61 protein-coding genes, 3 tRNA genes, 3 rRNA genes and 1 riboswitch (2 of these 68 running past the window's edge) are annotated in these 57,671 nt (G+C 38.6%); of the genes, 5 read left to right on the top strand and 62 right to left on the bottom strand.

Annotated features, from left to right (window positions below; translation table 11 throughout):
* Positions 1 to 350: the 3' portion of an ABC-F family ATP-binding cassette domain-containing protein gene (locus JEM45_RS09890; protein WP_198687405.1), read on the top strand. It extends 1,564 nt beyond the left edge of the window; only the last 350 of its 1,914 coding nucleotides appear in the window; its start codon lies beyond the left edge, outside the window; its stop codon occupies positions 348 to 350.
* Between the two features lie 459 nt (positions 351 to 809).
* On the opposite strand, the gene JEM45_RS09885 is transcribed toward JEM45_RS09890, so the two are convergent.
* From JEM45_RS09885 to JEM45_RS09830, 12 genes are all read right to left on the bottom strand, one after another.
* Positions 810 to 1,244, bottom strand: a complete 435-nt coding sequence (locus tag JEM45_RS09885) for a VOC family protein (protein WP_198687989.1) — start codon at positions 1,242 to 1,244, stop codon at positions 810 to 812.
* A 45-nt stretch (positions 1,245 to 1,289) separates the two neighbouring features.
* Positions 1,290 to 2,741, bottom strand: coding sequence for a ribosomal protection-like ABC-F family protein (gene abc-f / locus JEM45_RS09880; protein ID WP_198687404.1), 1,452 nt, complete (start codon positions 2,739 to 2,741; stop codon positions 1,290 to 1,292).
* Between the two features lie 249 nt (positions 2,742 to 2,990).
* Positions 2,991 to 4,019, bottom strand: a complete 1,029-nt coding sequence (tsaD, locus tag JEM45_RS09875; protein ID WP_198687403.1) for a tRNA (adenosine(37)-N6)-threonylcarbamoyltransferase complex transferase subunit TsaD — start codon at positions 4,017 to 4,019, stop codon at positions 2,991 to 2,993.
* Entirely contained in the window at positions 4,012 to 4,437 is a 426-nt protein-coding gene (gene rimI, locus JEM45_RS09870; RefSeq protein ID WP_051220556.1) for a ribosomal protein S18-alanine N-acetyltransferase, read from the bottom strand. The genes tsaD and rimI overlap by 8 nt, the downstream gene beginning before the upstream one ends.
* Positions 4,438 to 4,442: 5 nt before the next feature.
* The gene (gene tsaB, locus JEM45_RS09865) at positions 4,443 to 5,075 is read right to left on the bottom strand and encodes a tRNA (adenosine(37)-N6)-threonylcarbamoyltransferase complex dimerization subunit type 1 TsaB (protein WP_198687402.1); all 633 of its coding nucleotides are present in this window, start codon (positions 5,073 to 5,075) and stop codon (positions 4,443 to 4,445) included.
* Positions 5,056 to 5,517 carry a tRNA (adenosine(37)-N6)-threonylcarbamoyltransferase complex ATPase subunit type 1 TsaE gene (gene tsaE, locus JEM45_RS09860; RefSeq protein WP_035857062.1) on the bottom strand — a complete coding sequence of 154 codons (462 nt, stop codon included), beginning with the start codon at positions 5,515 to 5,517 and terminating at the stop codon, positions 5,056 to 5,058. Before tsaE ends, tsaB begins: the two co-directional genes overlap by 20 nt.
* A gap of 101 nt (positions 5,518 to 5,618) precedes the next feature.
* Positions 5,619 to 5,733, bottom strand: a 5S ribosomal RNA gene (gene rrf / locus JEM45_RS09855).
* Positions 5,734 to 5,806: 73 nt separating this feature from the next.
* Positions 5,807 to 8,693: ribosomal RNA gene (locus JEM45_RS09850) — 23S ribosomal RNA — on the bottom strand.
* Between the two features lie 194 nt (positions 8,694 to 8,887).
* Positions 8,888 to 10,437 (bottom strand): 16S ribosomal RNA (locus JEM45_RS09845).
* The 16S, 23S and 5S rRNA genes sit together here with 3 tRNA genes alongside, the layout of an rRNA operon.
* 171 nt (positions 10,438 to 10,608) lie before the next feature.
* Positions 10,609 to 10,682 (bottom strand) — tRNA-Gly (locus JEM45_RS09840).
* A 39-nt stretch (positions 10,683 to 10,721) separates the two neighbouring features.
* Positions 10,722 to 10,810 (bottom strand) — tRNA-Leu (locus tag JEM45_RS09835).
* A 199-nt stretch (positions 10,811 to 11,009) separates the two neighbouring features.
* Positions 11,010 to 11,084 (bottom strand) — tRNA-Glu (locus JEM45_RS09830).
* A 304-nt stretch (positions 11,085 to 11,388) separates the two neighbouring features.
* Here JEM45_RS09830 and JEM45_RS09825 point away from each other — a divergent pair.
* Positions 11,389 to 12,888, top strand: coding sequence for a catalase (locus tag JEM45_RS09825; RefSeq protein ID WP_166626919.1), 1,500 nt, complete (start codon positions 11,389 to 11,391; stop codon positions 12,886 to 12,888).
* A 53-nt stretch (positions 12,889 to 12,941) separates the two neighbouring features.
* On the opposite strand, the gene JEM45_RS09820 is transcribed toward JEM45_RS09825, so the two are convergent.
* The 15 genes from JEM45_RS09820 to murF all read right to left on the bottom strand — a co-directional run bounded on the left by JEM45_RS09820 (position 12,942) and on the right by murF (position 26,165).
* Positions 12,942 to 15,083, bottom strand: coding sequence for a Tex family protein (locus tag JEM45_RS09820; protein WP_166626920.1), 2,142 nt, complete (start codon positions 15,081 to 15,083; stop codon positions 12,942 to 12,944).
* A 55-nt stretch (positions 15,084 to 15,138) separates the two neighbouring features.
* A complete protein-coding gene (gene sigB, locus JEM45_RS09815; protein ID WP_026867238.1) occupies positions 15,139 to 15,918 on the bottom strand; it encodes an RNA polymerase sigma factor SigB in 780 nt (259 codons plus the stop codon).
* The gene (gene rsbW, locus JEM45_RS09810) at positions 15,896 to 16,369 is read right to left on the bottom strand and encodes an anti-sigma B factor RsbW (RefSeq protein WP_026867239.1); all 474 of its coding nucleotides are present in this window, start codon (positions 16,367 to 16,369) and stop codon (positions 15,896 to 15,898) included. The genes sigB and rsbW overlap by 23 nt, the downstream gene beginning before the upstream one ends.
* Positions 16,369 to 16,698, bottom strand: a complete 330-nt coding sequence (locus tag JEM45_RS09805) for an STAS domain-containing protein (RefSeq protein ID WP_166626921.1) — start codon at positions 16,696 to 16,698, stop codon at positions 16,369 to 16,371. Before JEM45_RS09805 ends, rsbW begins: the two co-directional genes overlap by 1 nt.
* Positions 16,699 to 16,780: 82 nt before the next feature.
* Positions 16,781 to 17,797 carry a PP2C family protein-serine/threonine phosphatase gene (locus tag JEM45_RS09800; RefSeq protein WP_051220551.1) on the bottom strand — a complete coding sequence of 339 codons (1,017 nt, stop codon included), beginning with the start codon at positions 17,795 to 17,797 and terminating at the stop codon, positions 16,781 to 16,783.
* Positions 17,798 to 17,841: 44 nt separating this feature from the next.
* Positions 17,842 to 18,225, bottom strand: coding sequence for a type II toxin-antitoxin system PemK/MazF family toxin (locus tag JEM45_RS09795; protein ID WP_198687401.1), 384 nt, complete (start codon positions 18,223 to 18,225; stop codon positions 17,842 to 17,844).
* Entirely contained in the window at positions 18,226 to 18,411 is a 186-nt protein-coding gene (locus tag JEM45_RS09790; protein WP_198687400.1) for a hypothetical protein, read from the bottom strand.
* An 86-nt stretch (positions 18,412 to 18,497) separates the two neighbouring features.
* Complete coding sequence (gene alr, locus JEM45_RS09785) at positions 18,498 to 19,649, bottom strand: alanine racemase (protein ID WP_198687399.1); 1,152 nt, start codon at positions 19,647 to 19,649, stop codon at positions 18,498 to 18,500.
* The gene (gene acpS / locus JEM45_RS09780; protein ID WP_198687398.1) at positions 19,646 to 19,999 is read right to left on the bottom strand and encodes a holo-ACP synthase; all 354 of its coding nucleotides are present in this window, start codon (positions 19,997 to 19,999) and stop codon (positions 19,646 to 19,648) included. Before acpS ends, alr begins: the two co-directional genes overlap by 4 nt.
* Positions 19,996 to 20,484, bottom strand: coding sequence for a PH domain-containing protein (locus tag JEM45_RS09775; RefSeq protein ID WP_235678862.1), 489 nt, complete (start codon positions 20,482 to 20,484; stop codon positions 19,996 to 19,998). The genes acpS and JEM45_RS09775 overlap by 4 nt, the downstream gene beginning before the upstream one ends.
* Positions 20,426 to 22,000: a PH domain-containing protein gene (locus JEM45_RS09770; protein WP_026867247.1), complete on the bottom strand. Its 1,575-nt coding sequence runs from the start codon at positions 21,998 to 22,000 to the stop codon at positions 20,426 to 20,428. The genes JEM45_RS09775 and JEM45_RS09770 overlap by 59 nt, the downstream gene beginning before the upstream one ends.
* Positions 21,993 to 22,457, bottom strand: a complete 465-nt coding sequence (locus JEM45_RS09765) for a PH domain-containing protein (protein WP_026867248.1) — start codon at positions 22,455 to 22,457, stop codon at positions 21,993 to 21,995. The genes JEM45_RS09770 and JEM45_RS09765 overlap by 8 nt, the downstream gene beginning before the upstream one ends.
* Before the next feature lie 94 nt (positions 22,458 to 22,551).
* Entirely contained in the window at positions 22,552 to 24,048 is a 1,497-nt protein-coding gene (locus tag JEM45_RS09760; protein ID WP_026867249.1) for a DEAD/DEAH box helicase, read from the bottom strand.
* A gap of 70 nt (positions 24,049 to 24,118) precedes the next feature.
* On the bottom strand, positions 24,119 to 24,805 hold the full coding sequence (locus JEM45_RS09755; RefSeq protein ID WP_198687987.1) for an alpha/beta hydrolase: 687 nt from the start codon (positions 24,803 to 24,805) through the stop codon (positions 24,119 to 24,121).
* 7 nt (positions 24,806 to 24,812) lie between these two features.
* Positions 24,813 to 26,165, bottom strand: a complete 1,353-nt coding sequence (gene murF / locus JEM45_RS09750; RefSeq protein WP_026867250.1) for a UDP-N-acetylmuramoyl-tripeptide--D-alanyl-D-alanine ligase — start codon at positions 26,163 to 26,165, stop codon at positions 24,813 to 24,815.
* 92 nt (positions 26,166 to 26,257) lie between these two features.
* On the opposite strand from murF, the gene JEM45_RS09745 reads away from it, so the two are divergent.
* Positions 26,258 to 27,442, top strand: coding sequence for an FtsW/RodA/SpoVE family cell cycle protein (locus tag JEM45_RS09745; RefSeq protein ID WP_026867251.1), 1,185 nt, complete (start codon positions 26,258 to 26,260; stop codon positions 27,440 to 27,442).
* A gap of 42 nt (positions 27,443 to 27,484) precedes the next feature.
* On the opposite strand, the gene JEM45_RS09740 is transcribed toward JEM45_RS09745, so the two are convergent.
* Positions 27,485 to 27,634: an Lmo0850 family protein gene (locus JEM45_RS09740; RefSeq protein ID WP_166626927.1), complete on the bottom strand. Its 150-nt coding sequence runs from the start codon at positions 27,632 to 27,634 to the stop codon at positions 27,485 to 27,487.
* A 132-nt stretch (positions 27,635 to 27,766) separates the two neighbouring features.
* Here JEM45_RS09740 and cls point away from each other — a divergent pair, with 132 nt between their 5' ends.
* Positions 27,767 to 29,251 (top strand): cardiolipin synthase, encoded by a 1,485-nt coding sequence (cls, locus tag JEM45_RS09735; RefSeq protein WP_198687396.1) that lies wholly within the window; start codon positions 27,767 to 27,769, stop codon positions 29,249 to 29,251.
* A 56-nt stretch (positions 29,252 to 29,307) separates the two neighbouring features.
* Here the strand turns inward: cls and yidC are convergent, their stop codons facing one another.
* The 8 genes from yidC to JEM45_RS09695 form a co-directional block, all read right to left on the bottom strand.
* Positions 29,308 to 30,171, bottom strand: a complete 864-nt coding sequence (yidC, locus tag JEM45_RS09730) for a membrane protein insertase YidC (RefSeq protein ID WP_026865985.1) — start codon at positions 30,169 to 30,171, stop codon at positions 29,308 to 29,310.
* Positions 30,172 to 30,269: 98 nt separating this feature from the next.
* Positions 30,270 to 30,884, bottom strand: coding sequence for a thiamine phosphate synthase (gene thiE / locus JEM45_RS09725; RefSeq protein ID WP_198687395.1), 615 nt, complete (start codon positions 30,882 to 30,884; stop codon positions 30,270 to 30,272).
* Positions 30,877 to 31,647, bottom strand: coding sequence for a hydroxyethylthiazole kinase (gene thiM, locus JEM45_RS09720; RefSeq protein ID WP_051220438.1), 771 nt, complete (start codon positions 31,645 to 31,647; stop codon positions 30,877 to 30,879). Before thiM ends, thiE begins: the two co-directional genes overlap by 8 nt.
* Before the next feature lie 2 nt (positions 31,648 to 31,649).
* Entirely contained in the window at positions 31,650 to 32,444 is a 795-nt protein-coding gene (gene thiD, locus JEM45_RS09715) for a bifunctional hydroxymethylpyrimidine kinase/phosphomethylpyrimidine kinase (protein WP_370545429.1), read from the bottom strand.
* Positions 32,445 to 32,510: 66 nt separating this feature from the next.
* A riboswitch (TPP riboswitch) is annotated at positions 32,511 to 32,609 on the bottom strand.
* 37 nt (positions 32,610 to 32,646) lie between these two features.
* Positions 32,647 to 34,215, bottom strand: a complete 1,569-nt coding sequence (locus tag JEM45_RS09710; protein ID WP_198687394.1) for an ABC transporter permease — start codon at positions 34,213 to 34,215, stop codon at positions 32,647 to 32,649.
* On the bottom strand, positions 34,212 to 35,087 hold the full coding sequence (locus JEM45_RS09705; RefSeq protein ID WP_198687393.1) for an ABC transporter ATP-binding protein: 876 nt from the start codon (positions 35,085 to 35,087) through the stop codon (positions 34,212 to 34,214). The genes JEM45_RS09710 and JEM45_RS09705 overlap by 4 nt, the downstream gene beginning before the upstream one ends.
* Before the next feature lie 81 nt (positions 35,088 to 35,168).
* Complete coding sequence (locus JEM45_RS09700; RefSeq protein WP_198687392.1) at positions 35,169 to 35,975, bottom strand: transglycosylase family protein; 807 nt, start codon at positions 35,973 to 35,975, stop codon at positions 35,169 to 35,171.
* Positions 35,976 to 36,259: 284 nt separating this feature from the next.
* Positions 36,260 to 36,802, bottom strand: coding sequence for a single-stranded DNA-binding protein (locus JEM45_RS09695; protein WP_051220439.1), 543 nt, complete (start codon positions 36,800 to 36,802; stop codon positions 36,260 to 36,262).
* 192 nt (positions 36,803 to 36,994) lie between these two features.
* Here JEM45_RS09695 and JEM45_RS09690 point away from each other — a divergent pair, with 192 nt between their 5' ends.
* Positions 36,995 to 37,420: a YwpF family protein gene (locus tag JEM45_RS09690; RefSeq protein WP_166626934.1), complete on the top strand. Its 426-nt coding sequence runs from the start codon at positions 36,995 to 36,997 to the stop codon at positions 37,418 to 37,420.
* 38 nt (positions 37,421 to 37,458) lie between these two features.
* On the opposite strand, the gene fabZ is transcribed toward JEM45_RS09690, so the two are convergent.
* The 26 genes from fabZ to fsa all read right to left on the bottom strand — a co-directional run.
* On the bottom strand, positions 37,459 to 37,896 hold the full coding sequence (gene fabZ, locus JEM45_RS09685) for a 3-hydroxyacyl-ACP dehydratase FabZ (RefSeq protein ID WP_026865993.1): 438 nt from the start codon (positions 37,894 to 37,896) through the stop codon (positions 37,459 to 37,461).
* An 8-nt stretch (positions 37,897 to 37,904) separates the two neighbouring features.
* On the bottom strand, positions 37,905 to 38,093 hold the full coding sequence (locus tag JEM45_RS09680; protein ID WP_026865994.1) for a DNA-directed RNA polymerase subunit beta: 189 nt from the start codon (positions 38,091 to 38,093) through the stop codon (positions 37,905 to 37,907).
* A gap of 12 nt (positions 38,094 to 38,105) precedes the next feature.
* Positions 38,106 to 39,398: a UDP-N-acetylglucosamine 1-carboxyvinyltransferase gene (murA, locus tag JEM45_RS09675; RefSeq protein WP_198687391.1), complete on the bottom strand. Its 1,293-nt coding sequence runs from the start codon at positions 39,396 to 39,398 to the stop codon at positions 38,106 to 38,108.
* A gap of 69 nt (positions 39,399 to 39,467) precedes the next feature.
* The gene (locus JEM45_RS09670; RefSeq protein ID WP_198687390.1) at positions 39,468 to 39,698 is read right to left on the bottom strand and encodes a DUF1146 family protein; all 231 of its coding nucleotides are present in this window, start codon (positions 39,696 to 39,698) and stop codon (positions 39,468 to 39,470) included.
* Between the two features lie 51 nt (positions 39,699 to 39,749).
* Entirely contained in the window at positions 39,750 to 40,154 is a 405-nt protein-coding gene (locus JEM45_RS09665; protein WP_026865997.1) for a F0F1 ATP synthase subunit epsilon, read from the bottom strand.
* 16 nt (positions 40,155 to 40,170) lie between these two features.
* Positions 40,171 to 41,586 (bottom strand): F0F1 ATP synthase subunit beta, encoded by a 1,416-nt coding sequence (gene atpD / locus JEM45_RS09660; protein WP_026865998.1) that lies wholly within the window; start codon positions 41,584 to 41,586, stop codon positions 40,171 to 40,173.
* Between the two features lie 21 nt (positions 41,587 to 41,607).
* On the bottom strand, positions 41,608 to 42,483 hold the full coding sequence (atpG, locus tag JEM45_RS09655) for an ATP synthase F1 subunit gamma (RefSeq protein WP_026865999.1): 876 nt from the start codon (positions 42,481 to 42,483) through the stop codon (positions 41,608 to 41,610).
* 26 nt (positions 42,484 to 42,509) lie between these two features.
* The gene (gene atpA, locus JEM45_RS09650) at positions 42,510 to 44,018 is read right to left on the bottom strand and encodes a F0F1 ATP synthase subunit alpha (protein WP_026866000.1); all 1,509 of its coding nucleotides are present in this window, start codon (positions 44,016 to 44,018) and stop codon (positions 42,510 to 42,512) included.
* 15 nt (positions 44,019 to 44,033) lie between these two features.
* Entirely contained in the window at positions 44,034 to 44,576 is a 543-nt protein-coding gene (locus JEM45_RS09645; protein WP_198687389.1) for a F0F1 ATP synthase subunit delta, read from the bottom strand.
* Positions 44,576 to 45,094, bottom strand: a complete 519-nt coding sequence (locus JEM45_RS09640) for a F0F1 ATP synthase subunit B (protein ID WP_026866002.1) — start codon at positions 45,092 to 45,094, stop codon at positions 44,576 to 44,578. Before JEM45_RS09640 ends, JEM45_RS09645 begins: the two co-directional genes overlap by 1 nt.
* Positions 45,095 to 45,193: 99 nt before the next feature.
* Positions 45,194 to 45,409: a F0F1 ATP synthase subunit C gene (gene atpE, locus JEM45_RS09635; protein WP_026859255.1), complete on the bottom strand. Its 216-nt coding sequence runs from the start codon at positions 45,407 to 45,409 to the stop codon at positions 45,194 to 45,196.
* Positions 45,410 to 45,455: 46 nt separating this feature from the next.
* Positions 45,456 to 46,190: a F0F1 ATP synthase subunit A gene (atpB, locus tag JEM45_RS09630; RefSeq protein WP_026866003.1), complete on the bottom strand. Its 735-nt coding sequence runs from the start codon at positions 46,188 to 46,190 to the stop codon at positions 45,456 to 45,458.
* 4 nt (positions 46,191 to 46,194) lie between these two features.
* Complete coding sequence (locus JEM45_RS09625; RefSeq protein ID WP_026866004.1) at positions 46,195 to 46,563, bottom strand: ATP synthase subunit I; 369 nt, start codon at positions 46,561 to 46,563, stop codon at positions 46,195 to 46,197.
* 118 nt (positions 46,564 to 46,681) lie between these two features.
* Positions 46,682 to 47,821, bottom strand: a complete 1,140-nt coding sequence (wecB, locus tag JEM45_RS09620; protein ID WP_166626937.1) for a non-hydrolyzing UDP-N-acetylglucosamine 2-epimerase — start codon at positions 47,819 to 47,821, stop codon at positions 46,682 to 46,684.
* A gap of 19 nt (positions 47,822 to 47,840) precedes the next feature.
* Positions 47,841 to 48,470 (bottom strand): uracil phosphoribosyltransferase, encoded by a 630-nt coding sequence (gene upp / locus JEM45_RS09615; RefSeq protein ID WP_026866006.1) that lies wholly within the window; start codon positions 48,468 to 48,470, stop codon positions 47,841 to 47,843.
* A 62-nt stretch (positions 48,471 to 48,532) separates the two neighbouring features.
* A complete protein-coding gene (glyA, locus tag JEM45_RS09610) occupies positions 48,533 to 49,768 on the bottom strand; it encodes a serine hydroxymethyltransferase (RefSeq protein WP_026866007.1) in 1,236 nt (411 codons plus the stop codon).
* A 16-nt stretch (positions 49,769 to 49,784) separates the two neighbouring features.
* Positions 49,785 to 50,333, bottom strand: coding sequence for a TIGR01440 family protein (locus JEM45_RS09605; RefSeq protein ID WP_026866008.1), 549 nt, complete (start codon positions 50,331 to 50,333; stop codon positions 49,785 to 49,787).
* Positions 50,302 to 50,730, bottom strand: coding sequence for a ribose 5-phosphate isomerase B (gene rpiB, locus JEM45_RS09600; protein ID WP_026866009.1), 429 nt, complete (start codon positions 50,728 to 50,730; stop codon positions 50,302 to 50,304). Before rpiB ends, JEM45_RS09605 begins: the two co-directional genes overlap by 32 nt.
* 111 nt (positions 50,731 to 50,841) lie before the next feature.
* Positions 50,842 to 51,141, bottom strand: coding sequence for an arsenate reductase/protein-tyrosine-phosphatase family protein (locus JEM45_RS09595; RefSeq protein WP_235678861.1), 300 nt, complete (start codon positions 51,139 to 51,141; stop codon positions 50,842 to 50,844).
* A gap of 55 nt (positions 51,142 to 51,196) precedes the next feature.
* On the bottom strand, positions 51,197 to 52,246 hold the full coding sequence (locus JEM45_RS09590) for an L-threonylcarbamoyladenylate synthase (RefSeq protein ID WP_235678860.1): 1,050 nt from the start codon (positions 52,244 to 52,246) through the stop codon (positions 51,197 to 51,199).
* Positions 52,239 to 53,093: a peptide chain release factor N(5)-glutamine methyltransferase gene (gene prmC, locus JEM45_RS09585; protein ID WP_198687387.1), complete on the bottom strand. Its 855-nt coding sequence runs from the start codon at positions 53,091 to 53,093 to the stop codon at positions 52,239 to 52,241. The genes JEM45_RS09590 and prmC overlap by 8 nt, the downstream gene beginning before the upstream one ends.
* Positions 53,080 to 54,159, bottom strand: coding sequence for a peptide chain release factor 1 (gene prfA / locus JEM45_RS09580; RefSeq protein WP_026866013.1), 1,080 nt, complete (start codon positions 54,157 to 54,159; stop codon positions 53,080 to 53,082). Before prfA ends, prmC begins: the two co-directional genes overlap by 14 nt.
* A 100-nt stretch (positions 54,160 to 54,259) precedes the next feature.
* A complete protein-coding gene (locus JEM45_RS09575) occupies positions 54,260 to 54,520 on the bottom strand; it encodes a type B 50S ribosomal protein L31 (protein ID WP_026866014.1) in 261 nt (86 codons plus the stop codon).
* Between the two features lie 115 nt (positions 54,521 to 54,635).
* Positions 54,636 to 55,928, bottom strand: a complete 1,293-nt coding sequence (gene rho / locus JEM45_RS09570) for a transcription termination factor Rho (RefSeq protein WP_370545427.1) — start codon at positions 55,926 to 55,928, stop codon at positions 54,636 to 54,638.
* Between the two features lie 160 nt (positions 55,929 to 56,088).
* On the bottom strand, positions 56,089 to 57,360 hold the full coding sequence (locus tag JEM45_RS09565) for a UDP-N-acetylglucosamine 1-carboxyvinyltransferase (RefSeq protein WP_166626939.1): 1,272 nt from the start codon (positions 57,358 to 57,360) through the stop codon (positions 56,089 to 56,091).
* A 34-nt stretch (positions 57,361 to 57,394) separates the two neighbouring features.
* Positions 57,395 to 57,671: the end of a fructose-6-phosphate aldolase gene (gene fsa, locus JEM45_RS09560; RefSeq protein ID WP_166626940.1), read on the bottom strand. Its footprint extends 365 nt past the window's final position; only the last 277 of its 642 coding nucleotides appear in the window; its start codon lies off the right edge, out of view; it ends in the stop codon at positions 57,395 to 57,397.

Genomic DNA, 57,671 nt, shown 5'->3' with positions numbered 1-57,671 from the left:
TGGTAGACGGCGACTATAGTTATTTCACACATAAGAAAAAAGAATTGGAATTTACTAATCAAGGTGTGGTCGACGCACCAAAAGCAGATACAGGTGTTGACTACCAAGCTCAAAAACAAAGAAGAAATGATCTTAAGAAAATTAAGCAAAAGAGTCAAGAACTTGAAAAGGAAATACAAGAATTAGAAAGCGAGCTCACTGCAATTGAAGACAAACTTGTCGCTCCCGAAGTTTTTAATGACTATGAAAAAGCCCAAGAATTAAATGAACGGCTCCTTGAAATCAATGCTCGTATTGAGAAGAGTATGGAAGAATGGGAAGAAGCAGAAGAAAAATTAGCTGAGCTTTAGATTTTTGAATGAACGACTACCACCTATTTTATGAAGAGTGGTAGTCGTTTTTTTCGAGTTCCGGCTATCTGGATTGCTGCCCTTCGATTTCTTTTCGAGTTCCAACTCGCTCCTACTCTCCCCATATTCATACATATTGTTAAGAGGATTTAACCGTATGTTCGATTTCAATATACACAAAATGGAAGATGAGTTTTCCACAATCATAATGCTATATTATCAACAATTCATTGATTTTATCCACAAAAAATTATGTTTTCAACATAGTTATGCACAGATTAATACACAAATACGACAGTTTTACCCACAACTTATGCACACTTTGTGGACAAAACGTATGTTCTCTATAGAACAGTCTATAGGCCGGCCAAACGTATTATGAACTGAATATGTGTTCGTAAAGTCATAAATGAAAAAGAAAAAAGCATGCTCTTTAAAAGAACATGCTTATATACATTTCTATTCTCCGTTAAACATCCACTCAACACCATATGGATCTTTGACCCCACCAAAATGTGACGACCATTCAGTCGGACCGAGTTCCATTGTTACTTCAAAACCTGCTTCGACTGCTTTGTTGTAAAAGTCTGTAATTGTCTGTACTTCCGCTTCGTTACTTGAATCGAAGGTAAAAACGTTGATGGCACCTGAGTTGTCGATTTCCTTTTGCCCCCAAGTTGAACTTACCATAAAGGGCTGGTCTAAAATCTTAAATGATGCATTCATCACAAATGTTTCAGCCTCTTCTTCAGTCATTCCCATTTGATCTAAGTTTTCTTTAAACATTGGATCAGACGCTAAAGCTGTTTCAACTTCTGTTGCCCCGAAATTTTCTTCATAAAATTTTAAAGCACCTAACGCATCCGCAAAGTTAAAGTACTGGACATTTTTAATCTTCGACTCACTCCTTAAATAATTTTACATTACTACATACCCGTTTTAGCGAACTTCTACTAAGTTTTGATTTTCAATTTTATAAACATAATCAGCGATTCTGTTAACAAAATATTTATCATGTGAGGTCAAAATAATTGTACCTTTATAGCCCTTAATGAATTTCTCCAATGCCTCAATCGTTTTAATATCGATAAAGTTCGTTGGTTCATCCATAATAATCACATTGGAAGGTTCGACAAACATGAGTGCTAAGGACACTTTTGTAGCTTCTCCTCCACTTAGCTTGTTCACTGGTTTTATTATTTCATCGATAGTAAAACCTAAATTAATTAATATCGCTCTAATTTTATCTGCAGTGAGTGTAGATTTGGCTAGTAGGAAGTCTAAGACAGAGGTATTGCCCTGTAATTTATAATCCATCTGTTTGTAAAATCCAAATTTTATTTTAGGAGATAGCTCAAACCCTTCCTCGTCATGTATTAACTCATTTAGGAAACTCGATTTCCCAGAACCATTGCTTCCAGTTATTGCTATGGTTGCTCCTAGTGGAAATTGAAAATTAACCTGATCTAGAAGTAATCGATCTCCCCTAGAAATAGATACATCTCTTCCCATAATCGGAAATTTGTTATGCATTTCTAAGTCTTTTGAAAGAGGGAATTGAATGTCTTTACTCTCCATCGGCGATGATGTTTCTTTTAACTGACTCAACCTGCTCTCCATGGCTTTAACTGCCTTAAAAGCTTGTTTTTGTACAGTATCTTTTTGTTTGGAACTTGATAGTCGATCCGGTTTAATATCATTTCCTTTAGCTTTTCCAGCCAATTTCTCTGCCTTCTGAGCTTTTTTGTCGATCGCAGCTTCGAGCCTTGCTTTTTCCTTAACCGTTTTTTCATGTTCGTGAGCTTGCTCTAGTGCTTCTTTTTCTTTTGTTTCTAAATAATCATCATAATTCCCATTGAATTCTCTTATCGTACCATCTGAGATTTCCCAAACTTTTGTTGCCAACTGATTTATAAAATATCGATCATGGCTTACAAATATTAAAGTACCGTAATAGTATCTCAATTCATCTAAAAGATAGTCTATGCTTTCACTATCCAGATGTGTTGTCGGTTCATCTAGTAATAGTCCTAATTGATATGTCGAAAGGGCTTTAACAATTCTAAATTTAGTTTGTTCTCCTCCGCTCATACCCTCATTCTCTGGAACATTTAAGCGGCTTAGCATCTCAAAGTCCATATCATTATCACTTTGATAATTAGTGTCTTCAATTTGTTTAAAATAGTTAAAGTCGTTTTCTCTTTGAACTTCCCCAGTATATTCTTCTAATTCACCTGCAAGTAGTTTTAGCAAAGTTGATTTTCCTGTACCGTTTTTACCAACAATTGCAATTCGATCATTAATATAGGCTGATAAATCATCGATATCAGAGATATCCTTATTGCCAAAACTAACTGATATATCTTTTAATCTTATTGTTAAAGTATTCATTATAATTTGCACTCCTTATGAGCTTGCAAACTATATTTAGGTCATAAAAAAAGACAGCTTTAAGCTGTCTTTACCGTACTATAAAAAGTGTTAAAAATAGGCATACTACTCCCATGTAATATAGTTTGGACAAGACTTTTGAATTATTTAATTATTGATTCAAAATTGTTGTCCAAATACGTGGGATTCCCATTTCTGTCACTCCTTAAAATTATTTATACTCATTATAACAAAATTTACACTAAATTTCTAGGTCGTAAATTCATAAGCCTCTATATCTATAAAACTTCTACCGTTTAGGGTAAGGTCTGCTCTGTGGTCTTTTGTATATAAATGATAAGCTGCAGCACCAATCATTGCAGCATTGTCCGTACAAAATTTTAGGGCAGGAATGTGTAAAGCTATACCATTCTCCTCACTCAGTTCAGAAAAACGCTGACGAATCTCACTATTTCCAGCTACCCCACCTGCAATGACTAGATTTTTTACCTTATACGCTTTTAAGCTTTTGAAGGTCTTATCTGTTAAAACATCCACGACACTTTTTTGAAAGCTTGCCGCTACATCATTTTTATTGACTTCTAAACCTTTTTGTCGATAATTATGAAGTTTGTTTATGACAGCCGACTTCAAACCTGAAAAACTAAAATCGTAAGTATCTTCCTTCATTAAACCTCTGGGGAAATCAAAGGTGTCTTCCCCAGTTTGAGCAAGTTTATCGATATGTGGTCCGCCTGGATACGGTAAATCAATCACTCTGGCGACCTTATCGAAAGCTTCCCCCACTGCATCGTCTCTAGTTTCCCCGGTGATTTCAAAAGAAAAATGATCTTTCATATAAACAAGCTCTGTATGGCCACCTGAAATTACCAATGAGACGAGTGGAAACTGTAGTGGTTGTTCGAGCTGACTTGCGTAAATATGACCAGCAATGTGATGAACTGGGATTAATGGGAGGTCATGAACGAAGGCATAAGTTTTCGCAGCATTAATACCGATTAATAAGGCACCAATTAAACCCGGACCTTCTGTTACAGCCACAGCATCTAGGTCACTTGGTTCTAGTTCTGCTTCATCCATTGCAAGCTCTATTACCTTAGTAATGGACTCAACGTGATGTCTTGAAGCAACTTCAGGCACAACGCCTCCAAATCTCTTATGACTCTCTATTTGACTGACGACAACATTAGATAGTATTTCATTACCATTTAAAATGACACTCGCAGCAGTTTCATCACAGCTTGTTTCAATTGCTAGTATCTTCACATCTTTACTCATCAATATTCACCCACATCACGTGTGCATCAAGCCCTTCTCCATAATAATTTTTACGTACGCCACCATAGTTAAAACCACTTTTTTCATACAGCGTTAAAGCGGGTGTATTGTCTACTCTAACTTCCAAGGAAATCGTATCTGCCTGACCTCTAACAAATTCCTTGATATGTTCCATTAAAAGATGGCTATAGCCCTTACCACGCATCGATTTTTTGATAGCAACTGTCGTAATTTGACACTGATCAATGACCAACCAGATACCAGTATAACCCACAATTTCATCATCTATTTCTAGGATAAAATAGTGTGCAAATTGATTCATAACTAGTTCCCTCGTATATGCCTCAATTGTCCAAGTCGTATCTTTAAATGCTTCTTCTTCTATCTTAATTACAGTATTTAAATCTTCAAGCTGCATTTTTCTTATTGCTGGTTGTCCTGCCAATTTCTTTCCGCCTCCGAGATACGTAAATAATCAGGGGTAAACGCATCAACATCTTCTTCCCTTAACATATTATTATATTGTTCTACACATGCAATTCTAGGTCCAACGTCGACAAATTCGCTTATATGAATTGATCGCTTCTCATCACCATTTAAAAAATAAGTTGATGCCTTATCATCTATGAATGTTTTATATTCTGGTTCGTTAACAATCTTAACTTCACTCTTTTTAAAGTCATATGTTGCAGTAAAGACACTTTCACGTCTGGCGTCTATAAGGGCTGTTACAGGACCCTCAATTCTTTCTGATGCTGCAAGTACAAAGAGCGAAGATACAGAGTACAGTGGTATATTTAAGCCTTTTGCTAGCATCTTAGCAACAGTAGCTGCAATTCTTATACCTGTATAAGAACCTGGTCCCCTTGCAACAATCACACGGTCTATATCTTGCTTCTTAATATCTCCAATATTTAAGAGTTTATTGATATTTTCTAATAGAGTTTCAGAATGTGTTTTTTTAAAATTCGTATTGATTTCCGCAACGAGTTTACCATCACGGTTAAGTGCTACAGATAAGGCCTGATTTGATGTATCAATCAATAAACTGATCATGAACTTCACCTGCTATTCTAATATTATTATCACCCGTCGCATTCATGACTAAGTTTCTTCTATTATCATTTCCATATGATAGCTCTAGTGATATATACTCATTCGGTAGATATTCTTCAATAAATTGTGGCCACTCAACTATGGCAATATCATTGTCATTAAAGTATTCATCAAAACCTAAATCCTCATCACTATCTTCTAAACGATAACAATCCATGTGATGAATTTTATACTTCCCATTATATGATTTAATAATGTTAAATGTGGGCGATGTCATATGTCGCTTAACACCTAGGGATTTTCCTAAAAATTGGGTAAAGGTTGTTTTTCCACTTCCTAAATCACCACTTAACAATATAACAGTTCCAGGATCTATCTCCTCAGAAAATGCTTTTGCGAAACGTTCAGTATCAGATAAAGCATTAAGTTCAAAAGTATACATCAAAGATCTCCTTAAAGGATTTATTATTCATTATAATACAAAAAAAGAGACCTCGGAAGGTCTCAATGCGGCTCATCGCATCCATATATTTATATGTATTTGCCTGGCAGCGTCCTACTCTCACGGGACGTCAGTCCAACTACCATCGGCGCTGGAGAGCTTAACTACTGTGTTCGACATGGGAACAGGTGTGGCCTCTCCGCCATCGCCGCCAGACTTTGAATGTATATACATTCAAAACCAAATAGAAGTGTCAGTAAAGAGTGAACGCACTCATTTATTTCTTACTTTGAATAAGTCTTCGATGGATTAGTATTCGTCCGCTCAATGTGTCACCACACTTACACGCCGAACCTATCAACCTCATAGTCTCTGAGGCATCTATTGGGGAAATCTCATCTTGAGGGGGGCTTCATGCTTAGATGCTTTCAGCATTTATCCCGTCCATACGTAGCTACCCAGCTATGCCGTTGGCACGACAACTGGTACACCAGTGGTATGTCCATCCCGGTCCTCTCGTACTAAGGACAGCGCCTCTCAAATTTCCTACGCCCACGACGGATAGGGACCGAACTGTCTCACGACGTTCTGAACCCAGCTCGCGTACCGCTTTAATGGGCGAACAGCCCAACCCTTGGGACCGACTACAGCCCCAGGATGCGATGAGCCGACATCGAGGTGCCAAACCTCCCCGTCGATGTGAACTCTTGGGGGAGATAAGCCTGTTATCCCCGGGGTAGCTTTTATCCGTTGAGCGATGGCCCTTCCATGCGGAACCACCGGATCACTAAGTCCGTCTTTCGACCCTGCTCGACTTGTTGGTCTCGCAGTCAAGCACCCTTGTGCCTTTACACTCTATGAATGATTTCCAACCATTCTGAGGGTACCTTTGAGCGCCTCCGTTACTCTTTAGGAGGCGACCGCCCCAGTCAAACTGTCCATCTGACACTGTCTCCCAGCCGGATTACGGCTGCGGGTTAGAACCTCAACCACACCAGGGTGGTATCCCACCAGTGCCTCCACATAAACTAACGTCCATGCTTCTTTGGCTCCCACCTATCCTGTACAGGTGGAGTCGAGATTCAATATCAAACTACAGTAAAGCTCCACGGGGTCTTTCCGTCCTGTCGCGGGTAACCTGCATCTTCACAGGTACTATGATTTCACCGAGCCTCTCGTTGAGACAGTGCCCAAATCGTTACGCCTTTCGTGCGGGTCAGAACTTACCTGACAAGGAATTTCGCTACCTTAGGACCGTTATAGTTACGGCCGCCGTTTACTGGGGCTTCAATTCGTACCTTCGCTTGCGCTAAGCACTCCTCTTAACCTTCCAGCACCGGGCAGGCGTCAGCCCCTATACGTCACCTTTCGGTTTGGCAGAGACCTGTGTTTTTGGTAAACAGTCGCTTGGGCCTATTCACTGCGGCTTATATTTCTATAAGCACCCCTTCTCCCGAAGTTACGGGGTCATTTTGCCGAGTTCCTTAACGAGAGTTCGCTCGCTCACCTTAGAATTCTCTTCCCAACTACCTGTGTCGGTTTACGGTACGGGCAGATCAATTACTCGCTAGCAGCTTTTCTTGGCAGTGTGAGTCCGTATGCTTCGCCTACTATTTTCGGCTCCCCATCACCACTCAGCCTTATGCATGCCGGATTTGCCTAACATGCAGCCTTATGGCTTGGACGCGCTCTTCCTTCCGCGCGCTCATCTTTTCCTTCTGCGTCACTACTTCACTCAAATGCAATCATCTGGTACAGGAATTTCTACCTGTTGTCCATCGCCTACGCTTTTCGCCTCGGCTTAGGTCCCGACTTACCCAGAGCGGACGAGCCTACCTCTGGAAACCTTAGTCGTTCGGTGGACGGGATTCTCACCCGTCTTTCGCTACTCACACCGGCATTCTCACTTCTAAGCGCTCCACATGTCCTCTCGGTCATGCTTCACCGCACTTAGAACGCTCTCCTACCATTAAAATAAATTTTAATCCACAGTTTCGGTAATATGTTTAGCCCCGGTACATTTTCGGCGCAGCGTCACTCGACTAGTGAGCTATTACGCACTCTTTAAATGATGGCTGCTTCTAAGCCAACATCCTAGTTGTCTGTGCAACGCCACATCCTTTTCCACTTAACATATATTTGGGGACCTTAACTGGTGGTCTGGGCTGTTTCCCTCTCGACAATGGACCTTATCACCCACTGTCTGACTCCCATACATCACATCTATGGCATTCGGAGTTTGTATGAACTCGGTAACCCGGGATGGGCCCCTCATCCAAACAGTGCTCTACCTCCACGATGCTAATATGAGGCTATACCTAAATATATTTCGGAGAGAACGAGCTATCTCCAGGTTCGATTGGAATTTCACCCCTACCCACAACTCATCCGGTCACTTTTCAACGTAAGTCGGTTCGGCCCTCCATTCAGTGTTACCTGAACTTCAGCCTGGTCATGGGTAGATCACCTGGTTTCGCGTCTACAAACATATACTCATTCGCCCGTTTCAGACTCGCTTTCGCTGCGGCTCCACATTCGCTGCTTAACCTTGCATATATTCGTAACTCGCCGGTTCATTCTACAAAAGGCACGCCATCACCCCTTAACGGGCTCTGACTACTTGTAAGCACATGGTTTCAGGTTCTATTTCACTCCCCTCCCGGGGTGCTTTTCACCTTTCCCTCACGGTACTGGTTCACTATCGGTCACCAAGGAGTATTTAGCCTTGGGAGATGGTCCTCCCAGATTCCGACGGAATTCCTCGTGTTCCGCCGTACTCAGGATACATTCTAAATTGTTTCATCTTTCAACTACGGGACTCTTACCCCCTACGGTTGGCCTTCCCAGACCATTCGTCTAAATGTCACAACCCGTTGTGAATGTCCTACAACCCCAGCTAATGCTGGTTTGGGCTCTTCCCGTTTCGCTCGCCGCTACTCAGGGAATCGATTTTTCTTTCTCTTCCTCTGGATACTAAGATGTTTCAGTTCTCCAGGTCTCCTTCGCTAACGCTATGTATTCACGTTAGGATAATACCTCGCGGTATTGGGTTTCCCCATTCGGAAATCTCCGGTTCATCGCTTACTTACAGCTCCCCGAAGCATATCGGTGTTTGTTCCGTCCTTCATCGGCTCTTGGTACCTAGGCATCCGCCATGCGCCCTTCAATACTTAATCGTATTGAAATGTGTGAGTGTATCTCTCGATACTTTGCGTTCTCGTTTCTATTTCTGCTTGAAATGAAATCTTTTTTCTCTTTACTTTACTTCTATTCGGTTTTCAATGTACATACTTTTGAATGTTTCATTTAAAAACATTCAAAACTGAATACAATATGTCTGCCGCTTAATTCCGCTCCGTTATATCCTTAGAAAGGAGGTGATCCAGCCGCACCTTCCGATACGGCTACCTTGTTACGACTTCACCCCAATTATCAATCCCACCTTTGACGGCTACCTCCATTAAGGTTAGTCCACCGGCTTCAGGTGTTATCGACTTTCGTGGTGTGACGGGCGGTGTGTACAAGACCCGGGAACGTATTCACCGTAGCATGCTGATCTACGATTACTAGCGATTCCAGCTTCATGGAGTCGAGTTGCAGACTCCAATCCGAACTGAGAACAGTTTTATGGGATTCGCTTGGCCTCGCGGCTTCGCTGCCCTTTGTAACCTGCCCATTGTAGCACGTGTGTAGCCCAAATCATAAGGGGCATGATGATTTGACGTCATCCCCACCTTCCTCCGGTTTGTCACCGGCAGTCAATCTAGAGTGCCCAACTGAATGATGGCAACTAAATTTAAGGGTTGCGCTCGTTGCGGGACTTAACCCAACATCTCACGACACGAGCTGACGACAACCATGCACCACCTGTCTCTCTGCCCAAAAGGGAAACCATATCTCTATGGCGATCAGAGGATGTCAAGATTTGGTAAGGTTCTTCGCGTTGCTTCGAATTAAACCACATGCTCCACCGCTTGTGCGGGTCCCCGTCAATTCCTTTGAGTTTCAACCTTGCGGTCGTACTCCCCAGGCGGAGTGCTTAATGCGTTAGCTGCAGCACTGAGGGGCGGAAACCCCCCAACACTTAGCACTCATCGTTTACGGCGTGGACTACCAGGGTATCTAATCCTGTTTGATCCCCACGCTTTCGCACCTCAGCGTCAGTTACAGACCAGAGAGCCGCCTTCGCCACTGGTGTTCCTCCATATCTCTGCGCATTTCACCGCTACACATGGAATTCCACTCTCCTCTTCTGCACTCAAGTAAAACAGTTTCCAATGACCCTCCCCGGTTGAGCCGGGGGCTTTCACATCAGACTTATTCTACCGCCTACGCGCGCTTTACGCCCAATAATTCCGGATAACGCTTGCCACCTACGTATTACCGCGGCTGCTGGCACGTAGTTAGCCGTGGCTTTCTGGTTAAGTACCGTCATCTCTAGGCCAGTTACTACCTAAAGTGTTCTTCCTTAACAACAGAGTTTTACGAGCCGAAACCCTTCTTCACTCACGCGGCGTTGCTCCGTCAGACTTGCGTCCATTGCGGAAGATTCCCTACTGCTGCCTCCCGTAGGAGTCTGGGCCGTGTCTCAGTCCCAGTGTGGCCGATCACCCTCTCAGGTCGGCTATGCATCGTTGCCTTGGTGAGCCACTACCTCACCAACTAGCTAATGCACCGCAGGCCCATCCTTTAGTGACAGATAAATCCGCCTTTCATTAAGATTACTTGTGTAATCCAACTTATCCGGTATTAGCTACCGTTTCCGGTAGTTATCCCAGTCTAAAGGGTAGGTTGCCCACGTGTTACTCACCCGTCCGCCGCTCGATTGTAAGGAGCAAGCTCCTTACGCTCGCGCTCGACTTGCATGTATTAGGCACGCCGCCAGCGTTCATCCTGAGCCAGGATCAAACTCTCCATGATTGGAAAGCTTTTACTAAGCTCACTCGATACTGCTGACAGTATCTACTTGCGTTTATATTGTTCGCCTCAATCTGTGCTCCTATCTTAATAGAAGACTTTTTATTCGGAATTAAACGTTGACATATTGTCATTCAGTTTTCAATGTTCTCGTTTTTAAAACAATTTAATAAATGGAGCGGGTGATCGGGATCGAACCGACGACATCAGCTTGGAAGGCTGAGGTTATGCCATTTAACTACACCCGCATAGGTATAATATTGAGTATAAGATTTAAAGCGTCTTAATGGTGCGGCTGAGAGGACTTGAACCTCCACGGGATTTAACTCCCACTAGGCCCTCAACCTAGCGCGTCTGCCGATTCCGCCACAACCGCTAAAAGTATATTTAAGATGTTTGTTCTTTTTAGCGACATCTTTCATTATAACCTTTCGAGAGTATGATGTCAAGAACTTTTTTGTGATTTTTCTGTAAGTACTTTCGCTTAGTTGCTTAAGCTCTAACAGTTTAGATTTAAAATTATACTTTCTTATAAAGTATAAGTCAATGATTAATTTATATTTTTTTAAAATTAATGGTGACCCGTACGGGACTCGAACCCGTGTTACCGCCGTGAAAGGGCGGTGTCTTAACCGCTTGACCAACGGGCCAACTTATTAAAATAACAACGTTTACTAATATACAGACATTCTTATATTAAGTCAATACATTCTTCACAATTTATTTTATGTTTTATATCTTTATTGACTCCCTTCTATATAATGTAACTTTTAAGTATCATTTTATTCTCATTTAGTTAGCTAAGCACTATGTTCATTAAGAATAAGCATTACGTTTTCCTTGTGTAAAATACTTGTAAAGATATTCATTTACTTCGGTTTAGAAGCTTGCTTTTGTTACTTATACTTGATATAGTTTATTTATAATAATTCTAATTAATGGAGGCAGTTATTGATGACTAATAAAGATAATAGACTTACTACTCTTTTCGGCAATCCCGTTGGTGATCGTGAAAATACAATGACAGCTGGACCACGTGGTCCTCTTGTAATGCAAGATCCTTACTTCTTAGATATGATGGCTCACTTTGACCGTGAAGTTATCCCTGAACGTCGTATGCACGCTAAAGGTTCAGGTGCATTTGGTACATTTAAAGTCACACATGACATTACACAGTACACGAAAGCTAAAATCTTTAGTGAAGTTGGGAAAGAAACAGAAATGTTTGCTCGCTTCTCTACAGTAGCTGGTGAACGTGGTGCTGCAGATGCTGAACGTGACATCCGTGGTTTCGCACTTAAATTCTACACCGAAGATGGTAACTGGGATTTAGTTGGTAACAACACACCTGTATTCTTCTTCCGTGACCCTAAACTTTTCCCAAGTTTAAACCACGTTGTTAAACGTGATCCTAAAACAAACATGAAAAATGCTGAAAGTAACTGGGACTTCTGGACTAACCTTCCTGAAGCATTACACCAAGTTACTATAGTAATGTCAGACCGTGGTATTCCTAAAGGTTTCAGAAACATGCATGGTTTCGGTTCACACACTTATAGCATGATTAATGAAGATAATGAACGCGTGTGGGTTAAATTCCACTTCAGAACTCAACAAGGTATTGAAAACTATACTAATGAAGAAGCAGAATCAGTTGTTGGTAAAGACCGTGAATCTTCACAAAGAGATTTATTCAATGCAATTGAAGAAGGAAACTTCCCTAAATGGAAAGTGTACATTCAAGTGATGACTGAAGAACAAGCTAAAACTCACCCAGATAACCCATTCGATTTAACTAAAGTATGGTACAAAGGTGACTACCCACTCATCCCAGTTGGTGAGTTTGAATTAAATAAAAACCCTGAAAACTACTTCGCTGAAGTAGAACAAGCAGCATTTGCACCAACAAATATTGTGCCTGGTATCGGATTCTCTCCAGATAAGATGCTACAAGGTCGTATCTTCTCATATGGAGACACCCAAAGATACCGTCTTGGTGTGAACCACCACCAAATTCCAGTGAACTCACCAAAAGGTGCATCGAATGTTTGCCCATTCTCTAGAGACGGTGCAATGCGTGTAGATGGTAACATGGGCTCTGGTGTTAACTACTATCCTAACAGTTACGGTGCGCATAACTCGGATCCTGACGCAAAACAGCCTGCATTAGATCTTGAAACTGCATCAATCTATGAGCACAATTTCCGTGATGACGATGATAACTACTTCGAACAGCCTGGTAAACTCTTCCGTTTACAGTCTGATGAAGAGAAACAACGTCTATTCAGAAATACTGCTGACGATATGGCTGAAACAACAACACGTACTAAACACCGTCATATCTATAACTGCTACCAAGCAGATCCGGATTACGGTAAAGGTGTTGCAGCTGCACTTGGTATCGACATCAATGATGTAGATCTTGAAAACCCTGATTACTTCCACAACATGTAAAAAAGTAAATATGAAAATGGCGGGAAATCTTTAAATAGATTTCCCGCCATTTTTTATACATCCTTCATTGTTAAAGCAATTCTATTTTTCTTTACATCTACATCCATTACTTTTACTTCTACAATATCTCCAGTATTTACTACGTCTAAAGGATGTTTGATATATCTATTAGCAATTTGAGAAATATGAACAAGTCCATCTTGTTTCACACCAATATCAACAAAAGCCCCAAAATCTGTTACATTTCTTACTGTCCCTGATAAAGTCATACCAGATTTTAAGTCTTCAATACTTAAAACATCAGATTTTAAGAGTGGAGTATCGTACTGATCACGTACGTCTCTAAGTGGTGCTTTCAAACTTTCGATAATATCTTCCAAGGTAGGTACACCTAAATCTAATGTTGTAGCAAGCTCTCTAACGTTGATTGATGACAGTTTTCCTCGGATTTTTTCTGTTCCTAAATCATCAATAGTTAAACCTAGAATTTTAATTAATTCATATGTTTTTTTATATTGCTCAGGGTGAATCTGAGTCATATCCAGCGGTTCTTTACCGTTGAATATTCTTAAGAACCCGACACATTGTTCATAGGTTTTATTACCTAAGCGCGCAACTTTCTTCAGCTCACTTCTCTTTTTGAAGCCACCATTTTCCTGACGATATAGGACAATATTTTTACTAATAGCCGGCGTGAGCCCTGCAACATGTTGTAAAAGCGTCACTGATGCTGTATTCAAATCGACACCTACTTGGTTAACAGCTGTTTCAACGACAAAATCTAAAGATTCCGTTAGGAATTTCTGATTAATATCATGTTGATATTGCCCAACACCAATTGATTTTGGATCAATTTTTACAAGTTCACTAAGCGGGTCATGAACACGTCTCGCAATCGACACCGCGCTACGTTCTTCTACGTTAAAGTCAGGAAACTCTACTCTCGCTATTTCTGAGGCTGAATACACACTCGCCCCTGCTTCGTTAACGATAATATAACTCAAATCTAAATTCTCTTCACTGATGAGTGAGCCGACAAATTCCTCTGACTCCCTTGATGCGGTTCCGTTACCAATAGCAATTAAAGACACATCATATTGTTTAATTAGATTAACTATCTTTTTCTTCGCTTCATCTTTTTTATTTACAGGCTTATGTGGGTAAACAACATCTTTAGCTAAAAAACTTCCTGTCTCATCAATGACTGCCAGCTTACAACCTGTTCTATAGGCAGGATCTAAACCGAGAATAATTCTTCCTTTTAGCGGTGGTTGTAATAAAAGACGTTTTAAGTTTTCTTCAAAGACGTCAACAGCGTGCTTTTCACTTTTTTCCTTTAAATCAGAACGGATCTCTCTCTCAAGTGAAGGTAGTAATAAACGCTTCAGACTATCTTCAATTGCGTCAGTTATTAGGTCAGCCGTCTTAGCACCATGTTTAATAACTTTTCCACTTAAGTACTCAATAAATTTCTCGTTGTCATGAGAAAACTTCACACTGAGTACCTTTAATGTTTCTCCCCGATTTAAGGCAAGAATACGGTGAGGTACAATATTTTTCACACGCTCCGTATAATCATAATACATCTCAAAGACACCTTCAGGATCGTCTGCATTTTTTCTCACAGTCGATACAAGACTCGAAGTTGCTTTAATACTTTTTAAAATATGCAAACGATAATAAGGATTATCAGATATCATTTCAGCAATGATATCTTTCGCGCCTTGAATTGCGTCATCTGCTGTAGTAACTTCTTCGTTAAGATAAGTTGCCCCAAGTGCTTGTATATCTTCAGTATCTCCTTTTAATATTTCTTTAGCCAGTGGTTCTAAGCCGAGACGTTTCGCTTCTGTTGCACGGGTTTTCTTCTTCTGTTTATAAGGACGATATAAGTCTTCCACACGACTTTGTTTGGTCTGTTTTAATACTTCTTCACGTAGCTCTTTTGTTAACATGCCTTGTTCGTCAATTAAACGTATGACTTCATCTTTACGCTTGTTTAAGTTTTCTAGGTATAAATATTCTGTTTCAATTTCTTTAATCGCAACTTCATCAAGTCCCCCTGTAGCTTCTTTACGGTAACGCGCAATAAAAGGGACGGTATTCTTGTCCGCCAGGAGTTCAAGTACTATTTCAATAGGTTGCTGATTGATATTCATCTTCTGGCTAATCTGTTTAATGAGTTCCTCTGTCATATACATAATCTCCTAATATAAAAAGCCCAATCTATACAGATGGGCTTTAGTAAATTTATTCTACTTCTTTGACTGCTTCTCTCAGCTTCTTAATTGCAGAACGTTGTAAACGTGAAACATGCATTTGACTTAAGCCTATGCGTTCTCCAGTTTCTTTTTGACTGAGCCCATCGATGAATGTAGAATGAATAATTTCCTGTTCTCTATCTGAGAGAATCGGTAAAACCTTCTCTAAAATCATACGTTTTTCAGCCAAGTCATAATTGTCATCTTGTTCACCCATTACATCGAGCAAGGTAACTGTTGAGCCATCCTTATCCGCTTCGATTGAATGATCGACACTTAATGCATTATAACTTTGACCCATTTCCATTGCTTCCAATATTTCTTCTTCAGTCACTTCCAATTTGTTTGCAAGCTCTAAAATTGTCGGTGAACGCTCCAGTTCATTTGTAAGTTGGTCTGTCGTATTTTTAATTTTGGGGCCGAGTTCTTTTATACGTCTTGGAACATGAACACTCCATGTCTTATCTCGTAGATACCTTTTAATCTCCCCGACTACGGTCGGTACTAGGAAGACTTCAAAACGACGGTCAAAAGACGTATCAAAACGTTTAATTGCCCCGAGTAGGCCAAGCATGCCGACCTGGACTAAATCCTCATGATGAGACTGCCCTCTTGAATATCGAAAAGCTAAAGATTCAACTAGTTTCGTATAGTTATCGACCAGTTTACTTTGAGCTAACTGATCTTCATTTTCCTGATAGCTTTTAATAAGCTGGTTAACCTCTTCAGGTGGCAGTCCGTAATTTTTATTTTGAGATTGCTTCTCCATTCGGTTGCACCTGACTTTCGCTAATATACTTCGTCATGCTAATTGTAACACCCGGTTCTTTTTTGAATGTCACCTTGTCCATGAGAGTTTCAATAAGGAAAAGCCCAAGCCCACCTTCTCTCAAATAGTTAATATTATCATCTTCATTATAAGGACCAAGCTCTGTTTTAATCTGTTCATAATCAAAGCTTTGCCCATTATCAGCAACGATAATTTCAACCTTATCATTAAATACAGCAAAGCCAACGGAGATATCTCCTGCTTCATCTGCACTATAAGCATGCTTAACAGCATTTGTTACTGCTTCTGATACGGCAATTTTAGAATCCTCAATGTCATCATAAGTTGCACCAGCTCTTGACAACACACCAGATAAGGTTAGACGGATTAAACCAACGTATTCAGGGTTCGACGGAAACTTCATTTCTATAAAATCATATTCGCGCGTCATTATTCTTCGACCTCCGAATTCTTGTTTACATACATCAAGTCACGTAAACCAGTAATTTCAAAGAGTTTCATGATTCTATCATTTACTCCAAGTACATGGAGCTCCTTGTTATGCTTATTTAAATCTTTTAAAGTTCCAACAAAAATACCTAGACCGGTAGAGTCCATGTAGTTTAATTCACTTAAGTCTACAATTAAATTGTGTTCTCCGGTAGCTGCGATCGGTTCAAAAACCTGCTTGAGTTCAGGCGCGGTATAAACATCTAACTCTCCTTTTACAGTCACTAGATATTCATCTTTATTTTCTGTCACATCAATACTAATGTTCATGATTATGTACGCACTCCATTCGATTCGTTTGTAAAAAGTATGGCTCCATATTTTTACCCTAAAACATAAAATTTGAAACTTACTAAGATTTTTTATTTTTTATAATAAACATCGTTAAATCATCTCTATAGCTTTGATGACGCATACGGGTTAAATTCTCATAGATGTACTGCACTATATCTTGAGGATGCTGATCTCTATATTCTCGAATCATATCTTTAATATCTTCCATATCGATAAATGAACCGTCATGCTTTCTTAACTCAGATACACCGTCGGTAAAGACAAATAACATATCATTCACTGCTAAGTCAGTAGATACTTCCTCGTATTCCGCCTCTTGCATAACACCAAGTACCAAGCCCTTACCATCTAACTCTTCAAAAACATCCTCTTCATGACGATAAATGAATGCAGGTTCATGACCTGCACTGGAGATACATAAATTAGCTTTTTTAAAGTCATAAAGACCGTAAAACATCGTAACGAACATATTTTTATTCACGTTTTTCTCAACTAAGCGGTTGAGACGTTGTAATGATTGTGAGGGTGGGTTCGATGAAGATGTTAAATCCATCCCAAATTTCAGCATGGACATAGCAATCGCTGCAGGAATCCCTTTACCGATGACATCCGCTACCGCGAACGTTAATTTACCATCAGCGTGTTCAATAATATTGTAGTAGTCTCCACTCACTTTTCTAGCAGGTACACTAATGGCACCGAGTTCTACGTTTTCCATAACAGGTATAGACGTTTTTAACATCGTCTCTTGTAAACTAGCAGCGACATCCATTTCTTGGTCATGGCGTTCCATCTTGTTTAGCATGGCCTTATAGTCCTTGTATGTAAAACCAAAACGAATCATCACTTCTTGTAGGACTTCTAGGGAATCTTTAATTAAGGTGTAACTATTAAGTTCCATCACATCAATTAGTTCAATATGTAAAGCAATCATTTCATCAGGTGATATATCCATATCAATCGCGCGCTCACTAAAGTCGTGCGCTTTATTATAAAGTACATCATCATCCTTTGACTCTAGATGTTCCCTTATCAATGTCTTATAATCTTCAACTAAGTCATCAATATATGTCACAACGATCACCTCCTATTTTAAAAAAGACTTTTGATAACAAAAGTCTAGTTTGCAGTCTTCTTATATTTTTTCTTTTTCTTCTTACTCTTCGGCTCAAGCGCTAAACTAATCTTTAGAGCCTCTGTAACTTCTAGCATTTTTTCATCATCTAAATATGTAAGTTTTTCTTGCAAACGGGTTTTATCCACCGTTCGAATTTGTTCGAGCAGTATTACTGAATCCATGTCAAGGTTGTACTTTTCCTTGGAAATTTCAACATGTGTAGGTATCTTGGCTTTGTTTATCTTACCAGTAATGGCGGCAACAATCACAGTTGGACTGTGAAGGTTACCTACATTATTTTGGATAATAACAACAGGGTGTTTGCCCCCTTGTTCAGAACCCTGCACAGGTGAAAGATCAGCTAAATACACTTCTCCTCTTTTCATCTATTCACCATCTTTTCTGTCATTGCATGCTGCGCCATTACGCTTAGACTCTCCTAAGCTGATCCGGTACGCTTCACTTTCGGCATTGAAGCTTTCCTGGGCAATCATCAAATTAAGCTCAGCCATTTCTATATATCCTATGACTAAGTCCTTTTCCAAATCGCTGTATCCTGATAAATTCATCAATACACTCAGCTCCAAAATACATTTATATCATACTTACTTCTCATCATAACATTTAGATGTTCTTAATGCCATGTTACGCTTGAATATCAATTGATGACTTCATTTAGAATAAATGTTTCAGTCTCATTTTTATACCTACGTGGTAATCGTTTACTAAAGGCACATAGTGACTCGTAAGTAATTGTATTGACATATTCACTATACTGTTCTAAGGACTGTTTCGAATCTGCCTTATCATCAACAATTGTTACGATCTGCCCTAACTCAGTACCATCGGGTACTTTAATCATTGTAGCATCCATACAAATTGTGCCGACGATTTGACATTCTCCCCCGTCTCCCAACTGTACTGTATAGCCCTGATGTTGGCGCATTAGTCCATCTGCATAACCGATTGGTAGTGTCGCAATGACCTCATCTTGATTTGCTGTATAAGTTCTTCCATAGCTTACACTATCTCCGGCTTTAAGCTGATGTAACCCACAAATTTCACTTGTGAGTCGAGCTGAAGGAATCAGCTTCACAGATGTATTGTTTTTAACATAATCACTTGGGTAATATCCATATAAAGAAATACCACTTCTTACAGCGGTTGTGAAGTCTTCTTCTAACAGTAGAGCTCCACCAGAATTACTCATATGAATATAGGTAGGCTGTTCGACAGCTTGAACAATACCTTTAAACTTCTCAAATTCTTCAAGTGTTTCAGGACCTTCAACATCGCTAGAGGTAAAGTGACTATATATACCTTCGTAAATAAAACTCTCAAAGTGATTAATGCGATTAATCATTGCTGAAATTTCATCAATATCATCAGTTCCGTAACGGTTCATGGCACTGTTAACTTTTATATGAATCCATACCGATTTATCGTACTTATCATCTACATTATCAATCGCATCATTAACCCAATTTAAATTTGGTGCAGTCACTGCAATTCGGTGCTGGATTGCCTTGTTAATCTGTTCAGGATTAATCGTACCTAACACGAGAATCTTCTCTTTGATACCGTGCATTCTTAGAGCAATTGCCTCATCAAGTGTGGCAACAGCAAAAAATGTTACTCCCGCATCTGCAAGAAAGTTAGCCACAACTTCAGCTCCGAGGCCATAACTTTCAGCTTTAACGACTGCAATAAACGTTTTGTCATGATTCTTTGCTTGAATCGCCTTATAATTTTTTTCTATGGCTCTTAAATCAACGTCGAGTACGGTATCTCTATAGTACCTATCACTCATCTATTTTCCTCCTCAATAATCACCGTCGCAACCGCATAATCTCTAGAATGAGAGATTGAAACTTGGACGTTAGGGTCACCTTTAATCATCGGCTTACCTTGTTCATCATTTATACAACAGATATCATTAAAGCTAATTGCCTTACCAATACCTGTACCGAGCGCTTTGCTATAAGCTTCTTTAACAGCAAAACGACCCGCTAAGTAAGCAGTTTTTCTATCTAAATTATTGATTGTTTGATAGTGCGTAAATTCTAAATCACTTAGAATTCTTTTAGCTAATCGATCATCCTTATTGACCTTGTGAATTCTAGAAAGTTCAATTATATCTGTTCCAAGTCCACTTATCATAAAATATTACCTGCATTTTTTTGTTGACTATTTCGATTGATCAACGTTCGAATATCACTTCGTAGTTCGTCAGCCTTTTGATTTTCCAACTCAGGAATATATAATCTTTCAGCCGATGTTTGTAAGGAAATACCTTTTAAACTCATTTTTTTCATAATGGGACCGACCGTCGTATCGATGTTTTGCACCCTAAAAAATGGTACTGAAACTTCTGATTTAAACCAAATACCGCTGTGTATACGTATTTCATCCTCTAACACTTGATAACGGAAGTATTTGTACTTTAATTTCGGCGTAATCCATGCACTAATCAATAGAACCAAGAGGCCGAGACCGACTGGTATTAAAAAGATCCACCAAGGTATAAAGTCGAAAAAGAACGTAGCAATACCTATTGCTAGAGCAATCACAAACCAAATTCCTGCATTAATCAGTGCTCGAATTCTCCATAGTTTGATTGCTTTCGGTGATATCCGCTTCATCATCAGTCCCCCTCTCTATATATTTCCATATTCTCTCGATATCATCTTTTTCGATAAATTTAATTTCCGCTGACGAACTTAGTACACCACCCGGTGTCGACACTTCAATATGCCCGAGGTCTGCTCGGTGCAGGAACGGGTTTCTACGATACGTTGTATCTATAATTTTATCATGCTTAATCGCAAAGTGACGACGCGTAAAGGCTGATGCCGTCATCATGTTAATTTCATCTCCATAAATGGTATAACCAACATTCTTAGCACTATAAATACCACTTATTACAAAGATAGCTAAGAGTACTACCGCACCAATATAGATATAGGTCATGAATGACTCATCGTGGAAGAAATAAGCGAGTACGCCCACCGCGATTAAGAAAAACAGAATCGTAAATTGGAAGTATCTTCTATAAGATCGAACCGGCACTACTCTTTCAGGCGTGGTCATATGATAGTTTGGGAATATGTCCCCTATTATCTCATATAATTCTTTCTTTTTAATGAATGGGAGTAATTGAACCTTACCATCAACCTCATCTGATTCTAAAGAATCACTTGTTATCGAAACAGACAGTGCATAATAACCAATTAATCGGCGTAATAAACTGTCAGAAATAACGACATTTTGTACTCGATTTATATTCACGCTCTTGTTCTTCTTAGATAATAACCCATATTCGATAGACAGATCATCACCCCGACGTTTCAAGGTGTAATCATAGTTTCGAACCATAATAATCGTCGTACCAATAATATAACCGATTACGACAAAGATCAGTGAGGCAAGAACGACTGCCAGCACAACACTTCTAATAATATCCTCGAAGTATTCAAAGTAATTCTCAATGACAATTTCGCCACCTACGATATTAATTAAACCGAAGAATATTGCAGTAAAGACACCTAGGCCTCCACTCGTCATTGCCATGAGTAATAATTCCTTAAAGGACATCTTTTTAATCGTTTCAAAGCTTTTAATACTTTTAGTTGCAGTTTCTCTTGGCCAAGGGCTCGCATCACCTATATTGATTTCTGTTTCATCAAGTGATGTCACTGCCTCTTTCTCTTCTTTTTCCTCATAGATTGCACTTTGTATTTCACTTGCTTGAGATTTTTTTATGGTATCAATTTTAATGCCATCACCTGGTGTTAAAATATCGAGCTGAACGGCACCAAAAATCCTATGGAAAAATGGCTCATTAAAATCAATAGACTGAATGCGTTTGATGTCTAAATCTTTCTCATTTCTTGTTATGACACCGTCTTTAAAAACAAATTTATTATCCTCAATCCAAAATCTAGTTCGGTATTTATTGATCACATCATAACCAGTTAATAAGATAAATACTAAAACTAGAATACCAATACCACTAAATAATAATTTTGGACTGACTGTACCTGAGAACAGCTCTTCTCTCATATTAAACAAAATAATCAGTGTCGGTATGAACATATTTCTAATTCCTTTAACGACACTGCCTAAATATGCAACAGGGTGTAATTTCTGAGGATTATACATCGCTAGACTCCCCCTTTACAAGATCAACTATATTTTGTTTTAAGGATCTCGCCTCTTCAATTTTGAGTGGTGGCATCATTATACCTGTACCAGCAGTCTTAATTTCAACGATACCTAAATTATATTTTCTAGATAAAGGACCACTGTTGAACGTCACACCTTGTGCGCGTTTAATTGGGATCATTTGTGTTTTCACTGTAAAAAATCCTTGACGGACAACGATTCTATCTTCATGTAACTGATAAGAAGTCACCCGTGAATATATGATTGGCCTTAATATTACAAAGCTTACTAGCCAAAGGACTATGATACCTAAAAATATATAGTACAACCAAGTTGGCCAATCTAGAAAATAGACACCTACTGATGCACCAATAAGCACTAGTAATACGATCATCCAAGTGAGTAAGGCTTTAATCATTAAGTAGGGTCTTACACGCTTGTCCATTTGTATCATCGCTAACACATCCAAAATTTATTTACTTCTATAATACAACAGTCACAAAATAGAAAAAAGAGCTAGGAAATTGAGATTCCCAGCTCTGACGTTTTTATCTTTCGTGATCTTTAAATACACGACCTTGTTTACTTGTACGTCCGCCTTGTCCTTGGCGTTTGTTGTTTTTGCTGCCACGTGATTTAAAGTTGTCTCTACCACGTCTTTGGTTACCACCTCTGTGGTTACCTTTACTATAATTTGGTTTGCCTCTGCGTCCTTGACCTTTGCGAGAAAGTGGTTTTTCAAATGACAATTGAATATTGTCATCTTCTTTAGAATACAGAAGCTCATTAACTAGTGCTGCAATAATTGCTTTAGGCTCATGTTGAGTCATAAGACCTTCAGCGATTTCTCCGGTATGTTGGTTATTATTTTCTTCTAACCATTTACCAATTTTTTCATAGACTTCTTGTTCGCGTGCTTTTTCCACTTCTTTTTTACTTGGTGGACGAAGGGCACGAATTGCTTTTTTCTTATCGTTTTCAATTTGACGTAAGAAATCCATCTCAATTGGGTTAACGAAAGTTAATGCCATACCTTCTTTACCTGCACGACCTGTACGACCGATACGGTGAGTATAAGATTCAGTATCTTGTGGAATATCAAAGTTGTACACATGTGATACTCCTGAAATATCTAAACCTCTTGCTGCAACATCAGTTGCAACTAAAATATCGAGAGAGTTGTTTTTAAACTTCTTCAATACTTCAAGTCGTTTGGATTGTGTAATGTCACCGTGCAAGCCTTCAGCTCTGTAACCTTTGGCAATTAATGCACTTGTTAATTCGTCAACACGGCGTTTTGTACGACCAAAAACAATCGCAAGTTCTGGTTGGTGAACATCTAAGAAAGATGTAAATACAGATAATTTCTCTAACTCTTTAACAATTGTATAAAACTCATCGATTAAAGGGTCTGAGTTATTTTGATTCATCGTCTTCACAACTGTCGGATTCTTCATAAAACGTGTCACTAGATCTTGGATTGCACGTGGCATCGTCGCAGAGAATAGAAGTGTCTGACGGCCTTCTTCAGGTACTTTACTCATGATGAATTTAACATCATCAATAAAGCCCATGTTCATCATTTCATCCGCTTCGTCTAAAACAATTGTCTGTACATCTTCTAATTTTAGTGTGCGGCGATTAATATGATCAATCATACGTCCTGGCGTTCCGACGATGATCTCCGGTTTTCTCTTCAAATCTTTGATTTGACGTTCAATGCTCATACCACCAAAAATAACGGCAGTCGTTAATTTCTTTCTCTTAGCAAATGCCTTTAACTGATCGGCTACTTGTACAGCTAACTCTCTTGTCGGTGTTAGAACAATCACCTGAGTACCTGCACCTTTAGTTGTGTTTTCAACGATTGGGATACCGAAAGCACCAGTTTTACCAGTACCAGTCTGTGCTTGCCCAAGGATATCCTTTCTCTCTAATGCTAATGGAATACTTTCTTCCTGGATGGGAGTAGGTTCAGTGAACCCCATATCAGTAATGGCCTGTATTGTCTCATCACTGATTCCTAATTCTTTAAAAATCTTCAAACTTTAGTCTCCTTTGACTATTCATTTCTCGCATGTACAACTTCTCTATAGTAACACTTCACGCCTCAATTCACAAGGTCTTTTCTTGACTACCCTTAAAGCAAAAACGCTCGACTAAAATATTGGCCTCCAGCAGCTTCTCTTCTGTAAACATCAATAGGTGCGGCCCATGCTCAAGTAAAAACAATTGCGAGTTAGGCATTTGTTCATGCGCTTTTACACTTGCTTGATAAGGCACTAATAAATCAATCTTGCCGTGTATGAATATAACAGGACATGTCACTTTTCTTAAATCACCAGTTTTTGCTTCCACTATTTTGACGAATTCATTCATCGCTCGAAGTGGAATATTTTTTAATCGTGGACTCACTCTTCTAATCATATTATATCTCAAATGATCCTTCACAACACTTGATGAGAGGTTTAAACGATGCAACTTTGAAATTTTAGTGTGATCGAAGGCCAGTGCGATTAAAATTAATTTATCAACATGGTAATTTTGCGCGAGGTAAGATGCAAAGACGCCACCCATAGAGTAGCCAATGATGTATATTTCATCCACTCTCTTAGTTAGATTAAAATACGCCTTTTCTGCTTCTTGATACCAATCATCACCAGCTAGGCCCACTAAGCTTAAAGTGTAGCCATGACCTGGGTACACAGGAAATTCATAATCAAAATCATATCGCTTTTTTAAATATTTAAATGTTGGCTCTAATTCAAAACGCCCACCTGTATAGCCATGTAGAAATAAGATGCCGACTTTAGCGATCTTGTATCACCCTTTCTAAGGCCATTCCCCTAGAACCTTTTAATAAGATTGCTGTATCTTTATTTAGATGTTCTATCACCTGATCTCTCAAGTCCTCAATTGTCCCGATATGCATTTTGTTTTTAGTCTCTAAAATATTATGAATGTACTCTGTATGCTCACCGAATGTATATATATAGGTAAAGTCTGTTGGCAATTCATTGATGAAGTGCCCAACTGCCTCATGAAGTTCCTTAGAATAACTACCGAGTTCTAGAATGTCACCGAGCACTAGAATTTTGTTGGTGTAGTCGAGTTGACTCATTGTATCAATTGCACTGATCATACTAGCCTTAGATGCATTGTATGCATCATTAATAATTAGAGCACCACTCTTGTCCTCAATACGTTCCATTCTCATTGTTGTCACTTTTAAGTTTTCCAGATTTGCTTTACTTTCAGCTAAGCTAACACCTAAACTTTCAGCAACTAAAATAGCGAGTGATGCATTCAGTGCGTTATGGGCACCAAGTTGAGGAATCGAAACCACTTCGCCTTTAAATGTAAATTGCGTACCTTCACCATTTGCGCTGATATCCGTAATCAACGCTTCATTTTCTTCATTTAAACCAGCTGTTTTTAATGTATATGGTACATCTTTTTTAACGATGTTTTCTAAGAGTTGATAATCTTTAGAATAAATGAATGTACCCTCATCTTTTAATTCATCAACTATTTCGTATTTTGCCTTAGCAATATTTTCTCTAGAACCTAACATTTCTATATGGGATTCACCGACACTAGTAATCACTGCAATATCTGGTTTTGCAAGCTGACTTAAAAAACTAATATCTTTTAGTCGGTCCATCCCCATCTCTAAAATTGAAACCTCAGTATCCGCTTCAAGCTGTAAGATCGTTAATGGCATACCAATTTCATTATTAAAATTACCGATTGTTTTTTGCACCTTGTACCGTTTATTTAAAACACATTCAATCATGTCCTTGGTCGTCGTCTTACCATTTGACCCTGTCACAGCAACAACCTTCGGTGCAATTTCATTCAAATATACCTGGCTAATCTTCTGAAGGGCTTTTAATCCATCCTCAACAAGTATAGTAGGATAACTCGACTCCATATCGTCTTGTTCACTTAAGGTTAGCGCTGCACCCTTTTCAAAAGCCATATCTATAAAACGATGACCATCGACATTTTCACCTTTGAACGGAATGAATAAGTTATTTGTTTCAATTGTGCGTGTATCGATGGAGACACCCTCGATATAATTATCTTTTAAAGTTTCAGCCTTCTTATTTAATGTACCGCCACAGGCCAAAGCGATTTGCTCAAACGTTCTTTTTATCATTTTCTTCATCCTAATTTTTCTTATTTACTGATATAATTATAAAATAGTTGTATACTAAATGTCATGATTTCTATATGAATTAGGTGACTTACGTGAGTAATAATAAATATCAACGACAAAATATAAATATATTCGCACGCGTCGACTGGATTTTAATCATTTTAATCTTGTTATTAGCAACTGTCAGTGTGATTGCCATCCATTCTGCGATGACGAGTGGTCAGTACGGTACAGATTTTGGTACGCGTCAAATCATGTTCTACGCACTCGGTTTTGTTATAGCACTCGGCTTAATGTGTATCCCCTTTAAATTAATAAAGTCCTATACTTGGATCTTATATACAGTAGGCGTCCTGAGTTTACTCATCCTGTATATTGCGCCAGTCTCATCAATTACACCGATTATTAACGGGGCTAAGAGTTGGTATCAGTTCGGGTTCTTCAGCATCCAACCTTCAGAGTTCGTTAAAATCATTTATATTTTAACGATGGCTTACGTGATTAGTCAGCACAATAAATACAAGCTCACCGACACACTGGCCATGGATCTAAGATTGTTGCTCAAATTAATTTTAGTTTCAGTGTTGCCGATGATCTTAATTCTCCTACAAAACGACATGGGTACTGTACTCGTGATGATTGCAATTTTCCTCGGCTTAGTCATTGTATCCGGTATTAGTTGGTGGCTCATCATTCCAACTTTTACTGTTGCTGCAACGACTGGAATTGCATTAATCTTAGGCATACTTTACCGTCCAGATATTCTTGAGAAATACTTAGGTATTCACCCCTATCAATTTGAGCGTATCTATTCTTGGTTAACGCCTGAGGCCTTCCAATCAGACAGTGGCTTCCAATTGACCAATTCACTGATTGCAATTGGTTCAGGTGGAATTACTGGTAAAGGTTATACAGATGGTATTATATATATTCCAGAAAATCACACAGACTTTATCTTTACGATTATCGGCGAGGAGTTCGGATTCATAGGATCAACTATTGTAATTCTGATTTTATTTATGTTGATTATGCATTTGATTCGTATGGCTTTTCAAGCGACTGATAGCTTTGCATCTTATTTTATAATCGGCTATATTGCACTCTTGGTCTTCCACATCTTCCAGAACATCGGTATGACGATTCAGCTTGTACCAATTACAGGATTACCTTTACCGTTTATAAGTTATGGTGGTAGTGGACTTTGGTCGAACATGGTCGCAGTTGGTGTACTCTTAAGTATGTACTTCCATCACCTATCCGGTCCAAAATTAAAATAAAAAACTGCTGTGGAGGCGTTATGCATCTACAGCAGTTTTCTTTTAAATATTATTTTCTTTCAGTCTAAGTTGTTCCTTGTTAGCAATACGGTTCATAATTTCAAAACGAGATTTCGAAGATGAGACCTTCACGCCGAGTTCATGCAGCATCTGGACGACTTCCTTAACTTTACTTGTGTCGTTTTTGCGCATATGGACACTCCCTTTTTATAGCTAACTTTATTGTACTTCTTTATAATATAATTATCTATACTTTTCAGAGAGAAAATATTACAGACTTATTACAAAACTATTTTATATTATTTTTTAGAAAGGGATTCAAGCATGTATATTCCGTTTACAGACATTTATATAACGGACCAAGTGGTGTTTACAGTTATTACTGCTATTATATTTTTTGTAAACTTCTTACTCGCCATTGGTCTAATATTTTTAGAACGACGTAGTGCACAAAGTGTTTGGGCTTGGATGCTCGTCCTGTTCTTCCTACCGATTGTCGGTTTCTTATTATATATACTTTTTGGTAGAACGATTTATCGACAACAAATATTTAAAATAGATGAAAAAGATAAGGTTGGTCTCGAACACTTAGTCAGTGAACAACTAGAGGAAATCAGAGAGAATCACCTATCCTTTTCTAATAGCACCGCAGAGAAGCATAAAAAACAAATACATATGCTCCTTTATAACAACCAGTCCTTTGTCACAAGTAACAATGATGTGACAACCTATACCAACATGAATGACAAATTTGACCAAATGATCAGAGATATAGATGATGCAGAAGATCACATTCATTTCCAATATTACATCTTCAAACTCGATGGTATTGGGAACCGTTTGTATAAAGCACTTTTAAAGAAACAAAAAGAAGGCGTCTCTGTGAGAATACTATACGATGATATAGGCTCACGGTCTTTATCTTTAAGAAATTTCTCTGATATAAGAGAGCAAGGCGGTTTAGTTGAGGCTTTCTTCCCTAGCAAACTACCACTCATCAACCCACGTATCAGCAACAGAAACCATAGGAAAATTGTGGTTATCGATGGACGTATCGGTTATATCGGCGGGTCAAACGTCGGTGATGAGTACATCGGGCTGAGTCCTAAAATGGGTGCTTGGCGTGACACACACTTACGTATCGAAGGTAATGCCGTGAAATCTTTACAGATTCGTTTCATGTTAGACTGGAACTCTCATGATACACGCAATAATATGCACAATACTGAGCGATTCTTTCCTGAGCTACCATCTGTTGGTGACACGACGATGCAAATTGCTTCAAGTGGGCCAGATGAGAACTATCAACAAATTAAATATGGCTACTTAAAAATGATTTATAACGCGAAAGATACGATATATATTCAATCTCCATATTTCATTCCAGATCAGTCAATAATGGAAGCTTTAAGAATTGCCATTCTAGCAGGGATCAAAGTATACATCATGATTCCAAGCTTCCCAGACCATCCCTTTGTTTACTGGGCAACTTATTCAAATGTTGGTACTTTGATGCGTATGGGGGCAAATATCTACATGTATCAACCAGGATTCTTACATCAAAAAGTGTTTATTATTGATGATGAAGTTGTATCTGTGGGTACGACTAATGTTGACAACAGAAGCTTTATCTTAAACTTTGAAGTCAATGCATTTATGTATGATAAGGAAGAAGCTAAAAAGCATCGTCTCATATTCGAAAATGATATTCAGTATTGTGAAATATTAACTGAAGAAAAGTATGATGATAGAGGTTTATGGATTAAGTTAAAAGAAGGCTTAGCCAATCTCATATCACCAATCCTATAACACTAAAAGCCGATGTATGAATTATAATTCATACATCGGCTTTCTTATTTTAACAATTATTTTTTACGTTTTTTCTTAGGTTTAACTCTTGAGTTTTTCAAGCGTTTTTCCTTTTCAGCTTTTTCTTTCTCATGTGCTTCAATAATTGGTGCCATTTCTTCATGTACTTTCTTACGATAGAAAGTATTACCTGCCCAAGTTTGGAAGATTAGGAATAGACCACCAACTGCCCAATATAATGGTAAGGCTGAAGGAGAAATTGCTGAAATCCAGATAATCATCAACGGTGAAATAAACATAAATAGTCTCATTTGTTGACGTTGTTCTTCTGGTACAAATCTCATTGAAATCCATGCTTGAACTGCATATACAATACCTGCAATTGCAACCATGAAGTAGTCTGTTTGCGTTAAGTCCATCCATAGGAACTCTGGGTGTGCTTCAATCCCACCTTCTGAAGGGAATCTAAGTGCAAAGTATAAGGCCATAACGATTGGCATTTGAATTAATATCGGTAGACAACCCATATTTAAGGGGTTGATATCATGTTTTTTGTACAATGCCATCATTTCTTGCTGTGCCGCCATCTTCTCCTCTTGAGTCGTAGCGACCTTAACTCGTTGTTGAATTTCTTCCATCTCAGGTTTGACGATCTTCATTTTTTCTCTCATCATCATCTGATTCTTGTATGTACGCATCATGAACGGGAAGATTGCTAGACGAACAATCAATGTAATAATAATGATTGCTAAACCATAATTGTAATCTAAGTTATCTCCTAGCCAATGTAATAATGAATCCATTGGGCTAACTAATGTGTTATAGAAGAAGCCGTCTCTATTCTCTTCTTGAGAATAATCACATCCTGCAAGGAATAAGACTAAAATCATAGAAGCAGGAAATAGCCATTTTTTAATCATTTCTTCACCTCAAATAATATCTTGCATAAAAAAGATTGTACCATATATTGAAGTGTATAAAAACCAATTTCAATGTAAATGGTTAATTTTTCACAAGGTTAGGAGAGAAATTGTGTCACTGTTTGGTCAATATTAGCTGACTGAGTAATTGCAGAGATCACAGAAATCCCATCTGCACCATTCAACAAACAAGACTTAAAATTATCTACAGTAATGCCACCGATAGCCACTATCGGCAAGGTTGTCTTTTTTGAAATTTCCTTTAACCCAGATAAACCGATGGCTTGACCAGCATCATCTTTAGAACTGGTCGGGTAAACAGGCCCACATCCCAAGTAATCAACACGACTCAAATCGCTCTGTTTTAGTTCTTCTAAATTACCGACAGATAAGCCGATGATTTTATTATTTAAGAATGCTGGTAAATCTTTAGGATTGATATCAGCTTGCCCGACATGCACACCGTCAGCGTCTACAATTCTCTGAAGCTCTACATCATCATTAATTATAAAAGTGACCTTATATTTTTGACACAGGTCTTTTACTTCCATCGCAAATTGAATTAAATCTTCGCCACTTTTAATATTTTCTCCCTTTTCTCTCAACTGAAAACACGTCACTCCTGCCTTAAAGGCAGTTTCTAAATCTTTTAAAGGGTTTTTAAAGCTCGAAGATGAAGCGATGAGATATAACCTTAATACCGATCTATTCATGCACAGTCACCTTAGATTTTTGGTAGTCCGCTTCAGAGAATTTATACATTTCATCAATCAATTGAACTTGAAACATGCCTGGTCCTGACGTACTTAAAGCAGCTTGTTCTGCAGCAATGTTATATAAGCTCACTGCTTTAACAATAGCATCTTGGGTTCGGTCGACTGCTAAAAATGATGCACAAATTGCACCTAAAACACAGCCTGATCCTGTAATTTTCTCTTGGAATTCATGACCATTGTTCATAGAAATAATCGTTTCACCATTGGTATATGCATCGGTCTCACCGGTTACCAAAATTGGCACCTTTAATTTATCATAGGCAACTTTAACGATTTCTTCTGCTTTACCTTCTGCAATAGAGTCCACGCCTTTAGACTCAACATCTAAACCTGCTAAGGCCATAATTTCTCCTGTATTTCCCTTAATTAAATCGACCTTATGGTTTTCTAATATATGGTTGATGACGTTTCTTCTAAAAGTGGAAGCACCATATCCAACAGGATCTATAATCAGAGGTACTTGACTCTGATTCGCTTCTCTTGCCGCTGTTTCATAGAGTTCGATTTTATCTTCACTACAAGTTCCTATGTTGATGAGTACAGCGCCACTATGCTTAATTATGTCAGCCATCTCCTTCTTCTCGCCACTCATAATTGGTGATGCACCGAGTGCAAGTAGGCTATTTGCAGTGAATGGTTTTACTACATCATTGGTAATACATAGAACGAGTGGATTAATGCGTCTTAAGAGTTCAATCATTGTTATTCTCCTTTATATGAAAAATGATTTACCGGCCCACTACCTTGCCCGATACCAGGTGCATGTTTAATAGCATCTGTTATATACGCCTTCGCTGTTTTAAACGCATCTTCCTTAGTATTACCCTTAGCGAGCTCTGCAGTAAGTACCGCTGAAAATGTACATCCTGTACCATGTGTTTGATCTGTGTCGATTCTTTCACTGGATAGTGTCGTAATACGCTCCCCATCATACATATAGTCTGTCGCATCGCCGTCTAAGTGACCACCTTTAATAATGACACTTTTGGCCCCCATTTCATCAACGATGAATTTTAAAGCATGTTCTATATCTGATGTGTTTTCTATCTTCTGTCCTGTAATTGCCTCTGCCTCATGTAGATTTGGTGTCACAATATCAGCGAGCGGAATGAGTGTATTGATGAGCGTATCCATCGATGCTGCGGTCATCAAACGGTCCCCACTTGTTGCAATCATCACAGGATCCATGACATAAGGAATATCATATTCTCTTATGTATTTTGCAATTAAGGTCATCATATCGGCTTCAGCAATCATGCCCGTTTTCATTGCTTTTGGCACTTGATCATCAAAAACACTCTTAAGTTCCTTTTCGATAAAATCTATCGGTACGTTATAGACATCCTGAACGCCTAATGTATTTTGTGCAACAAGTGAGGTGATAACAGCCATGCCGTATACATCTCTTGATGAGAATGCCTTGATATCAGCAGGGACACCTGCCCCACCTGTTGGATCAGTTCCAGCTATTGTTAACGCAGTTGGTAAAGTCATTATTAGATTCCTCCTAAAAAATAAGCCCACTTCCTGAAAAGAAGTGGGCTTATCAAAACGAATGCTGTATTCATTTTATTCGCACTTCCCTCCGCCAGCATAACCTGGATCAGGTAAAAAGGGACAAGTTTTCACTATCTCAGCCAATTGGCGCCCCTAGTGGTAAATGTTATTTAAATGTATTGTATCACATTGTACTTTAGTGTCAAAGAAGATTCCGTTTCCTTATACATATTAAACCGATAAGCATCATCACAATACCTAGACTTGTAACAATTACAACTGCTAACTCATCTAAACCTTCTATAGGAACATCGCTCAAGTAATAAAATGGACTCAGTTTTAAGAAGTTTTCATTTAAGTCAATCAAACTTCCTAAATAATTAACCAAGAATATATATGCCAGATATATCCAGACAAATATATGAAGTCTAGCATATATACCAATGAGTAATGAAGAGACTCCTATAATAAATACCATTGCAGCACTGTAATTAATAAGTCCTTTAATGTAATCGACTTCTGTGAGCTCTAGTCCTGTCACATTAATACTAGCTAAATACATTCCAACTAAGGTCAGTAAATAACTCAGTATACCCACTAAGTTCGCGTAAAACCAGTGTATTAAATATGCCGTTGTAAGTGAAATTCTATTATTTAACGTCGCCGCGTTCATCATCTCTAAACGTCCTGATTTTTCTTCTATTAAAAATCTACCATTCACCATTAAGGCAGGTACCGTCGCAATTAGTGCAGAGATTATAAATAGTAAATTTATAAAAAACATGGTGCCATCTTGACCTTCAAATGCGGCTTTAAGCATATCATTTTGACCGATGACTTGATCAAGATCTCCAAAAATAGAACCGTAAGATAAACCAACTATAAAGAGACCCACCATCCATGACATCATCAAGACCTTACTATTGATGAAGGCTAATCTAAAGTAGCTTGAGATTTTTCTTTCCTTCGGTTTTTTATCGATATTAAAATAACCGCTTCCTAAATCACGCTTGTAAAACAATACGTAACTTAAGGCCACTAATAGAATGACGATTGAGAATGGCATGAGCCATAGTCCAGATGATTCTATACCATAGGCTTCTATACGAGACAACCAGTGATAAGGAGAGAATACAGAAAATCTTGTATCCACCACATCCGTCATTGCTCTGTACAGGTATAAAGCAAGGAGAACGGTGAGTGTCAGACCAAATGTTAGATCTGCACTTTGGAATAATTGTCCGAAAGAAAGCGTCAGTACAAAGAATGAGAGTCCAAATAAGCTCAGACCTAGTGCGTAATATAAGTTTCCAGGTAAGCTTAATCCTTCAACATTGATAAGTTGTAATCCGACAACTAGGATAAAACAGACAAGTATATTGATTATGATACCTAACATGATTTGTGAACTGATGATCGTCGATTTCTTCGTACCTGTCGTTAGAATATATTCCGTTAAACCTTCTTCCTCTGCTTTTCTCCCAATTCCGTTTGCGATTAAAATATTAAACAGACCATGGAAGATTGCCATAATTAACAACATTTGGTGCGCAAACATTACCGGTGATGTGTAATCCCCCTCTGGAATCGGTCCAATTAAGGCCACCATTGCAGGGTTATCAACGGTCATTTTCATACCTAAGCGTTCTTCTTCAGTCCCATATAGTGTGTTAAATACACTGGGTATCGACAGTGAGATACCACATAAAATCAGAAGCCATAAGAAGACCTGAAAACGCACATTACGTCCGATCAATCTAAAATATGTCATTTTGCATCCTCGTAATATCTCATGAAGATATCCTCAAGTTTTGGTGGTGTTGTTTTTAATGATTTGAGATTATAGATCTTCAAATATCTTAAAAACTGAGGAATATCATTATTATCGATGAACATATGGTAACCATCACTGTCAGATGAAAAATCATGAATAAATTTTTGATGTTTTAACGCATCAATATTATCATCAGTTTCGATGATATATTCTACTCGAGTAATGTGCCTAAGATCATTCATAGTACCAGCTTCTATGATTTTACCGTCTCTGATTATAGCAATACGATTCGCAAGCTTTTCAACCTCAGAAAGAATATGGCTCGATAATAAGACGGCCTTGTTATTATTTTTTAAGTTGATGATTTCTTCATGAAACACTCGCTCCATTAATGGGTCAAGACCAGTAGTTGGTTCATCAAAGATAAATACATCTGCATCACTGAGAAAAGCACTAATTAATGCAACCTTTTGTTTATTTCCCTTGGAATACGTCTTACATTTTTTATGTATATCTAATCTAAAACGTTCAATTAATGCCGCTTTTCTGTCATCGTTATGATAGCCTTTAGCAGCCATCATGAAGTCGATGACCTCACCACCTGTTAAGTTTCCCCACAGATTGACATCCCCAGGAACGTATGCAATCTTTTCAATATAGTTTTTATTTTCCTTAATATTTTTATCATTGAAAAGAATATCACCTTTCGTTGGTTCCAAAGCACCAATAATCATACGAATTGTCGTCGATTTCCCCGCTCCATTCGGTCCGATAAAACCAAAAACTTCTCCAGGATATAGAGTGAACGATACGTCTTTGACTGCTTTAACCTTGCCAAAATGTTTAGATAAATTCACCAGTTCAAGCATACTGAACCCTCCTTAATCTATTGGCTTAATTTTACCACAAAAAAACATCGACACTATAGGAGTGCCGATGTTGATTTTATCTTATAGTCTTGAACCACATACAGGCCAAGGTGATGATCCTCTTTGATCATATAGCATTTGTGCTCTTTGTGTTTGTTCAGCAGCAGATGCTTGTGAAGCAACACCTGAACCACCTACTGACTGCCAAGTTTGAGCATCAAACTGGTATAGGCCGTGATATAGACCATTAGCACTTACGACACTCGCGTTTCCGCCAGATTCACAAGCTGCTAAAGCACCCCAGTTTAAGCCGCTATTTGTATTTGTACTTTGTGCTTGTTGTTGTGGCTGCTGTTGTTGTTGTACTTGTTGTTGAACTTCTTCTTCTTGAACCTCTTCAGCTGGCGCATTAGTTGTTGTTTCTTCAACTTCTTCCACCTCAGTTGCTGGTTCAGCAACTGGAGTTGCTGCATCTGGTGCTGCATCAGCGGAAACAACTAATTCTTTACCTACAAAAATAATATCTGATGATAGGTTGTTCCATTCTTTAAGTTCAGCTACAGAGACATCGAATTCTACAGCGATATCAAAAAGTGTGTCACCTGCTTCAATTACATATTTATCTTTTACTTCTTTATTGTCTTTGTCAGATGTTTCTTCTTTAGCTTCAGTTTTTATATCTCCATCAATTTCTAATACTTGACCAGGAACGATAATATCTGAAGTTAAGTTGTTATCTTTTTTAAGTGATTCAACTGTTACATTGTTCTCTTCTGCTAGTACCCATAATGAGTCACCTGATTCTACTGTGTGTGACGCCGCTTCTGCCGAATATGCAATAGTAGTTGAAACTGCTGCAACTGCTCCAAATGCTAAAACCTTTTTCATAAGAATATTTCCTCCATAATGTTTAATTCATTTTTACCAATACTGGCCGCTCTTTTTCATTAACGATATTTATTATAGGGAAAAAAGTCATTACATAGGTTACAGCAATTTAAAAATTTAATCGTTTCTTTACAATCATATTACAAAAAGTTCAGTTTAATACAATTAGATTTCATTAATCTGAATATTTTATATCATAAAAATAAGCATATCTATGAGCCGCAGCAGCTCATTAGATATGCTTTGTGAGTGAGATGAATTGGTGCATTATAAGTGGGGTATAATTAAGCGAGTACTTTCTCTTTGTCTTTACTTTCTTCTGTTTTAATTTCTGCTTCTTCAACTATGCTTTGAATCACTTCAATTTGCTTTTCTCTATCAGTATTTGCGGCTTGTTTTGACTCAGTTATAGTATGTACGTACTGTTCACCGAGTGCGTCTTGGATGTTGTAGTGATTGACTGCTTGTTCAATCAACCGAGATGGATTAGAAATATCTGTACGATTTTGAATCTTTTCAGGCACTTGTTTAACACTCTCTACCCAAATTTCCATGCGGTACTCTCTAGTACCATCATCACTTGTAGTTGTAGTGGTTGCTAACTGTCCACTGACACATAATATGTCACCTATATTTGTCATTTCTAATACTTTTGGTACACTCTTTCCAAAGGCTTTACAGTAAAGAAAATGTACTTCTTTTTCACGACGACTATCTTTCGGCACACGAACTGTAGCAATAATAAATGCATTGACACTACCTTGGGCATTTTTCGCAATGACGTTGTTGCTAATAAGTTCACCGACAAGCAATACTTTGTTCATCATCTTATTTCACCACCCTTCCTGTTACCAATGTAAGTGAGGATGAAATATTCTGCAAAAAGCAATAATTTCATTTCCGCTTAGAATAATATACAATAATGACAAAAGACCACTTAAAATATAGCAAGAATTCAAAAATAGTAAATTTTAGCATACGAAAAAAGATAATTTGTATTTTATGAAGGGGTAATCAAAATGAAATCATTTAAGGTGATTGATCTAAAAATTATTCAAGAACAGAATTTTATCGTTCCAGAAGTACTAGATGGTGTCATCATTAACTTAGAAGAAGGCGAGGAACCATGGATTATTGAGATTGTGACCTCCAGTCATCTATCATCAGTGCTCACCAAATTAAAAGATCAACAACTTGATATGATGGTGACAATTACTAGACCGACCAACACACCAGCAAAATTTTCAGCTACTTTAATGGATATTCATGATAAGGAAGATAAAACCTCAGTTATTTTTAAAGGGGCGATAGTCACTCATGGTCCAAACTATGCTGAGAACCTACTTGCCTACCTTGTTGAAAAAGGGTATGAAGGTGAGTCTCTCATTAACGAATTCAATGTTCGTATGGAATCAAAAGAAGATTTTGAGAAAGAAGAGGAATAAAAAAATGCGTATGACAGCATTAAGTCATACGCATTTTTCTATTCACTTTTAACATCTGATATCGCAAATGTAATCTCACATTGGCAAGCAATTTCACCGTCTACTTTGGCAACAGCAGTTCCTTTACCAATTGGACCACGAATCTTCGTAATTTCTACGTATAGGTCAAGTGTGTCACCTGGTGTGACTTGTTTTTTAAAACGGCACTTATCTATACCAGCAAAAAAAGCCAGTTTCCCTTTATATTCCTCTTGTTGTAACAGTGCAACGCCACCAACCTGTGCTAATGCCTCAACAATTAACACACCAGGCATTACTGCATATTCAGGAAAATGACCTTCAAAGAATGCTTCATTACCTGATACTTGTTTAATTCCTCTACAGCTTACACCAGGATCAACTTCCGTTACTCTATCAATAAGTAAAAATGGTGGTCTGTGAGGTAAAATCGCTTTAATTTGATCATATGTCAGCATTGCTGTCGTCAACCCCTAGTCAAGTTAATGATATGTTCCCATGTTTCTATTCTAAATACACCAAACGGATTATCTAATATGCCATAGCCAATCATTAGGCCTAAAAAGATAAGCACAATAGCAACATATAGAAACAGTAAAATTCTAACTAACAATGGGAATCTACGGTGAACGATTTTTTGTTCTTGTTCTGCCATAGTATTACCCCTCTACTTTGATGTCACCAAATGCTCTATAGAAGTACTATCATCTGTACGTTCGATATCCGCACCTAGTGCTTTAAGTTTTTCATGGAAACGGACGTAACCACGATCTAAATGTTGAAGTTCCGATACGACAGTATAGTCTTTTGCAGCAAGTCCTGCAAGTACTAAAGCAGCACCCGCACGTAAATCAGTCGCTTTTACTTGAGCGCCAAATAACTGACCACCACCACGAATCACTGCGTGGTTATCTTCTAACGTAATGTCAGCATTCATTGCGGAGAATTCTCTAACGTGCATGAAACGATTCTCAAATATTGTTTCTGTGACGATACTCGTACCTTCAATCGTCGTTAATAAAGCCATCATCTGACTTTGCATGTCTGTTGGGAAACCAGGATGTGGCATCGTTTTAATATCTACATTTTTATATGTGTCAGCTGGAATAAGGCGAACATCATTGCCTTCTTCAACGAATGTAATGCCGATTTCCTCTAGTTTTGAAACGACTGCAGATAAGTGTTCAATGACTACATTCTTTAAGGTAATTTCACTTCTAGTAATGGCACCAGCAATCATAAAAGTACCAGCTTCTATACGGTCAGGAATAACTGAATGCTCAGTCCCTTTCAAGGATTCAACACCTACAATTTTAATGTGTCCAGTTCCTGCACCAGTGACATGACCACCCATTACATTAATGTAATTTGCTAAATCTACAATTTCAGGCTCCATTGCAGCATTCTCTAAATGAGTAACGCCTTCTGCTAAACTCGCAGCCATCATTAAGTTCTGAGTCGCCCCAACACTTGGGAAGTCCATGTGAATTTTTGTTCCTTGTAGACGACCATCAATTTTACCTTCGATGTAACCAGCAGTCTGTTGGAAAGACGCACCCATCTTTTCTAGACCTTTAATATGTTGTTCAATCGGTCTTGAACCAATTACGCAACCACCTGGCATCGCGATATTACAATAGCCATAACGGCTCAGTAATGGTCCCATTACGAGCATACTTGCGCGCATTTTACTGACAAGTTCATATGGTGCGATGCAGGTAAGTTCACCTGAAGCGTCAATTGTAACTTGATTTTTACCTCGTTCTACTTTTGCGCCTAAAATTTTATTTAAGTTAGTTAATGTATCTACATCTGATAATTCTGGTACGTTTTTAATAATTGACTGTCCCTCTGATGCTAATAGAGATGCTGCCAAAATCGGTAGTACTGCGTTTTTAGCCCCTTCTATTTCAACGGAACCAGATAGCTTGTTACCACCTTTAACTATAATCTTTTCCATCTTCTCACTCCATAAATTCTCTACCACTCATGTCAATAATACGTTGTTAACACTGCCTTTGTAAAGCGATTAGCTAAACATAATAGCCGCCTCTTGAGTATATCTGAATACGTCCATTATAAAGTTACTTAGCGCTGTTCCAATCAATACACTGAGCAAGATCATTAACATTCGTCCACGAGCGACTTCTCCTTGCTTGAAGAGTACTTCAAGCCTCACTCCTTTTAATACCCAAAATGCGAGTATTATACACAGGAAGTGAAGAATTATATGCATAAATGCAAGTTCAGAATAACCCATAGTTTAATCTCCTTTAAATGAAAAAAAGACTGGATTATCCAGTCTTTTAGTTTAATATTTTGAAACCTCTAGGCGATTTACTGCACGGTGAAGTGCAAGTTCTGCGCGGTACTTATCAACGCGCTCGTCCTGGGCACGATTTAAGAGTTCTTCTGCTCTTTTTTTCGCTGCCTCAGCACGCTCTGTATCAATTTCAGCAGAGAATTCGCCAGCTTGAACAAGTACTGTGACTTGTTCTGGTTTGATTTCAGCAAAGCCTTCAGTAACCGCTAAGTACTCAAACTTTCCATCAATCTTAACGCGAAGGACACCTATTTTAAGTGGTGTAACTGTAGGAATGTGTCCTGCCATCACACCAAGTTCGCCCTGTACAGTTTGAAGAACCACAATCTCGCAGTCTTCTTCATGAAAGACAGAACCATTAGGAGTAACTACATCCAGTGCAATTGTTGCCATGATTTACCCTCCCGTTTTAGACTTCCGCACCTTGTTGACGTGCTTTTTCAAGAACATCTTCGATGCCGCCTACGAGACGGAATGCATCTTCCGGAACGTGGTCGTATTTTCCTTCTAAAATCTCTTTGAAATCCTGTACAGTTTGTTTAACTGGTACATATGAACCTTTTTGCCCTGTAAACTGTTCAGCAACGTGGAAATTCTGACTTAAGAAGAACTGAATACGACGCGCACGTGCGACTGTATTTTTGTCTTCATCAGATAACTCATCCATACCAAGGATTGCAATGATATCTTGCAACTCACTGTATTTCTGAAGTGTCTCTTGAACGCCCCTAGCTACATTGTAGTGCTCTTCTCCAACAATGTTAGGAGAAAGCGCACGTGATGTTGAAGCAAGTGGATCCACTGCTGGGTAAATACCCATTTCAGAAAGTTTACGCTCTAAGTTTGTTGTTGCATCAAGGTGAGCAAATGTTTGTGCTGGTGCGGGGTCAGTATAGTCATCGGCAGGTACGAATACCGCTTGAATTGACGTTACTGAACCAACATTTGTTGATGTAATACGTTCTTGTAACTGACCCATTTCAGTTGCAAGTGTAGGTTGATAACCAACCGCTGAAGGCATACGTCCAAGAAGTGCAGACACCTCTGAACCAGCTTGTGTAAAGCGGAAAATGTTATCGATAAATAGCAATACGTCCTGACCTTGTTCATCACGGAAGTATTCTGCCATTGTTAATCCTGAAAGTGCAACACGCATACGCGCACCAGGTGGTTCATTCATTTGACCGAAGACCATTGCAGTCTTCTCGATTACACCTGAATCTTTCATTTCGTAGTAAAGGTCATTACCTTCACGTGTACGTTCACCAACTCCGGCGAATACAGAAATACCACCGTGCTCTTGGGCAACGTTATTGATTAGTTCTTGAATAAGAACGGTTTTACCTACACCGGCACCACCGAACAACCCAACTTTACCACCTTTGGTATAAGGGGCAAGTAAGTCTACTACTTTAATTCCAGTCTCAAGAATCTCAGTTGAAGTAGATAATTCATCGAATTTAGGTGCTAATCTATGAATTGGGTCACGACGCTCACTGGCTGGGATTGGTTCACCTAAATCAATATTTTCACCAAGGATGTTGAATACACGACCTAGTGTGTTTTCGCCAACTGGTACAGAAATTGGCGCACCAGTATTAACAACTTCAGCACCACGACGTAAGCCATCTGTTGAACTCATCGCAATCGTTCTAACAATGTTATCACCGCGGTGAAGCGCAACTTCTAAAGTCAGTGAGATTGGTTCTGAACCGGCAATGTCAATTTTTACAGTAAGCGCATTATTAATTTCAGGTAGTTCGCCTTCGTTGAATCTTACATCAACAACTGGCCCCATAATTTGGACTACTTGACCTAAAGCCATTTAATTTCCTCCTAATCTCTTTTATTCTAATGCAGAAGCACCGCCAACGATTTCCGTAATTTCCTGGGTAATCGCAGCTTGTCTTAAGCGGTTATACTGCAGTGTAAGATCGCCAATAAGTTCCTTGGCGTTGTCAGTTGCTGCTTTCATTGCTGTCATACGGGCTGCATGCTCACTCGCTTTCGCATCAAGTAAAGCACCATATATTAAGCTCTCAGCATACTGAGGTAAAATTGTTTCAAGAATTGATTCTTTATCTGGTTCAAATTCGTAACTTGCAAGTGCTGATTCTTCACTTTCAGTTTGAATATCGCGCTCTGTTAGTGGAAGCAGCTTTCTTACAGTAATATCTTGTTGTAAGACGTTTACGAATTTATTATACACAATGTACAATTCGTCAATATCTTCATTAACGAATTCGTTTACCGATTGGCTCGCAATTTCTTTAACGCTTGCGAAATCAGGCTGATCCGGTAGGCCAAGTCGATAGTTCGTTATATCAAAACCACGCCCTATTAAAGTCTCATAGCCAATTTTACCGAGGACGAATAGATCATATGAATCCGGATTATTGTCGTGTTTCTTGGCAACTTCTTGTGAAATTGCTTTGACAACATTACTATTGTAAGCCCCTGCTTTACCGGTATCACTTGAAATAATGATGTAACCCGTTCTCTTAATTGGTCTCTCTTCTAACATAGGGTGTGAGCTTTCATTATCGCTAGCAGCAATTCCTCTTACAGTTTCTTGGATTTTATCCATATAGGGTTGGAACTGTTTCGCATTTTGCTCCGCCCTACTAAGTTTAGAGTTTGCTACCATGTGCATTGCGCCTGTTAATTGACTCATCTTTTTCGTTGAGCCAATCCGGCCTTTAATTTCTCTTAATGAAGCCATGAATTCACCACCTTAGTCTTACTTAATTAGTTAGAAGGGTTAAAGAGCTTTTTAAAGCTGTTGATTGCTTCGTCAAATGCATTTCCGTCTGGTAACTGTTTAGTATCAGCGATTTGCTTCAATAGTTCCGGTTGATTTGCATCCATCCAGCTTAGGAATTCAGCTTCAAAACGAGTCACATCTTCAACAGGTACATCATCTAAATAACCATTAACGAGTGCAAATAAAATTGCAACTTGTTTTTCAACTTTTAACGGTGCGTTTTCCGGTTGTTTAAGTACTTCAACAGTACGTGCACCACGGTCAAGTTTCGCTTTAGTTGCTTCATCTAAGTCTGAACCGAACTGAGCAAAAGCCTCAAGTTCACGGTAAGACGCTAAGTCTAGACGTAATGTACCGGCAACTTTTTTCATTGCTTTAATTTGTGCAGAACCACCAACACGTGATACTGATAATCCGGCGTTGATTGCTGGACGTACACCTGAGTGGAATAGATCACTCTGTAAGAAGATCTGTCCATCAGTGATTGAGATAACGTTTGTTGGAACGAAGGCACTGATATCGCCAGCTTGTGTTTCGATGAATGGTAGTGCTGTAATCGAACCGCCACCTAAATCGTCATTTAATTTCGCTGCGCGTTCTAAAAGACGACTGTGTAGGTAGAATACGTCACCTGGGAAAGCTTCACGACCTGGCGGACGACGTAATAGTAAAGATAACTCACGGTAAGCAGCTGCTTGTTTAGTTAAGTCATCATATACGATTAGAACGTGTTTACCATTGAACATGAATTCTTCTGCCATTGATACACCAGCATATGGTGAGATGTATAGTAATGGCGCTGGATCTGCAGCACCTGCAGTTACAACAATTGTGTAGTCAAGCGCACCGTTTTTACGTAGCGTTTCTACTGTTGAACGTACTGTAGATTCTTTTTGTCCAATCGCAACATATACACAAATCATGTCTTGATCTTTTTGGTTTAAGATTGTATCAATCGCGACAGTCGTTTTACCAGTTTGACGGTCACCGATAATTAATTCACGTTGTCCACGACCAATTGGTACTAGCGCATCGATTGCTTTAATACCTGTTTGTAGTGGCTCATCAACACTTTTACGATCCATAACCCCTGTTGCTGGGCTTTCAATAGGTCTCGTTTTACTTGTGTTGATTGGCCCTTTACCATCTATTGGTTGACCAAGTGGGTTTACAACACGGCCAATAAGTTCTTCACCAACAGGTACTTCCATAATACGTCCTGTACGTTTAACTTCATCGCCTTCTTTAATGTCGTCACTTGGCCCAAGAATTACTATACCAACATTATCTTCTTCAAGGTTTTGAGCAAGTCCTAATACTCCACTAGGAAACTCAATTAACTCTCCAGCCATCGCATCGTTTAAACCGTGAGCAAGTGCAATACCATCACCAACCTGGATTACAGTACCAGTGTCTGTGACTTGCATGTCCTTGTCATAGTTTTCAATTTGACTTCTTAAGAGAGCACTTATTTCGTCAGCTTTGATTGCCATGAAAATGTCACTCCTTTAGCTATTCGTATGTTCTTTAAAATTATTTCTGATGCCTTCAAGTTGATTCTGTACTGAACCGTCGTATACTTTCGAACCGATAAGTACTCTTACACCACCAATGAGCGCCTCATTGATATTGTTTGTAATGAGCAGTTTTTCATAGCCTGTTTTATCGATAAAAATCTGTCCAAGCTGATCTAGCTCTTCAGTGGAAAGTTTATATACAGATTCTACAGTCACACGCGCCTGATTATGTTGTTCATCATATAGATGAAGGAATTCACTGTAAACTTCGTCTACTAATGAGACGCGATGCTTATCCGTTAAAATCCTCAATAAGTTCAAAAGCAGTCTGTGACTATCTTTAAATGTTGTCTCGATTACATTCTTTCTATCTTCAATAGATACTTTAGGGTTATTCATGAATTCTTTAAAGCTCTCAACTGAAGCGATTGCTTTAGTCACTTCAAAAAAATCATTTTTAACTTCTTCTAAAACATCTTCTTTTACCGCTACTTCATATAATGCATTGGCATATTGTTGACTCGCTCTTGCCATTATTTATCGCCCGCTTCCTGTAAATACTTAGAAACAAGGCCTTTTTGATCTTCAACATTGAGTTCTTTTACAATCATCTTCTCTGCAATAAGTACAGATAGTTCAGCTACTTGATCATTGATATCTCTGACTGCTTGTTCTTTCTCACGCTCAATATCAACTTTCGCTTCTTGAATCATCTGTGTCGCGCGAGTTTGAGCATCAGTGATAATTGCTTCTTGTTCTTTCTTCGCTTGACCTTTGGCATTTTCCATCAGTTCAGAAATTTCTGCTTGTGTTTGTTTTAACAATGCATCGTTCTCTGCTTTTAAGCGTTCTGCCTCAGCTTTTCTTTGTTCTGCAGAATCTATATCGTCATGAATTAGCTGTTCGCGATCATCCATGATTTTTTTAACTGGTTTCCAAACGTAATATGAAAGCACTAAAAGTAATGCTATGAAACTGACTAACAAGACAAATGATGTGCCGACTGCAGTACCCATACTTTCACCAGCAGCACCTAAAATTAATAGTTCCACCTATGTACACTCCTTTCAAAAAAGTCTTTTCACCTGTAATTATTTACATAATAAGATGGCGAAATCTTTAAAGTAAGACTTCGCCTTTTATAACGACTCTTAGAACGTGAACATAAGTAAGAATGCAATAACGATCGCCATGATTGGAACGGCCTCAACAACCCCGATACCAATGAACATAATCGTTTGTAATGGACCACGTGATTCAGGTTGACGCGCAACACCTTCTACAGTTTTTGAAACAACCATACCGATACCAAATGATGCGCCAAGAGCGGCTAAACCTGCTGCAATACCAGCTGCTAGTAAATTCATAAAATATTTCCTCCTAGAAATTTAAATAATTAGTTTTTATTATATATTAATGATCATCGCTCACCTTATGTGATAGATAAACCATTGATAACATTACGAATATAAATGCCTGAATTGCACCTATAAATACTTTGAATCCTTGCCATACCATCATCGGAATAAATCCTAAAGCACCTAACACGCTACCGCTCACTACTAAATTAAGTAGTAACAGAAGTAGGATTTCCCCAGCGTAGACGTTACCGTAAAGACGTAAACCTAACGTTAAGTTATATGTAAATTCTTCGATGAATTTGATTGGTGCTAACCACCACATCGGTGTAACATACTGTTTTAAATAGCCGCCGACACCTTGTTGCTTCACGCCGTAATAGTGTGTCAAAACAATCATCAAGCCTGCCAATGTCAGTGTGACTACTGGATCAGCTGTCGGTGATTTAACCCACAATGTGTGATCTGCATCTGGTGCGATAAACGTAAATGGTATACCAATTAAGTTTCCGACTAAAATAAATAAGAACAGTGTTAATGCTAAAAAGTGGAATTGTCCACCATCTTTCCACGACATGTTACTCTTGATGATTCCTTTGACAAAGTTCATCAGCGCTTCGACAAGGACTTGCCCTTTACCTGTAGGTCTTACCGCGAGTTTTCGCGTCATGAAAAACAGTGTAAAAAATATGACTAGACATGTGATGATAATCATCAAGGAAGTTGCAAGTTCAAAAATGATTGGTATCCCAAATAAATTAAGTTCCAAGGTTGGACTTCCGTGTTCCATTTCTTCACCTCTTCCGTTTATAAAGTTCAAGTACTGCACGCCAGACAATCAGCGCATAAGTCAGTAAGAGTCCGACTAACATACCAAAGATATTAATATAGTCGGGGAATCTTACCCAGATTAAACAGAGTGCAATGACGACGAGCATGCGCGTCAAAGTCCCTGTCTTCACCCTTTCACCATTGCTCTCTTGTGCCACTTTTAAATGATAAAACCAACTATATGATGTAAACATCGAGCCAATTATACCAAGTGATAAACCTAGAAAAAACGGTGAAAATGTAAATATATAAACAATAGTACTGATTATAAAAAGTACTATTAAATATTTCAAAAAGAGCTGAAAATAGCTTTTAAAAATTTGTGATGTCATGGTTACTCCCTGACTAAATGTAAAAGTTGTGAAAACAATTACATGCTCTAATAATTTTATCGGAGTGTGTTTTTTGTGTCAACAAAATCTCAGAATCTTAACATGTTGTTCACAATTACTAATCGTTTACAGAGAAACTGATAGGTTTTTCTTTTAGTATTCCATAGTAATACTTAATATTGTCACATATTCTTCGTGATGCTTGCCCATCTCCGTATGGATTTTGAGTTTGAGCCATGTTGTTATATTTCGCTTCATCAGTTAAAAGCTCTTTGGCTAATTGGTAGATATTTTCCTTATCAATACCAGCAAGTTTTAGAGTCCCTGCTTTGACACCTTCAGGGCGTTCAGTTGTATCTCTTAAAACAAGGACAGGTTTACCTAGTGAAGGCGCTTCTTCTTGAACCCCACCAGAGTCTGTCATGATTAAATGACTCTTCGCTGCAAAGTTGTGAAAATCTAAAACATCTAATGGCTCAATCAACTCAATTCGGTCATGTCCACCTAGATATTGATCAGCAATTTCACGCACTTTAGGATTCTTATGCATTGGGTAAACGACAGTAACGTCTTCAAACTCATCCACAAGTTGTCTAACCGCTCCAAAAATGTTGTGCATTGGTGTACCAATGTTTTCACGACGGTGTGCAGTGAGCAATACGACTTTGTTATCTTTATGTTTTTCAATAATTTCTGAATGATAGTCATCATTAACAGTAGTCTTTAATGCATCGATTGCTGTATTCCCTGTAACTGAAATACGTTCCGCATCTTTCGCTTCATTTAATAGATTTTGACGGGCATCATCAGTCGGTGCAAAGTGTAAATCTGCTAAGACACCTGTCATTTGACGGTTCGCCTCTTCAGGGAAAGGTGAATATTTGTTATGTGTACGTAAACCTGCTTCCACGTGACCGATGTCTACTTCGTTGTAGAATGCAGCAAGAGAACCTGCAAAAGTCGTCGTTGTATCTCCGTGTACTAAAATCATATCAGGTTTTACTTCTTTGATTACTGATTCTAAACCATTAAGAACACGCCCTGTTACTTCAGATAAAGTCTGACCAGCTTTCATAATATTTAAATCATAATCAGGTGTGATTTCAAATGTTTCCAATACTTGGTCCAGCATTTCTCTATGTTGTGCCGTGACTACTACAATAGGTTCAATACTTTCATCTTTTTTCATTTCTAATACTAGAGGCGCCATTTTAATGGCTTCAGGTCTAGTACCAAAAATAGTCATTATTTTTTTCATAGCAATCTCCTAGATTTAATTATCGTGTGCCGAATAAACGGTCTCCCGCGTCGCCAAGTCCTGGTACGATATAACTCTTCTCATTTAACTTTTCATCAAGTGCAGCAATATATATGTCTACATCCGGGTGCGCTTCTTTTAATACTTCAACGCCTTCTGGCGCTGCGATTAAACAGATAAAACGAATCTTAGTCGCACCATGTTTTTTAATAGCAGTAATCGCTTCTACTGCAGAAGCACCTGTCGCTAACATTGGATCGATAACAAAAATATCTCTATCTTCAATATCACCCGGGAATTTAGCATAGTACTCAATCGCTTCTAATGTTTCTGGATCACGGTATAAACCGATGTGTCCAACACGGGCAGATGGAATAAGTTTTAAAATACCTTCTTGCATACCGAGTCCCGCTCTTAGGATTGGTACAAGACCCAATTTTTTACCACTTAATCTTTTAGCCGTTGTTTCTTGTACAGGTGTCTTTACTGTGACATCTTCTAAAGATAAATCTCTCGTAACTTCGTATGCCATTAGCATACCCACTTCATCTACGAGTTCTCTAAATTGTTTTGTCGAAGTTTTCTCATCACGTATGTAAGACATCTTATGTTGAATTAACGGATGATCCATTACTTGTACTTTAGACATATTACTTCCTCCACTCCAGAAATTAACCGGATGATACCATCCGGTTTATATTATAACTTACTTTATTTATATAGTGGATACTTTCCTGTCAATTTTGTTACCTTATCCTGAATTCCATCAAAACTTTCCTCGTCTTTAAGGCGAGTTAAAGTTTCTACTATAATATTACCGACTTCTGTCATATCTTCTGTTGTGAATCCTCTTGTTGTCATTGCTGGTGTACCCAGGCGAATACCACTTGTAACGAAAGGTGATGCTTCGTCAAATGGAATTGTATTCTTGTTTACTGTAATTCCGACTTCATCTAACGCTTCTTCAGCTGCTTTACCAGTCAGACCAAATGCTTTTACATCAACGAGTACTAAGTGGTTATCCGTCCCGCCCGATACGATACGTAAACCACCCTTTTCAAGTGATGTCGCTAAGGCTTGTGCATTATCAATCACTTGTTGCTGGTATACTTTAAATTCTGGTTGTAGGGCTTCACCAAAAGCAACAGCTTTAGCTGCAATAACATGCATTAATGGTCCACCTTGAATACCAGGGAAGATTGTTTTATCGATTATTTTTGCATACTCATCGGTAGTTAAAATAAGACCTCCACGTGGCCCTCTCAATGTTTTATGAGTTGTTGATGTTACAAAGTGAGCATGTGGAACTGGGTTCGGATGTAATCCAGCTGCAACTAAGCCAGCAATATGCGCCATATCTACTAATAGGAAGGCACCAACCTCATCTGCAATCTCACGGAACTTCTCAAAGTCCAAAGTCTTTGCATACGCACTACCACCTGCAACAATCATTTTTGGTTGCTCTTTAACAGCAACTTCACGTAGTGCATCATAATCGATTTCTTCAGTGTCTCTTGTCACCCCATAGGAAACAAAATTAAATAACTTACCGCTGAAATTTACTGGTGACCCGTGTGTTAAATGTCCACCATGAGACAAGTTCATACCAAGGATTTTATCCCCCGATTCTAACACACTGAAGTAAACAGCCATATTCGCCTGAGAACCTGAGTGTGGTTGAACATTAGCGTGTTCTGCTCCAAATATTTCTTTTACGCGGTCACGTGCAAGGTTTTCAACAACATCAACATGTTCACATCCACCGTAATAACGTTTTTCAGGATAACCTTCTGCGTATTTATTTGTTAATATTGACCCTTGAGCTTCCAATACAGCCTGTGAAACAAAGTTTTCACTAGCAATGAGTTCAATATTGTTATTTTGTCTATCCAGTTCCTTATTAATCACTTCTTGTACTTGTGGATCTTGATTGCTTATGTAAGACATAACTTACACCCCTTCATTATTTATAATGCGCTCTTGGTCCCCCAATAAGTTTCGGACGTGAACCCGCAATTGTTACAACTGCTTGGCCAACCGTTTTAACTGACGTGCGCACTGGTACGGCCACTTTCTTCATATGCATACCAATCATAGTTTGACCGATATCGATGCCGCAATCTGCGACGACACCTTCTACGACAACAGGGTCGTCAAGTTGTTGATACGCATATTCACTTAAACTTCCACCTGCATGTTTGTGAGGGACAACCGAAACCTCTTCTAACTGTAAGGCTTCTAAAGTTTCTCTTTCAGTCGTCAAGGCACGGTTGATATGCTCGCACCCTTGGAATAATAAATGTAGATCTTCGTTTTTCGCTAGATTAGAAAGATGCTCATAAATAACAACTGCCGCTTCTTCAGAACTGCCTTTACCGATTGCTTTTCCGACAGTTTCAGAAGTTGAACAACCAATAACTAAGATGTTTTTATTTTTAAAGAAATCATTTTCTTTTAATTCAGAAGTGAGTTGCTCTAAATCATGCTTCAATCTTAGAAATTCGTCTTTCATGTCTACCACCCTCGAACTCAGTATTTAGCCATGTATCTACAATGTCTATAGCTAAGCCTGGACCAATGACCCTCTCACCCATAGCCAAGATATTCGAATCATTGTGTTGACGCGTTGCCTTAGCTGAAAAAGTATCGTGAACTAAAGCACAACGGATACCTTTTGTTTTGTTGGCAGTAATACTCATACCGATACCTGTACCACAAATTAAAATGCCCTTATCAAATTCACCATTAGCCACTTTTTCAGACAGTGGCTTGGCATAGTCGGGATAATCAACAGAGTCTGTCGATTCAGGTCCAAAATCAGTAAAGTCAAGATTACTGTCATTTAAAAATTCAACAATCACTTTTTTTAAGTTGACACCACCATGGTCTGATGCAATTGCTATTTTCATAAGCTCATCTCCTTGTCATTCATTATACCTGTACGTACAGATACTTTCAAAAATTAACTGAATTATAGCTCTATTTTATCGAGATAGGATTTCAACTGCTCAAAAACTTTTTCATATTGCGCGACTGTTCCCCCCAAAAGGGTCTTCCACATCAACCTGCTCACCTGTTGTATATTCTGACAGTAGATGTACATTGGCTTGTGGGTTTACAGATAAAATCATTTCTTTATGGTGTGATCCCATTACCAAGAGTACGGAATCTGTTAACTCATCCTCAGTAAGTGGTGTAGGTTTGTCTGGTGAAATAAGATTGTTTTTCTCTATAATTGCTTGTGAGTTTTCACTCGTATCATATGCCGTAACAAATAGACCGCTTGAGTAAATATTTGCTTCTGGATACTTTGTCTTCATATAGCTTTCACAGAGCGGGCTCCTACAAGTATTTCCTGTACACACAAAAATTAACTTAGTCATTTTGAATCACTTCATTACCTGTTGCTTTATAGATACGGTTCATCAAACCTTCAGATTCAGAGACTTTATCAAACCCATGTATGAAGATTGTGTCCACATCTGATGTATCCATAATTCTCAAGGCAGCGTATAGATTCCTTGCCGCCTCTTTATACGATGTTGTATCCCTACATAAACTAATAAATTGAATATCATCACTAATAAAATCCCTACATGTCTCTGGTGCAATTACTCCAACCTTCTGCCCACGTTCAATAGGAAGTTTAGTGTTATTTGTAAACCCACCTTCTATTACAATCAATGGTTGACGTGGTGCATAGTGCTTATACTTCATTCCAGGAGAGATGGGTTTATCATCCTCACTATGGAAATTACCAACATCAGATTCAAGTACCGCTTCTAAATCCGTTCTCGTAATTGCACCTGGACGTGCGATACGGTAAGGGAATTGAGTGCAGTCTAAAACTGTACTTTCAATACCAAAGTTAGCAGATTCACTATCAACTACACCGAAAACTTTATTATTTAAGTCGTCGATGACATGTTTTGCATTTGTTGGAGATGGCTTACCACTTAAATTGGCACTTGGTGCTGCTAGTGGCATATCTGCGTATTGAATAATCTTTCTTCCTACTGGATGGCTCGGCATTCTTACTGCTACTGAATTTAATTCAGCAACGGCATTAGAAGCTAAGTAATCTCCTGTTAAAGGTAAGATAAAAGAAATTGGACCTGGCCAAAATTGCTCCATAAGTTTCTTCACTCTGTCATCAAGTGGTGTTGTAAATGCTTCTAATTGAGAAATGTCATGGATGTGTATAATTAAAGGGTTATCTCCAGGGCGTCCTTTAGCATGAAATATTTTGTGTATGGCTTCATGATTCCTTGCATCTGCAGCAAGACCGTAAACCGTTTCTGTTGGAATGGCTACAACTTCTCCGTAGGTGAATGCTGTTTTAATCTCTTCTAGTTTAAGTGCTAAAGATTCTTGTTCATTTGGATCTGTTAAGTCACTTTCATTTATTTTCCATACTTTAGTCATCATCTTCACCCCATGTAAAGTGTAATATTCTATCTTGCTCGTTTATATCTTTTATAATTACGGGATTAGATATCTGTTTTATATCTTTTACAAACTCGAGTAAGGGCGCTCCCTGTGCATATCCAATTTCAAAATACACCCTACCGCCTTTTGTTAACACGTCATCTAATGTTAATATCATTTTTTTATAAAGCGCGAGTCCATCATCATCTGCAAACAAAGCTTGGTGTGGTTCATATTCAAGTACTGATGGTGTCATGAGGTGAGTCTCGTCTTCACTGACATAGGGTGGATTAGAGATAAGAACATCAAACTGACACCCTGATTCCTTTAGAGGTGTTAATAAATCACCTTGTTTATAGGTGACTTCCACACCTAGGTTCACTCCATTTTCTTTGGCTACACTCAGTGCCTCACTTGAAATATCTGTCACAGTCACCTTATTATTCTTCCAAGTCCTTGCCAAGGTTAGGCTAATTGCCCCTGTACCTGTACCTATATCAGCGACTTGTAAGCCATGATCACTTTCGTTTTTAAGGACATAATATACAAGCTCTTCAGTTTCTGGTCTTGGAATTAAAGTATCCGAGGTCACTTTAAAATAAGTGTCATAAAAGTAAGCTTCTCCAAGTACATACTGATAAGGTTCGTTCTCGTTCACTCTGTCTATAACTTCCATAAGGTAATCATAGTCAGCTTGTGGCATAGCATCATTTTCATGAATCATCAATTGACTTAAAGTTAGACCAAACATTTCCTCTAATAAAATCGATGCAATCCGAGTCTCTTGTCCGGATATACTTAAAGAGGCTTCCGCCTCTTTAAGTACTTCTTTATATCGTTTCATTGTTTAACTCTTCTAGTTTAGAGGTTTGCTCTTCGATAGCTAATGCTTCGATAACCTCGTCTAAATTACCATCGATAATCTGATCTAATTTTTGAATTGTTAGACCAATACGGTGGTCTGTCACACGATTTTGTGGATAGTTGTAAGTTCTAATTCGTTCTGAACGGTCCCCTGTTCCTACCGCACTCTTACGTTTTTCGGCATATTCAGCGTGTGCTTCTTGTTGCATCATGTCATATACTCGTGCTTTAAGCACTTTCATTGCACGCTCTCTGTTTTTAATTTGTGATTTCTCATCTTGTGATGTCACAACTGTCCCTGTTGGTAAGTGAGTGATACGTACTGCAGAGTCTGTCGTGTTAACGTGTTGTCCACCAGCACCGGAAGAACGATAGGTATCAATTTTAATATCTTCATTGCGGATTTCAACTTCTACATCTTCAACTTCTGGCAACACTGCGACTGTTGCAGTTGATGTATGAATTCGACCACCCGACTCTGTCTCAGGTACACGTTGAACACGATGCGCACCATTTTCGAATTTCAACTTAGAATACGCACCGTTACCTTGAATCATAAAGCTGATTTCCTTGTAACCTCCGTGTTCACTTGCTGAAGCATCTACTACTTCAATGCGCCATTTCTTATCCTCTGCATAACGAGAATACATTCTAAATAAATCTCCAGCAAAGATTTGCGCTTCATCTCCACCTGCTGCGCCGCGGATTTCAATAATTACGTTCTTATCATCATTAGGGTCTTTAGGGATAATTAAGAATTTCAATTGCTCCTCTAATTTAGGTAGTTCATCTTCAGAAGTTGAAATTTCTTCTTCTAGCATTTCAACCATTTCAGGATCATCTGTCTCTTTTAACATACCTTTAGATTCTTCAATTGTTTCTAAATGTCCCTTATAAACACGGAATACTTCTACAGTCTCTTGGATATCACTTTGTTCTTTAGAGTATTTACGAAGCTTGTCCGAGTCGCTTACAACATCTGGGTCACTTAAGAGCTCAGTTAACTGTTCGTATCGATTTTCAATTATTTCAAGTTGATCAAACATAAGAATACGTCCTTTTCTAGTCACTTTTTCATTTATTAATTATAGCATATATTGCACACAAAAAAACTGCACTGAGACACTCAGTGCAGTTGAATTTAACTTATTGTTCGTTGCTTGATTTAAAACCGAATTTTTTGTTGAATTTCTCAACACGTCCATCCGCAGATGCGAATTTCTGACGACCAGTGTAGAACGGATGTGAATCAGAAGAGATATCTAAACGGATAACTGGGTATTCGTTACCGTCTTCCCACTCCATAGTTTCGTCTGAAGTACGTGTAGATCCGCTCAAGAATTTAAAATTCGTAGTAGAATCTAAGAAGATTACTTTGTTGTAATCAGGATGAATTCCTTGTTTCATAATTTGTCAGCTCCTTTGCCCTGAACCATCTGGAACAGAGTTATTTGTGGTTATCACCACGCATTACTTTGCCATTATACATGTTCAGCATATAAAAATCAATATCTCTTTTAGATTAGATTACAGGTTTACCTGTCTTCTGAGAACTAATCATACGCTCTCTTAAGATATCGAAAAACTCTTCATTTGTTTTAGCTGTCTTAAGAATTCTTAAGAAGCGTTCTGTAAAGTCTGGTGAGTCAGTAAAGAGATTTCTAAGCTGCCATAGAACATCAAGTTCTTTTTTATCTAACAAGAGCTCTTCTTTCCGTGTGCTCGAACGGCTAATATCAATGGCTGGATATACGCGTCTTTCACTCAATCTACGATCGAGATGCAGTTCCATATTCCCTGTTCCTTTAAATTCTTCATAAATAACATCGTCCATACGACTACCTGTATCAACAAGTGCGGTAGAAAGAATTGTTAAGCTTCCACCTGCTTCAATGTTTCTTGCAGCACCAAAGAAGTGCTTAGGTCTATGAAGACTTGCTGGGTCTAGTCCACCAGAAAGTGTTCGTCCAGACGGTGGAATAACTAGGTTATATGCACGTGCAAGACGCGTAATTGAATCCATTAAAATGATGACATCTTCACCCATCTCAACCTGACGTTTTGAGTGTTCAAGCAATAGTTCTGCAACTTTGACGTGGTGTTGAGGGGGTTCATCAAAAGTGGAATGTACAACCTCAGCATTTTCAACGGAACGCTCTAAATCCGTTACTTCCTCAGGACGTTCACCAATGAGTAGTATAAACAACTTGACTCCAGGGTGATTCTTCGTAATTGCTTGAGCAATCTCTTTTAACAGTGAGGTTTTACCTGCCTTAGGTGGTGCAACGACCATACCACGTTGACCAAAACCAATTGGCGTGACTAAGTCCATAATTCGTGTGGACAGATCTTCAGGCTTATTTTCTAAGTGGATACGTTCATCAGGGAAAAGTGGAGTAAGTGCTTGGAAATGCGGGCGTTTTTTAACTTCCTCAGCGTTATGTCCATTAATAAAGTCAACCTGTAAGAGACCATAATACTTTTCATTTTCTTTTGGCTTTCTTACCTTACCAGTAACCTTGTCTCCTTTTTTCAACTCGAAACGGCGAATTTGAGATGCTGAGATATAAATATCTTTTTCACCTTTAGAAAAATTGACCGTTCGTAAGAAACCATATCCATCTTGTTGGATATCATCGAGTATGCCTTCCATGTAATAGTTACCGTCTTTTTCCATTTCAGCTTCTAGAATGGCTAGGACTAATTCTTTTTTATTCAGTTTACTGTAGTTAGACAGCTTTAGTTGTTTGGCGCGCTCGGTTAAGGCTTTAGTGGTGTTGTTCTTATAAAGCGCATCAAACGTTTCATATTTCATATCCTCGGTCTTTTGGTTATCAGACAATATTTCCACTTCCATTACTAATTTTATATTACAGTCTCATCTAAAACATAATTATATTACCGTTAGACAGTAGCATTGTCAAAACTTTTATAAATATAAGCGCCGTAAGAATAAAGACTAGAATCCTTGGATTCTAGTCTTCCTCTTCTACTGTATCACGCCAAATATCTGCACCTAGTGCTTCAAGTTTCTTAACAATGTCTGCATAACCTCTGTCAATATGGTTTACATTGTGAATTGTTGTCACACCATCTGCAAGTAATCCTGCAATGAGTAGTGAAGCACCCGCTCTTAGATCACTTGCATATACTTCTGCACCCTTTAGGTCAGATGGGTAAATCAAGGCACTGCCACTTTTCTTGTCAATGTGGGCATTCATTCTCGCTAATTCATCAACATGTCTAAAGCGCGCAGGATAAATTGTCTCTGTTATCTTACTTACACCATCTGCTTTAAACATTAGTGGCGTAATCGGTTGTTGAAGATCAGTTGCAAATCCTGGATAGACTTGTGTCTTAATAGATACGGCTTTGTACGATTCCGGTTTATTAATGATGGCATAGTCATCACCGATTTCAATATCTACACCCATTTCCTCTAACTTAGAAGTGAGAGATTCCATGTGTGTTGGAATGATATTGTTTACTTTATAATACTTACCTGTCGCGGCACCAACAACCATATAAGTACCAGCTTCGATGCGGTCAGGAATAATATTATGCATTGTGCCATGTAAGGACTCAACACCTTCGATACGAATCGTGTCTGTACCTGCACCTTTAATATTCGCACCCATATTATTTAATAGTGAAGCGACATCAACAATTTCTGGCTCCTTGGCTACATTTTCTAGAGTTGTACGGCCTTCGGCACAGCTCGCAGCTAACATCATATTGATTGTTGCTCCAACAGACACAACATCAAAGAATATTTTGGCGCCCACTAATTTCTCTGCAGTTAAATACATTGCACCATGTTCATTCGTGACCTTAGCACCAAGGGCTTCAAAGCCTTTGATGTGTTGGTCGATTGGTCTAGGCCCGAGCGGACAACCGCCTGGCAAGCCGATGACACATTTTTTAAAACGAGATAGCATTGCACCCATCATGTAGTAAGATGCTCTTAGTGACTGTACCTTGTTGTTTGGTAACGGCATATTTACAGCTTCTTCTGCATTCACTTCTAAGGTTGTTCCATCTAATTCTGTTTTAATATTTAAGTCATTTAATAAACTCATCAGTGTCTTTACATCACTAATTTCTGGCAGTCCTTCAAGCTTTACAGAACCTGTACTTGCCATTAAAGATGCCGGTATAAGTGCGACTGCACTATTTTTGGCACCGCTGATGTTCACTTGACCTGTTAAATCAGCACCACCGCGGACTTTGATTACTTCTTTAGCCATAGCTTTAGCTCCTTGTCTTTGGTTTACTAAGGTCTTATTTTTGGTTCCAGTCATTAAGGAATTGTTCAATGCCTTTATCAGTTAAAGGATGTTTCGTTAATGTTTTAATAACTTTGTACGGTACTGTAGCAATATCTGCACCACGTAGTGCGGCGCCGTGCATATGACCTGAGTTACGAATTGATGCTGCTATAATTTCTGTGTCGATATCATGGACTGCAAAAATTGCTGCAATATCTTCGATTAACTGTAGGCCATCTAAACCGATATCATCTAATCGTCCAATGAATGGTGAAACATATGTCGCACCA

Origin of the sequence: Jeotgalicoccus sp. ATCC 8456 (assembly GCF_016313225.1) — a bacterium.
Classification (GTDB): domain Bacteria; phylum Bacillota; class Bacilli; order Staphylococcales; family Salinicoccaceae; genus Jeotgalicoccus; species Jeotgalicoccus marinus.
This window is presented reverse-complemented; position numbering and strand designations above follow the sequence as displayed.

Excerpts from the sequence above, each read along its gene's own strand:
- JEM45_RS09710 (WP_198687394.1), bottom strand. The coding sequence starts at position 34,215 with ATGACATATTTTAGATTGATCGGACGTAATGTGCGTTTTCAGGTCTTC.
- yidC (WP_026865985.1), bottom strand. The coding sequence starts at position 30,171 with ATGATTAAAAAATGGCTATTTCCTGCTTCTATGATTTTAGTCTTATTC.
- rho (WP_370545427.1), bottom strand. The coding sequence starts at position 55,928 with ATGAAATATGAAACGTTTGATGCGCTTTATAAGAACAACACCACTAAA.
- rsbW (WP_026867239.1), bottom strand. The coding sequence starts at position 16,369 with ATGACGCGCGAATATGATTTTATAGAAATGAAGTTTCCGTCGAACCCT.
- tsaE (WP_035857062.1), bottom strand. The coding sequence starts at position 5,517 with ATGTATACTTTTGAACTTAATGCTTTATCTGATACTGAACGTTTCGCA.
- wecB (WP_166626937.1), bottom strand. The coding sequence starts at position 47,821 with ATGAAAAAAATAATGACTATTTTTGGTACTAGACCTGAAGCCATTAAA.
- atpA (WP_026866000.1), bottom strand. The coding sequence starts at position 44,018 with ATGGCAATCAAAGCTGACGAAATAAGTGCTCTCTTAAGAAGTCAAATT.
- JEM45_RS09625 (WP_026866004.1), bottom strand. The coding sequence starts at position 46,563 with ATGACATCACAAATTTTTAAAAGCTATTTTCAGCTCTTTTTGAAATAT.
- cls (WP_198687396.1), top strand. The coding sequence starts at position 27,767 with ATGTATATTCCGTTTACAGACATTTATATAACGGACCAAGTGGTGTTT.
- JEM45_RS09825 (WP_166626919.1), top strand. The coding sequence starts at position 11,389 with ATGACTAATAAAGATAATAGACTTACTACTCTTTTCGGCAATCCCGTT.
- prfA (WP_026866013.1), bottom strand. The coding sequence starts at position 54,159 with ATGTTTGATCAACTTGAAATAATTGAAAATCGATACGAACAGTTAACT.
- JEM45_RS09770 (WP_026867247.1), bottom strand. The coding sequence starts at position 22,000 with ATGTATAATCCTCAGAAATTACACCCTGTTGCATATTTAGGCAGTGTC.
- tsaB (WP_198687402.1), bottom strand. The coding sequence starts at position 5,075 with ATGATCAGTTTATTGATTGATACATCAAATCAGGCCTTATCTGTAGCA.
- JEM45_RS09705 (WP_198687393.1), bottom strand. The coding sequence starts at position 35,087 with ATGCTTGAACTGGTGAATTTATCTAAACATTTTGGCAAGGTTAAAGCA.
- JEM45_RS09775 (WP_235678862.1), bottom strand. The coding sequence starts at position 20,484 with ATGATGAAGCGGATATCACCGAAAGCAATCAAACTATGGAGAATTCGA.
- atpG (WP_026865999.1), bottom strand. The coding sequence starts at position 42,483 with ATGGCTTCATTAAGAGAAATTAAAGGCCGGATTGGCTCAACGAAAAAG.
- fabZ (WP_026865993.1), bottom strand. The coding sequence starts at position 37,896 with ATGCTGACATATGATCAAATTAAAGCGATTTTACCTCACAGACCACCA.
- abc-f (WP_198687404.1), bottom strand. The coding sequence starts at position 2,741 with ATGAATACTTTAACAATAAGATTAAAAGATATATCAGTTAGTTTTGGC.
- thiM (WP_051220438.1), bottom strand. The coding sequence starts at position 31,647 with ATGATTGAACTCTTAAGACGCATTAATCCACTCGTTCTATGTATTACC.
- atpE (WP_026859255.1), bottom strand. The coding sequence starts at position 45,409 with ATGAATTTACTAGCAGCTGGTATTGCAGCAGGTTTAGCCGCTCTTGGC.
- JEM45_RS09740 (WP_166626927.1), bottom strand. The coding sequence starts at position 27,634 with ATGCGCAAAAACGACACAAGTAAAGTTAAGGAAGTCGTCCAGATGCTG.
- thiE (WP_198687395.1), bottom strand. The coding sequence starts at position 30,884 with ATGAATAGATCGGTATTAAGGTTATATCTCATCGCTTCATCTTCGAGC.
- rpiB (WP_026866009.1), bottom strand. The coding sequence starts at position 50,730 with ATGAAAATAGCAATTGCATCAGACCATGGTGGTGTCAACTTAAAAAAA.
- rimI (WP_051220556.1), bottom strand. The coding sequence starts at position 4,437 with ATGCAGCTTGAAGATTTAAATACTGTAATTAAGATAGAAGAAGAAGCA.
- JEM45_RS09595 (WP_235678861.1), bottom strand. The coding sequence starts at position 51,141 with ATGAAGACAAAGTATCCAGAAGCAAATATTTACTCAAGCGGTCTATTT.
- JEM45_RS09645 (WP_198687389.1), bottom strand. The coding sequence starts at position 44,576 with ATGGCAAGAGCGAGTCAACAATATGCCAATGCATTATATGAAGTAGCG.
- glyA (WP_026866007.1), bottom strand. The coding sequence starts at position 49,768 with ATGTCTTACATAAGCAATCAAGATCCACAAGTACAAGAAGTGATTAAT.
- JEM45_RS09700 (WP_198687392.1), bottom strand. The coding sequence starts at position 35,975 with ATGAAAAAGGTTTTAGCATTTGGAGCAGTTGCAGCAGTTTCAACTACT.
- tsaD (WP_198687403.1), bottom strand. The coding sequence starts at position 4,019 with ATGAGTAAAGATGTGAAGATACTAGCAATTGAAACAAGCTGTGATGAA.
- acpS (WP_198687398.1), bottom strand. The coding sequence starts at position 19,999 with ATGATAAGTGGACTTGGAACAGATATAATTGAACTTTCTAGAATTCAC.
- JEM45_RS09690 (WP_166626934.1), top strand. The coding sequence starts at position 36,995 with ATGAAATCATTTAAGGTGATTGATCTAAAAATTATTCAAGAACAGAAT.
- JEM45_RS09605 (WP_026866008.1), bottom strand. The coding sequence starts at position 50,333 with ATGAAAGACGAATTTCTAAGATTGAAGCATGATTTAGAGCAACTCACT.
- JEM45_RS09680 (WP_026865994.1), bottom strand. The coding sequence starts at position 38,093 with ATGGCAGAACAAGAACAAAAAATCGTTCACCGTAGATTCCCATTGTTA.
- JEM45_RS09565 (WP_166626939.1), bottom strand. The coding sequence starts at position 57,360 with ATGGCTAAAGAAGTAATCAAAGTCCGCGGTGGTGCTGATTTAACAGGT.
- atpD (WP_026865998.1), bottom strand. The coding sequence starts at position 41,586 with ATGGCTTTAGGTCAAGTAGTCCAAATTATGGGGCCAGTTGTTGATGTA.
- JEM45_RS09805 (WP_166626921.1), bottom strand. The coding sequence starts at position 16,698 with ATGAACATTAGTATTGATGTGACAGAAAATAAAGATGAATATCTAGTG.
- murF (WP_026867250.1), bottom strand. The coding sequence starts at position 26,165 with ATGATAAAAAGAACGTTTGAGCAAATCGCTTTGGCCTGTGGCGGTACA.
- JEM45_RS09665 (WP_026865997.1), bottom strand. The coding sequence starts at position 40,154 with ATGGCAACAATTGCACTGGATGTAGTTACTCCTAATGGTTCTGTCTTT.
- JEM45_RS09670 (WP_198687390.1), bottom strand. The coding sequence starts at position 39,698 with ATGGGTTATTCTGAACTTGCATTTATGCATATAATTCTTCACTTCCTG.
- upp (WP_026866006.1), bottom strand. The coding sequence starts at position 48,470 with ATGTCTAAAGTACAAGTAATGGATCATCCGTTAATTCAACATAAGATG.
- JEM45_RS09695 (WP_051220439.1), bottom strand. The coding sequence starts at position 36,802 with ATGATGAACAAAGTATTGCTTGTCGGTGAACTTATTAGCAACAACGTC.
- atpB (WP_026866003.1), bottom strand. The coding sequence starts at position 46,190 with ATGGAACACGGAAGTCCAACCTTGGAACTTAATTTATTTGGGATACCA.
- JEM45_RS09575 (WP_026866014.1), bottom strand. The coding sequence starts at position 54,520 with ATGAAACAAGGAATTCATCCTGATTACAACAAAGTAATCTTCTTAGAT.
- JEM45_RS09590 (WP_235678860.1), bottom strand. The coding sequence starts at position 52,246 with ATGACTAAAGTATGGAAAATAAATGAAAGTGACTTAACAGATCCAAAT.
- alr (WP_198687399.1), bottom strand. The coding sequence starts at position 19,649 with ATGAGTGATAGGTACTATAGAGATACCGTACTCGACGTTGATTTAAGA.
- JEM45_RS09820 (WP_166626920.1), bottom strand. The coding sequence starts at position 15,083 with ATGACAGAGGAACTCATTAAACAGATTAGCCAGAAGATGAATATCAAT.
- JEM45_RS09795 (WP_198687401.1), bottom strand. The coding sequence starts at position 18,225 with ATGAAAAGAGGAGAAGTGTATTTAGCTGATCTTTCACCTGTGCAGGGT.
- prmC (WP_198687387.1), bottom strand. The coding sequence starts at position 53,093 with ATGAAACGATATAAAGAAGTACTTAAAGAGGCGGAAGCCTCTTTAAGT.
- sigB (WP_026867238.1), bottom strand. The coding sequence starts at position 15,918 with ATGGAGAAGCAATCTCAAAATAAAAATTACGGACTGCCACCTGAAGAG.
- murA (WP_198687391.1), bottom strand. The coding sequence starts at position 39,398 with ATGGAAAAGATTATAGTTAAAGGTGGTAACAAGCTATCTGGTTCCGTT.
- JEM45_RS09765 (WP_026867248.1), bottom strand. The coding sequence starts at position 22,457 with ATGATACAAATGGACAAGCGTGTAAGACCCTACTTAATGATTAAAGCC.